The sequence below is a fragment of the Enterobacter sp. genome (assembly GCF_977039595.1).
In genome coordinates, this window is sequence record NZ_CDRQYH010000033.1 from 1 (window position 1) to 42,585 (window position 42,585).

Consider the following 42,585-nt stretch of genomic DNA (forward strand, 5'->3'; position numbering starts at 1 on the left):
CGTGACGCGCAGCGGTGAAACGCCGTCGGATGCGCTGCAGCGCGGCGGCATTGAATACATTGAAGTGCGCTCGCTGGATATCAACCCGTTCTCACCGATTGGCGTTGACGAGCAGCAGGTTCGCTTCCTGGATCTGTTTATGGTCTGGTGCGCGCTGGCGGATGCGCCGGAAATGAGTTCAGACGAACTGCTTTGTACGCGCACGAACTGGAACCGCGTGATTCTGGAAGGTCGTAAACCGGGTCTGACGCTGGGTATTGCCTGCGAAACAGCGCAGTTCCCGCTGGCTAAGGTTGGTAAGGATCTGTTCCGTGACCTGAAGCGTGTTGCCCGCACTCTGGACAGCATCGACGGCGGCGACGCGTATCAACAGATTTGCGACCAGCTGGTGGAATGCTTTGATAACCCGGAACTGACGTTCTCTGCGCGCATATTGCGCACCATGATCGAGCAGGGGATTGGCGGCACGGGGCGTTCACTCTCAGCGGAGTACCGTGAGATGCTGATGCAGGAGTCGTTAGAGATCCTGAGCGAAGCGGATTTTGTCGCGGAGCGCGACGCGTCCCTGGTGCGTCAGAAAGAGGTTGAAGCGGCGGATACGGAGTCGTTTGAGGCGTTTCTGGCGAAGCAGGCTTAAGCAGAAAAGAAAAAGGCCACATCGCTGTGGCCAAAATATACATCTCTGAATTCAGGGATGATGATAACAAATGCGCGTCTTTCATATACTCAGACGCGCATTCTGTAGAAGAGTTCAGTTTATTTTAAAAAAAATCACTGTCGGAGGTGACGTATGCCGTTATTAGATAGCTTTACTGTCGACCATACCCGTATGGAAGCACCTGCAGTCCGCGTGGCGAAGACCATGCACACCCCGCACGGCGACACGATCACCGTTTTCGATCTGCGTTTCTGCGTGCCAAATAAAGAAGTGATGCCGGAGAAAGGTATTCACACTCTGGAGCACTTATTCGCCGGTTTTATGCGTGACCACCTGAACGGCAACGGCGTTGAGATCATCGATATCTCTCCGATGGGCTGCCGTACCGGTTTCTACATGAGCCTGATTGGTCAGCCGGAAGAGAAACGTGTGGCAGATGCCTGGAAAGCGGCGATGGAAGACGTGCTGAAGGTGAAAGAGCAAAACCAGATCCCTGAGCTGAACGTTTACCAGTGCGGTACTTACCAGATGCACTCTCTGGAAGAAGCGCAGGAAATCGCGCGCCACATCATCGAGCGTGATGTTCGCGTGAACAGTAACGAAGAGCTGGCCCTGCCAAAAGAAAAGCTGCAGGAACTGCACATCTAGTGCACCTTTTCCCTCTCCCTCAGGGAGAGGGTAGGGTGAGGGTTGTTTAACCCATGACCACAACTTCGACTTTTTCCTTTATCCATCGTCCCCTCGTTCCGTTTGCACATGATTACATTCATGGTGACAGCGAGCCGTGGCATGAGCACGACTGCGCGCAGCTGTTGCATACCCTTAGCGGCGTGGTTCGGGTGGATACCGCATCTGGCTGTTGGATTGTGCCTCCCGGTCGCGGCGTCTGGCTGCCGGCGGGGACCCGCCACTCGCTCCGCATAACCGGTAACGTGGCGGCGCGAACGCTGTTTGTCGATCCGCTGGCGCGGGCCGATCTTCCGGCCACCTGCCAGATCGTGCAGATCACATCGCTGCTGCGCGAACTGATCCTCGTCTGCCTTGCTTTACCTGAATCGTACTCACCCGGAAGCCGGGATGAGCGCGTCTATGAGCTGATTCTCGATGAAATCCGCACTATGCCGGTGCTGCCGTTTCACCTGCCGGAGCCGGAAAGCGAGGCGCTACGTCGCCTGTGTCTGCAAATCCGGCAAAACCCGGGGGAAAGCTGGAGCAGCGCGCAGGCCGCGAGCATGATGAACGTGAGTGAGCGCACCCTGAACCGCCATTTTCAGCAGCAGACGGGATTGAGCTACGGCGAGTGGCTGAGAAGGGCGCGCCTGCTGGAAGCCTTAGTGCGGCTGGCGCAGGGCCAGCCGGTATTGCGCGTGGCGCTGGATCTAGGTTACGGCAGCCACAGCGCCTTTACGGCGATGTTTCGCCGGGTGATGGGCGTCTCCCCCAGCGATTACTTTAAGAACGATTGACGGCATTAAACAGCGCCTGAAGCGACGCGCGCGCCACGTCGCTGTCAATGCCTACGCCCCAGCGGCTGCTGCCGTCCTGGAACAGGCAGCGGATGTAGGCCACCGACCGGCTGTCGCTACGTTCGCCTAACGTATGCTCATGATAATCCTTAATCACGAACGGGGCGTTGACCCAGCGGCTCAGGCCGTGAGCAGCGGCGGAGAGCAGGCCGTTACCGTGACCCTCCAGCTGGCGCGTTCCTCCCTGTGTGGCGACGCTGGCCGTCAGACGCAGCTGGCCGTCCTGCTGGCTGTCGCTGCGGTAGGATTGCAGCGCATAATTCGGCGATGCTACCAGGCCGTAGCGGGCGCGGAACAGCTGCCAAAGTGCATTTTGCGTCATCTCTTTTCCGTGGCGATCGGTTTCCTGCTGCACGTGCAGGCTGAAATCCTGCTGCAGGGCGCGAGGTAATTTCAGGCCATGATTCTGTTCGATGAGCCATGCGCTGCCGCTTTTTCCTGACTGGCTGTTTACGCGGATCACCGCTTCGTAGGTGCAGCCGATGTCCTGGGGATCGACGGGAAGGTAAGGCATCTCCCAGCGATCGCCTTGCTTGCGGGCATCAAAGCCTTTTTTGATCGCGTCCTGGTGCGAGCCGGAGAAGGCGGTATAGGCCAGCCGTCCCGCCCACGGATGGCGCGGGTGCACCGGCAGCTGGTTGCAGGTTTCCACCACTTCCACCACCCGGTTCATATCGCTAAAGTCCAGATTCGGGCTAACCCCCTGGCTGTAGAGGTTCATTGCCAGCGTCACCAGGCAGACGTTGCCCGTTCGTTCCCCGTTACCAAACAGACAGCCCTCCACGCGGTCAGCCCCCGCCATTACGGCCAGCTCCGCGCAGGCGACGCCGGTACCGCGGTCGTTATGCGGATGCACGCTGATGCAGACGTCGCGGCGGCGGCTAAAGTGGCGACAGAAGTACTCGATCTGGTCGGCATAGACGTTCGGCGTGCTCACTTCGACGGTGGCGGGTAAGTTGATCACCAAGGCCGTTCGTCGCACGGCTGCCAGATGTCCGCCACCGCTTCACAAATCTCCAGCGCAAACTCCGGCTCGGTAAAGCAGAAGGTTTCCGGAGAGTATTCATACTGCCAGCGGGTGTCGGGATTTTCCTCACACAGCTGGCGAATAAGCCGCGTCGCGCGCGTCGCCAGCTCAACGATTTGCGCTTTCTCCATGCCGAAGACCAGGCGGCGGAACAGCGGAGCGGTGGCGTTATACAGATGCACGGTGGCCTGCTTTGCACCACGCAGGGATTCAAAAGTGCGATGGATGAGATCTTCCCGCGCCTGGGTTAATACCTGAATCGTCACGTCATCCGGGATGCGGTTCTCTTCAATCAGCTGGCGAACGAAGTTGAAATCCGTCTGCGAGGCGGAAGGAAAAGCCACCTCAATTTCTTTGAATCCGCAGCCCAGCAGCAAATCCCAGAACTGCAGCTTGCGGGTGCTGTCCATCGGCTCGGCAAGGGCCTGGTTGCCGTCGCGCAGGTCGGTTGAGAGCCAGCGCGGCGCGCGGGTGATGCGTTGCTCTGGCCAGCGGCGGTCGGGCAGGGAAAGGGTCGGATAGGGTTGGTACTTGTCGGCGGGTGTGTTCAGCATGATGCGCTCCTGTTGTCTTTTCACTATCGTGAATTGATTACAGGAGCGCTGCTTTATCGAAACTGACAATCGCTGTCGCGTTCTGGACAACCGGGGCGGTTGCCCTGTGGCGGCTACCAGCGCAGAGGATTAATGCGCACCACCGCCGCCGCCGCCAGCACCAAACGGCGGTCTGGCAAACCACACCAGCCCCAGCAGGATGATAAAGATCCCTGCCGATATCCAGAAAATCTCGTTGGCCGAGATAATTAGCCCCTGGTTGGTGATCTGCTGGGCAATCCAGCCGGACGCCTGCTGCTCCGTCATTCCCATCCCCTGAAGCTGGCTATACATCTGCTGAGCATTCGGGTTGTACGGGTTCACCGCTTCGGTCAGCTGGGCGTGGTGCATAGATTCACGGTTCGTCCACAGGGTGGTGGTGATCGACGTACCGATGGAGCCCGCCAGCGTACGGGTGAAGTTCGACAGGCTCGACGCGGCCGCCAGACGCTCGGGCGGTAAGCCAGAGAGCGTGATGGTAGTCAGCGGCATAAAGAAGCACGCGACCGCGAAGCCCTGAATGAACTGCGGCCACGCAGAGGCGCCAAAGTCCATTCCCGGCTCAAAGGTATACGCACGCCAGTAGAAGCACACCGCATACATGATGAAGCTGAACGTCACCAGACGGCGCATGTCGAGCTTATGGGCGAAGCGGCCAATTATCGGCGACAGCAGGACCGGGATCACCCCGACCGGCGCTGAGGCCAGACCCGCCCAGGTTGCGGTATAGCCATACACCTCCTGCAATAGCTGCGGCAGCAGAACAATCGCGCCGAAGTAGAGCATATAGGCGAGGCTGATACACAGGCAGCCAATGGTAAAGTTTCGCGACTTAAACAGCGAGAGATCGACTATCGGGTTGTCGTCCGTCAGCTCCCAGACGATCAGGAAGCTTATCGATACCACCGCGACAATGGTCAGGATGATAATTTCCTGCGAGTTGAACCAGTCGAGCTCTTTACCGCGGTCGAGCATGATCTGCAGACTGCCGATACCCAGGATCAGCAGCGCCAGCCCGATGCTGTCGATTCGCCGCTGTTCGGTGCGGGTCTCACGTCCCCGCAGCGACTGCAGCGTCATTAATACCACGACGGCGCCAATCGGTACGTTGATGAAGAAGATCCAGCCCCAGTGGTAGTTATCGCTGATGTACCCGCCCAGAATCGGTCCGCAGATGGGCGCGACGATAACGGTCATCGACCAGAGCGCCAGCGCGACGGAACGTTTTGCGGGAGGGTAGTTGCTCAGCAGCAAACTCTGAGAAAGCGGGATCAGCGGCCCGGCGACAATCCCCTGAATGACGCGGAAGAAAATCAGCATCGTCAGGCTGCTGGACATGCCGCACGCCCACGAGGCCAGTACAAACGCCACCGTGGACCAGAGGAACAGCTTCACCTCACCGACGCGCTTTGCCAGCCAGCCGGTAATCGGAATGGAGATGGCGTTTGCCACCCCAAACGAGGTAATGACCCAGGTCCCCTGGCTCAGCGACGAGCCAAGGTTACCGGCAATGGTCGGGATCGCCACGTTTGCGATGGTGGAGTCCAGCACCTGCATGAATGTCGCCAGCGACAGCGCGATGGTCATTATGACCAGCTGCGCGCCTTCCAGCGGTTTTTGCGGCTTTTGCTGTTGCATAACGCTCACCTTCGGATTAACCGGCGTTTGCCTTCACGATGTCATCGATCAGCTTGTTGACCGGATCGAGGCTAATTTCACGGGCGTTACTTTCATAAGCCGGGCTGCTGCGCACCTGGCTTGCCAGGATCTGACCGTCGCGGTTGGCTGTGTCAACGGTCACCAGCGTAGAGAGGCCGATACGCAGCGGGTGATCCGCCAGCTGTTTGGCATCAAGTTCGATACGCACGGGCAGACGCTGAACCACTTTGATCCAGTTACCGGTGGCGTTTTGCGCAGGCAGCAGGGAGAAGGCGCTGCCGGTCCCCATATCCAGACCCACCACTTTGCCGGTGTACTTCACGTCATCGCCGTAAATGTCGCTGACAACCGTCGCGGTCTGGCCGATACGCATATGGGCAAGCTGCGTCTCTTTAAAGTTGGCGTCGACCCAAAGATTGTCCGCCGGCACGACCGCCATCAGCGGCGTGGTTGGGCTAATCTGCGCTCCTGGCTGGACGGAACGACGGGAGACATAGCCGGTCATCGGGCTGACGATTTTGGTACGCTGCAGGGCAAGCCACGCGTTGCGCACTTCGGTCGCCGCCTGCTGTACGGCGGGCTGGTTTTCCAGACTGGTGCCCAGCACCATCGCCTGGTTGGCGTTGTACTGTTGAATGGCCACATCCAGCTGCACCTGGGCGCTGGCAACGGCATCGCGGGCGTGCTGCAGCTCTTCACGGCCAATCAGGTTGGCGGTGCCGAGCGGCACGCGGCGGTTCAGGTCGCTCTGCGCCTGCGCCAGCGCCGTTTTCTGCACGTCGATGTTGGCCTGCAGCTGTTTGCTGTTGATCATCAGCTGGCGGGTCTGACGGACGCTGGAGGCCAGCGCGGTCTGTGCTTTTTCAAAAGCCTGCTGGGCGTCGGTTGGATCGAGGGTGACCAACACATCGCCTTTTTTCACAAAGTCGGTATTGTCAGCCCAGACTTTCGTCACGCTGCCCGACACCTGCGCCATAATTTGTACCTGGTTCCCTGCCACGTAGGCGTCGTCAGTCTCTTCAGCATGACGCAGTACTAAAAACCAATAGATCCCATATGCCACGGCAATAATGATAAAGAGCAAGGTCAACAGAAGAAGGGCGCTCTTACGTTTGCCTTTCTTGTTGGCCGGTTGCTGCGGGGTAGTGCTCTCCGCATTTGCGCTCATTGTTGTTCTCCACGATCTTCTTATTTTCACATCGGCTGAGCCGACCTGTTGTCAGAAAGGCCAGCAGTGTGACGTGCTGGCCTGTCGGTTTTCTTATGAATCAGGAATGGTGAGCGTGTCGTCGCGTTAGCGCAGCGCCTCAAGAACGGCGCCGTCTTCATCCATCTGGTCCAGACGGGTGAGCAGCTTGCGAGTGATGTGCTCAAGCTGGTCGCGCTCGGCAGTGCTGAGGACAGACCAGAGTTTGTGCAGGCAATTGTGCTGAGGTGGCAGCACCTCGCGCAGGAACTGGTGACCTTTATCTGTCAGTTGCAGATGCAGGCAGCGGCGATCGTTGTCGCTTTCGCGGCGCTCAATCCAGCCACGCTTTTCGAGTTCATCGGCAATACGGGTCGCATTGGTACGGGAGGAGCCCAGCGCGCAGCTCAGTTCGGAAGGCTGAATGCTGTGATTTTCCTGAGACTCCAGCGTAATCAACGCCATAAACAATGTCTCGTTAATCCCTTGAGCTTTCAGCATTTTATTACGGTTTTCCAGCAGCTTACCCTGCATGTGCATGCACAGGCGAGTCAGCAGGATTTCCTGGTACGGAAAGTCCTCATGGCGACTGGCGCGGAATTTAAGCATTTGTTCAATGGGCGTAAACGAACTATCCATTTGGGCATAACCTCATTAATTACAGCCGATATAGTAACGACAGTGACAAATAATGTAAATGAATTATTTGTGCGGTTATATCCGCCAAACTTATGTCACCATCAGAAAGCGCCGGGTAAGTCCGTGACCCGGTGAGCACAGAAAGCGTAGGGTATGAACCCGCTGAGGAAAGGATGTGAGGACGGGGGTCTGAACTATTCATGCCAATTGTAAATATGTCACCCACATTAAAATTTCTGGGATAAATGATTACGTTTACATTAACAGAGTGAAGGGCCTCTTAACACCCTAAGAGGCCAACTCAATGTAAATGTTAGTTAATTGCATCCTGACGGTGGTAACCGCGCCACCATACTAGCAGGTTGAGGGTAGCGACGATGGCCCCAATCGCACACACCCCCGACCAGCCCGCATGCTGCCACGCCGACGCTGAAATTAGCGAACCCGCAGCGCCGCCGATAAAGTAGCTGGTCATGTAGCCGGCCGTCAGGCGGTTACGCGCCTCTGGCTTCACGCGATAGATAACGGTCTGATTGGTAATGTGAACGCCCTGTACGGTGAGATCGAGTACCAGGATACCGACGATCAGCGCCAGCACCGAAATGTGTCCGTACCAGATCGCCGCCCAGGAGAGCAGAAGTAAAATCAGTCCTGCGGAGGTGGTCAGGTGGGATTTGCCCTTGTCGGCCAGCCCCCCTGCGGGACGCGCGCCCAGCGCGCCTGCGGCGCCGGCCAGGCCGAACAGGCCAATCACCCCTTCGGAATAATTGAACGGCGGTGCGGCCAGCAGAAACGCCATCGACGTCCACAGAATGCTGAAGTTAGCGAAGGTGAAGCAGCCCAGCAGGGCGCGAGTGCGCAGAAGCTTATCCTGGGTGAACAGGCTGAAAACGGAGGCCAGCAGCTGCGGGTAGTTCAGGTGGTTTTCCTGCTTCACTTTTGGCAGCCCGCGCCACAGCGCCAGCGCCATAACAACCATCAGCACGCTCGCCACCCAGTATACGGTGCGCCAGCCGCCGAGGCTTGCCAGCAGCCCAGCAACGGTACGAGCCAGCAAAATCCCCAGCAGCAGGCCGCTCATGATGGTACCCACCACCTTGCCGCGTTTTTCCGGAGAGGCGAGAGTCGCGGCGAGCGGGACCAGAATTTGCGCCACCACGGAGAACAGTCCCGTTAGCGCGGTTCCGACGATCATCATCGTCAGCGACTGGCTGCTGGCGGTGATCAGCATCCCACCGGCGGCCAGCAGGGTCATGGAGACGATCAGCATTCGGCGTTCAAACATATCGCCCAGCGGCACCAGAAACAGCAGCCCGGCGGCATAGCCTAGCTGTGCTGCGGTGACGATAAAGCCTGCGGAGCTGGCGGAGAGATTGAACGCGCGGGCGATGGTGTCGAGAAGAGGCTGCGCGTAATAGTTGCTGGCGACGGCCAGACCCGTTGCCACGGACATTAAAAGGATGAGTGCGGGGCTAAGCCCTTGAGTTGTTTTTGTCATTAGTTTCAGGAATCGTTAGTTGAGTGATTATTTTTCCGGAAACCATAATAGCTAATGATTGTGAAAGTTGGGGGATTGTTGGGTGATGGATTGTGCGGTTTAGGTTGGGTGCGGTTTGATCCCCTCACCCCGGCCCTCTCCCTTTGGGAGAGGGTTAGGGTGAGGAAAAATGTTTTACTTCTGCGCCTCAAGCGCCTCTTTCACCCAGCCGTCAAACTGCTGCTGGTGGGCTTTGATCCAGCCGTCGACGTGGCCTTTGACATCCGCTTCAGACGATTTGCCCGAGTGCATCATCGCGTTCTGGGCGTTGATGTCAGCCAGCGGCAGCTTCATTACCGAAAACAGCTTCGCGGCCGCCGGGTTTTTCTCCGCCCAGGCTTTGTTCGCCACGATATGCATGGTGTTCACCGGGAAGCCGTAGTTCATGCCGTTCGGCAGTTTGGTGTCGATATCTTTCTGCTCGCCCGGCAGGGAAGAGAACGGCACCTGCAGCCACACCACGTCTTTACCCGGCTTCAGCACGTCGCTCACCCAGTACGGCGTCCAGGTATAGTAGATCACCGGTTTACCCTCTTTGAAGCGGGCAATGGTGTCGGCCATCATCGCTGAATAGTTGCCGTGGCTCACGTCGACCGTTTTCGCCAGATCGAAAGCTTTGTTCTGGTGGTTAATCACCGCTTCACAGCCCCAGCCAGGCGAGCAGCCCATCATGTCGGCCTTGCCGTCACCGTTGGTGTCAAACAGTTTGGCGATCTTCGGATCTTTCAGCTGTTCAATATTGGTGATGTGGTACTTATCGGCGGTTTTCTTGTCGATCAGATAACCCTGCGCCGCGCCCGTCACGAAGGTACCCTCACGATAGAATTTCTTGTCGCCACCGGCGGCGGCATACATGTCGTCGTGCAGCGGCTGCCAGTTGACGGCGGTAAAGGTGGCGTCACCGGAGGCAATCGAGGTGTAGCCCACGTTGTAATCCACTTCGCTCGGCGTGTTAACCGTATAGCCCAGTTTTTCCAGCGCGCGGCTGACGATCAGGGTCTGGAAGCTCTCTTCCGAAATGGTGCTCTGCACCGGCTGCACGGTAATGCCTTTGCCCGGCAGGTCTGCCGCAAACGTGCTTGTGGAGACAAGGGTGGCAAACGCTGTGGCAAAAAGTACGTTATGTCGCATCGTTGTTCCTTATTTTATAAATGGGCGGGTGAGTAACCCGACAGGGCCGGTGGAATACCAGCGACGGTTGCCGCGACTGCGTGAATCGCGACCGACGGCCTGGGTCAGGCGGTCAAGAATAATGGCGAGGATCACAATCCCGACGCCGCCAACGGTAGCCAGCCCCATGTCGAGACGGCCAATGCCGCGCAGCACCATCTGACCCAGACCGCCAACGGCGATCATCGAGGCAATCACCACCATCGAAAGGGCCAGCATCAGCGTCTGGTTAACGCCCGCCATGATGGTTGGCATGGCCAGCGGGAGCTGAACCTTAAACAGCATCTGGCGCGGGCTGGCGCCGAACGAGCGTGACGCTTCGATCAGGTCCGCAGGCACCTGGTTGATCCCGAGAATGGTCAGACGAATAATCGGCGGCAGCGCGAAGATAATGGTGACCACCACGCCCGGCACGTTGCCGATGCCGAACAGCATCACAATCGGCACCAGATAGACGAATGCCGGGGTAGTCTGCATTGCATCCAGCAGCGGACGGATAATCTTCGCCGCCCGCGGGCTGCGCGCCAGCCAGATCCCCATCGGCAGGCCGATGACGATGCAGAAGAGCAGGGCAGTCAGCACCAGCGCCAGGGTGATCATCGCCTGCGACCAGGCCCCAATCGCGCCGATGGCAATCAGCGAAATCAGCGTGGCGATCCCCATCCCGGCGCTGCCAAACTGCCAGGCAATCAGAGAGAACAGAATAATCGCCACCGGCGCCGGCATGCCCAGCATCAGCTGCTGGAAGCCGTTCAGGATGTAATCCACCGGAATGCGGATCCCCTGGAAAACCGGGCGGAAGTGCGTCACCACCCAGTCGATCCCCTCCGTGACCCAGCTGTCCAGCGGGATCAGCGTTTTATGGAACGGATCCATGATGTTGAAATGCTCTGGCGCAGGCGCGGGTGCGCTATTGAGCCAGTCTGCCGCGCCGCCGCCATCGGCAGGAGCTGGCGTGGAACCCCACGCATCGGCGGATTGAGTAGCGCTGTCCGCTGCATCAGCGGTGCCCCACGGGTTTGATTGGTCAGCCATTGTTTGCCCCCTCGCGATCTAAAGCCTGCAGCAGCATGCGTTTTGAGATGATGCCGACGTACTGTTGTTCTTCACCCACGACCGGCACGGCACACGGTGCCTGTCCCACGTGAGAGAGCAACTCGCTGAGCGGCGTTTCGGCGTCCACGGCAAGCGGAGCGTCAATTAACGCCGCATCGATGCCCCTGTTTTCGCCAAGCGCGGTTTTCAGGGAGTCGATGGAGACAACGCCGACAAATTTATTGCCGCGTTCAACCAGATAACCGTATTCACGGTCTTCGTCCTGCAGCAGCTTAAGCGCCGAGCGTGGGCCGAAACCTGGGGTTTTACGAATAATGCCGTTTGGCGTTCGACGGGCAATATCTTTGGCGCTAAAGACCTGGCTAATATCCACGCCGCGGAAGAAGGTGCGTACATAATCATTCGCCGGATTATTGAGAATTTCATCCGGCGTGCCGACCTGCACCACTTCACCGTTTTGCATAATGGCAATACGGTCACCAATACGCATGGCTTCATCCAGATCGTGGGAAATAAACACAATGGTTCGCTGATGTTTAGCCTGTAATTTTACCAGCTCGTCCTGCATCTCGGTACGAATTAACGGATCGAGGGCGGAGAAGGCTTCGTCCATTAATAATATGTCTGGATTAATGGCTAATGCGCGGGCTAATCCCACGCGCTGACGCATACCGCCGGAAAGTTCATCCGGGTACGCATGCGCATAATTTTCCAGCCCGACCTGACGCAGTGCATCCAGGGCTTTTTCCTGACGTTCCTGAGCCTGCGTGCCGGCTAATTCCATGCCGAAAGCGGTATTATCCAGTACCGTCATGTGCGGCATTAGTGCGAATGACTGAAACACCATTGCGATCTTCTTTCTGCGCACCTCGCGAAGCTCGGCGTCTGATATTCTGGCGATATCCACGCCGTCAATCAGCACCTGTCCGCGGGTGGGTTCAATCAGGCGATTGAGAAGGCGAACCATAGTGGATTTACCCGAACCGGATAATCCCATGATGACAAAAATCTCGCCTTCTTCAATGGCCAGACTGGCGTCTTTAACGCCAAGCGATAGCCCGGTTTTTTCCAGAATTTGCTCTTTTGTGAGGCCTTTCTCAATATATTTGAATGCGCGCTGCGGGTGCTCGCCAAATACTTTATAAAGATTTTTCACTTCTAATTTAATTGCCATGCAATAGAGAGTGTCCCGTTATTTGTTTATGCCGATATGATTACCATGGTAAATTGTTAACGGGCATAACCCTAACATACTGAGAATCTGAGACAACCCTGGGTTTGCTTATGGGATGAATTTTCAGGGAAGCGAAACGGCTGAATTTCCCATGAGTAAAGGGCTGAGCGTGATCTGAATTTTTCTCAATTTTTTGCTGCTGCATCGGGAAATTTCGCCTGAATTGGAATGATTCAGGCGAATATGACGTGGAAATTTCAGTGTAGTTGTTTTGTAAATATTAGAGAGGGAATTGTTGGGTTTATATTAAATTAACGAACGTTAGCGTTCATTAAAAATCCCAGTCTTCATCCTCGGTTTCCACCGCTTTGCCCATCACGTACGATGAGCCCGATCCCGAGAAGAAATCGTGGTTTTCGTCGGCGTTGGGCGACAGCGCAGCCAGAATGGCCGGGTTCACTTCCGCCATCTCCGGTGGGAAAAGCGCCTCGTAGCCCAGGTTCATCAGCGCCTTGTTGGCGTTGTAGCAGAGGAAGGCCTTCACGTCTTCCTCCCAGCCGGTGCCGGCGTAGAGTTCCTCGGTATAGCTCAACTCGTTGTCGTACAGATCCATCAGCAAATCGAGCGCAAAGCCTTTAAGCTCATCGCGCTTTGCCTCGCTGATTTTCTCCAGCCCTTTCTGATACTTATAGCCGATATAATACCCATGTACCGCTTCATCACGAATGATAAGGCGAATCAAATCGGCGGTGTTGGTGAGCTTGCCCCGGCTCGACCAGTACATGGGCAGCCAGAAGCCGGAATAGAAGAGGAACGATTCCAGGAATACGCTGGCGATTTTCTTTTTCAGCGGCTCCTCGGCCCGATAATACGTCAGTACCAGCTCCGCCTTTCTCTGTAATGACTCACTCTCTTCACTCCAGGTATAGGCTGCGTCCACGTCTTTGGTCTGGCACAGCGTGGAGAAAATCGAGCTGTAAGAGCGGGCGTGCACCGCCTCCATAAAGCTGATGTTCGACATCACCGCCTCTTCGTGCGGCGTCAGCGCGTCGCTCATCAGAGCAGGTGCGCCAACGGTATTCTGAATGGTGTCCAGCAGCGTCAGGCCGGTAAAGACGCGGATCGTCAGCTGCTGCTCGGCGTAGCTCAGGGTTTGCCAGGCCGGAATATCGTTGGAGAGCGGGACCTTTTCCGGCAGCCAGAAGTTACTGGTCAGGCGGTTCCACACCTCCAGATCTTTATCGTCCTGAATTTTGTTCCAGTTAACGGCATGTACTCGTGAGAGTTTCATCCTTTCTCCTTATAGCGCGCAGGACACGCAGCCTTCAATTTCGGTACCTTCCAGCGCAAGCTGGCGCAGGCGAATGTAGTAGAGCGTTTTGATGCCTTTCTTCCAGGCGTAGATCTGCGCCCTGTTGATATCCCTCGTGGTGGCGGTATCCGGGAAGAACAGCGTCAGCGACAGCCCCTGATCCACATGTTTTGTCGCCTCCGCGTAGGTATCGATGATTTTTTCCGGGCCGATCTCATACGCATCCTGATAGAGCGCCAGGTTCTCATTGGTCATAAACGGGGCAGGGTAGTAAACGCGCCCGGTTTTGCCTTCCTTACGAATTTCAATTTTCGACACGATCGGGTGAATGCTCGACGTGGCGTGGTTGATATAGGAGATCGAACCGGTTGGCGGCACGGCCTGCAGGTTCTGGTTATAAATGCCGTAGCGAATCACGTCGTCACGCAGCTGGTGCCACATCTCGCGCGTCGGCAGAGTAATCCTCGCGCGGGCAAACAGTTCGCGCACTTTTTCGGTTTTCGGCTGCCAGTCGCCTTCCAGATACTGGCTGAAGTATTCCCCGCTGGCGTAGCGGGACTGCTCAAAGCCCGCGAACCGCTGGTTGCGCTCGCGCGCCAGCATCATCGAGGTGTGCAGCGCGTGCCAGGTAATGGTGTAGAAATAGAGGTTGGTGAAGTCCAGCCCTTCCGGACTGCCGTAGGCGATGCCCTCCCGCGCCAGGTAGCCGTGCAGGTTCATCTGCCCCAGCCCGATGGCGTGCGACGCGGCGTTACCCGCTTCAATAGACGGCACGCTGCGGATATGGCTCATGTCCGATACCGCCGTTAGCCCGCGAATGGCGGTCTCCACCGTGCGGCCAAAGTCTGGGGAATCCATGGTGTGGGCAATATTCAGCGACCCGAGGTTGCAGGAGATATCCTTGCCGACGTCCGCGTAGTCCAAATTCTCGTCGTAGGCCGATGCGCTGTTGACCTGCAAAATCTCCGAGCACAGGTTGCTCATATTGATGCGCCCGGCAATCGGGTTCGCGCGGTTCACCGTATCTTCATACATGATGTACGGATAGCCGGACTCAAACTGGATCTCCGCAAGCGTCTGGAAGAAATCGCGGGCGTTGATATATTTTTTGCGAATGCGCTCGTCGGCTACCAGCTCGTCATACAGCTCGCTTATCGCCACGTCACCAAACGCTTTGCCGTAAATACGCTCAACGTCATACGGCGAGAAGAGCGCCATCCCGGCATTCTCTTTGGCCAGTTTAAAGGTGATATCCGGGATCACCACGCCCAGCGACAGGGTTTTGATGCGGATTTTTTCGTCGGCGTTTTCGCGTTTGGTATCGAGAAAACGCAGAATGTCCGGATGATGCGCGTGCAGGTAAACCGCTCCCGCACCCTGGCGCGCGCCAAGCTGGTTAGCATAAGAGAACGCATCCTCCAGCATCTTCATCACCGGGATCACGCCGGAAGACTGGTTTTCGATGCGCTTGATCGGCGCGCCCGCTTCACGCAGGTTAGAAAGCAGAAACGCCACGCCACCGCCACGTTTGGAAAGCTGCAGCGCCGAGTTCACCGCGCGGCCAATCGACTCCATGTTATCTTCGATACGCAGCAGGAAGCAGGAAACCAGCTCGCCGCGCTGGGCTTTACCGCAGTTGAGGAAGGTCGGCGTGGCGGGCTGGAAGCGGCCGGAGAGGATCTCGTCGGTGAGCTGTTGCGCCAGCGCTTCATCGCCCTGCGCCAGGGTCAATGCGACCATCACCACGCGATCTTCAAAGCTCTCTAAGTAGCGTTTGCCGTCGAAAGTCTTCAGCGTATAGCTGGTGTAGTACTTCCACGCGCCGAGGAAAGTCTGGAAACGAAAACCGCTGGCGTGGGCGCGTTCAAACAGCTTCACCACAAAGGCACGGTCGTAGCGGGTGAGTACGCGCGCGTCGTAGTAACCCTCGTTAACCAGATGGTCAAGACGTTCATCCTGGCTGGCAAAGGTCACGCTGTTGGGCCGCACGTGGGCGGCAAAAAAGGCGTCCACCGCCTCACGGTCTTTATCAAACTGAATGCGTCCCTCCCGGTCATAGAGGTTAAGCATCGCGTTTAATGCGTGGTAATCCGGCGTCGCCTGCATTACCCGTTCTGCGGTTGTCGTTGCCAAAATTCGTTCACTCCTTTACGCACGTTTTCGACGTCCTGCTGCGTCCCCATCAGCTCAAAGCGATAGAGATACGGCACGCCGCATTTTTGAGAGATGACATCCCCGGCGCGGCAAAAGGCATCGCCGAAATTGCGATTCCCCGCCGCGATCACGCCGCGGATTAGCCCGCGATTATGAGGATCGTTCAGAAAGCGGATCACCTGGCGAGGTACCGCGCCCGCCGTACCGCCTCCGCCATAGCTGGGCACCACCAGAATGTACGGTTCCTCTACACGGATCCGCTCCCGCTCGTTGAGCGGAATGCGCACCGCAGGCAGCCCGACGCGCTCAATAAAACGGAGCGTGTTTTCCGAGCTGCTGGAGAAGAACACCAGTCTGCTCATGCCCGTGCGGCCTGCGAGGCGAGGCGGTTGATCATGTCCGGGCGAAAGCCTGACCAGCTGGTCTCCCCGGCTACTACCACCGGAAGCTGACGGAAACCCTGCGCGCGAAGGGTGTCTGCGGCCTCGGGCTGCTGGTCAATATTCACCATCTCAAACGCCACGCCGCGGCTTTCCATCGCCCGTTTGGTCGCGTGGCACTGAACACAATCGTTACGAATGTAAATAATAATGCTCATGATTCGTATTTCCATTTAAAATGAGAGAACGGCGCGAATCATCGCGTCAGGTTGTGTGTGTCTTGCTAAAAGGAATACTAGATGTAGTTGTCTTAAGTTTCAACCATACAAGATATGGGAAATTTAGATTGATGATGTCCCGATGATGAGCCCAGCGGGGCAGGGCAGGCTATACGGGTTTTACAGGCGAGAAGATAAAGAAAAGCCCCGGCAGCTACTGACCACCGGGGCAGATAACGGTGCGCGTTCGGGTTATTTACGCAGGCTAAGCAGAGCGCCCACGAAGATACCGACTGCCGCTACCGTGCCGAGCGTACAGAGCGGTTTCTCGCGTACGAAGGTCGTTGCGCAGCTGACCGCATCGCAGGCAGCCTGTGTCGTACGCGTGCGGCCGTTTAGACGTGCGCGGGTTTCACGGAGCAGAGACTGAGCCTTACGCTTCGCGGCATCCGCTTCGTCCTTCGCGTCACTTCCCCAGGACTTCAGCACCTCTTCCAGCGTGTCCGCTAATTGGCTGACATCATTACGAATATCCTGAGCGTCGTCGTTAATATCGTTTCGGTTCGGTCTGTTAAACATGCGATCCTCCGTAATTTTGTGTTCCCGTTCAGTTTAGTTCAGAAATTTAATATCTGAAGCCCATCACGCGTTATCCGGCAGTTTATGGACTATTCTGAAAGCCCTGCTATTGCTGAATACTGTAAGGTTGCCGGGCAGGAAAAGATAACGAGGAAAAGATATGTATTTACGACCTGACGAGGTGGCACGCGTTCTTGAAAAAGAGGGATTCACCATGGATGAGGTGACGCCAAAAGCGTATGGATATCGCCGCGGCGAGAATTATGTTTATGTTAATCGCGAAGCAAGAATGGGACGTACCGCTCTCATTATTCACCCGACGCTGAAAGACAGAAGCCTGTCATTTGCTGAGCCTGCCTCGGATATTAAAACCTGCGATCATTATCAGCAATTTCCGCTCTATTTAGGCGGTGAACGGCATGAGCATTATGGTATTCCGCACGGTTTCAGTTCACGTATGGCGCTGGAGCGATTTTTGAAGGGACTGTTTGGCGACGTACAGTAAATCCGCGACTGGCGTGCGCCAGTCGCTTCACATCACGCTTTTGCCTGGCTGTACTGGCTGACCTTAAACAGGCGGCGGCAGTAGTCGAGGAAATAGCCGTAAACGGCTCCCATCAGCATCGAAATGACAATATTCGAACTCACTGCCGCAGCGATCTGGTGCCAGTCTGCACCGACTGTCAGGAGAATGGCCACGTAAACCGGCGACTGGAACGTTACATACGCCAGGACGTCTGCCAGGTTTTTCACCCAGCCTGCAGGACTAATTCGACGTGCGAAACGCATTACCGCATCGCGGTATAATCCGTAAGGCCATGCAATAATAATATTGACCGGGATCGCCACCAGACGAGAAGAAAGTGACTGCTCGAAGGACATTCCGGAGAGGAATATTTCGATCAGCATGTTCACGACGGAACAGTAAACAACCATCGCGAAGGTATCCGCCACCGCGTGGCGCAGGCGAGATTGCGGCGAGAACATGTCTGAACTCCTTGAGAAGAACACAAAAGAAACGATTTCCCTTCAGCGCATAGTGCTTTAGGTTGGTTTGTTTGACGTGTATAGCGTATATCTCTGAGTTTGAACTAACAACTAGTGATTAATTTTTATTTAATCGCCTTTTGTCCACAAAATTCTCTAAAGTTGTTCGTTTTTTGCTCCGATCGTTATAATCTCTCTTGTTTGGCTTTTTTTATATCAAAATCAATAGTTTGGTTTTATTGATGGCGCAGGCGACGAATCCGCCTTCTGACAGCGGCGAAGTATGCTGCGATTTGGAGTAAAGTTGACCATTTATATTAATGCGGTGATTAGATTCCCCTGTTTCCTGGCAGCCCCGTGCGCTATTATTCGCAATGAGATTTTAATATATTTACACTGAAGCCCATACGGACCCTTGGGTAGATATTTCAACTCAAATGAATTATTCTGTCGGCGATTTATCTATTTACCCCAAAGAAAGGTTTTCAAATAATATGTCTTTGACGTTACAGAATCTTAATAATATCCGAACCCTGCGCGCCATGGCGCGTGAATTATCCCTGGACGTTCTTGAGGAAATGCTGGAAAAGGTCAGGGTCGTTACTGAAGAGAAACGGAGTGAACTGACGGAATTAGAGCAGCAGCGCGCCGAGCAGCAGGAAAAAATTAATGCCCTGCTGGAACTGATGAAAGCCGATGGTATTTCACCGACCGATCTGCTGGGCTCTGAACTGGCGCTGGCGGGTAAGCAAACGAAAAAGCGTAAGCCGCGTGAAGCAAAATATCGCTTTATTGACCAGAACGGTGAAGAGAAAACGTGGACCGGCCAGGGCCGCACGCCTAAGCCTATCGCCAGCGCGCTGGAAAACGGTAAATCACTGGATGATTTTCTAATCTAATGCGTTAACCGGGCGGAACATGCCGCCCGGTTATCTGTTCAGCAGACGCCGAAATCACCTTCTTCGGTATACGGCGCCACATCGGCGGCTTTCAGCGTATATTTCTCGCCTTGCTCATTGCTGGCCTGGACCGCCACAATACTGTCACCGTTCACTTCGAGCACTTTCAGTTTCGGGCCGCCTTTACGCGGTTGCACATAATCACCGACAGAAAACATATTACCTCCTCATCGTTTTAGCGATCTTCACATTAGCCCACGTATGACGCCGGGTACAGCGTATTTCACCGATTACTGCTTATGAGGTACGACGGTTCCAGGGCATCACCTTAAGCAGCCGCGCCATGCCGCAAAAGCCCGTCACACCGGCAAACAGCAGCCCGGCACCGACAAAGCCGCTGAGCAGGAAAAAGCCGCTGGAGACGCTATAGCCCAGAACCACGCCACAGAGTATTAGCAGCCCGGCGGCAATTTGCACCTGACGCATCAGCGGAAGCGGCTGGGATTTGTCTTCGACAGTCGGCAGCCCGGCCTGCTTCCAGCCCTGAATGCCACCCTCGACCACAAATGCCTGAGCGGCAACGGCAGCCTGCGCCAGGCGATCGGCATTGCCTGAGGTACGGGCGCCGGACTGGCAGTGAAAAATCACCGTTTCACCCGCCTGCGTTTTAAGTCCACCGGGTAAGGTACCCAGCGGCACGGACCGCGCGGCGGGAATATGCTCGCGGGCGTACTCATCGGCATCACGAATATCAATCAGTTTTGCGCCTTCAGCGATGCGGGCACTGGCCTCGCGCGGCGAAATAAGGGGAAGTGACATAGCGGCTCCTTACGGGCAATAAAGCTTTTTCAGGGTGCTGATGAGCTGATGCACCGCATCTTTTTTAATGAAATAGAGAATGCGCTGCGCGTCGCGGGTGCTGTCGATCAGACCTTCCTCACGCATGCGCGCCAGATGCTGCGACGTGGCGGAAGGACTAAGCCCCGTGGCTCGCGCCAGTTCTCCCGCGCTGGTGCCGGGTGCTCCGCACAGGGTGCAGAGGATCAGCAGCCGACGCGGGTTGCTCATCGCTTTTAAGAGTGTGGCGGCCTGCTCGGCGCTGGCCTGAAGCTGTTCGAGTTCAGTCATGGTACTTAAGTGTTTTCTTAATTAAGGTAATGCTAAAGTAATTGTGCGCATTAAGCCAGCGTCAAAAGCGTAAACGAGGGTAAACGCGGGGTCGGGAACTGGCGCAGCCGGGTAAACTGGCTATGCTTAGAAATGGTTCACTCTATTATTTTCAATGGATTAGCTTGCACGGAGTTTTAATATGGGTTTTTGGCGTATTGTTTTTACCATCCTGTTGCCGCCGCTGGGCGTGCTGTTAGGCAAAGGGTTTGGCTGGGCGTTTATTATCAACATTCTTCTCACGCTGCTGGGTTACTTCCCCGGCCTCATTCACGCTTTTTGGGTACAGAGCAAAAGCTAAGCGCGCCACAGTAAATCGCTATAAATATCGGTCAGTACCCCCGCAGGGCCAAACTCCTTCTTGATCCAGCGCGTGACCTGGCCGGTTGCGGCATGCTGCGTGGCGAGCAGCATGCGCGAGTCCTGACGTGGGTTATTGATATGCCGCGTCACCAGCAGGCCATCTTCAACCGCCTCCCGCGCCATATATTCCGGCAAAAAGCCTATCCCTTCGCCCAGGATCTGACACTGACACTTGGTGTTAAAGTCCGGCACCAGAATCGCCTCCTGCCCGTGCAGCAGCCAGCCGACCTTTTTGTTAATGGTATGCGCGGTATCTTCCACCATGATGTTGGGATACAGGCGCAGCTGGCTTTCCGCTATCGGTTCCGGAACGAACGCCAGCGGGTGCTCCGGCGCGATGGCAAACACCCAGCGAATGGCGCCGATTTCGGTGTAGTCAATTCCGCCGCCGTCGAGCAGCGTGTCCGGCGCGCCAATGGCGATATTGGCCTGGTTGTTGATGATAGAGTCCCACACGCCGTTATAGACCTCGGTGGTGACGGTGATCTGACAGGTGGGGAACTGCTTTTTCAGCACCTGTAGCAGCCGCGCGGTATGGCGCGGCGTATACAACAGCTGGTTGATACAGATGCGTACACGCGCCTCGATGCCCTGTGAAATGGTATCAATCCCGCGCTTGATGGCGTGAAAGTCGTTAAGCAGGTCGGTGGCTTTGCGGTAAAAGTAAAAGCCGGACTCGGTTAGCTCAATGCTGCGCGTGCTGCGGACGAACAGCACCACGTCCAGCCCGGTCTCCATGCGCTTAATGGTGTAACTGATGGCGGAGGTCGTTACACCCAGTTCGGCGGCGGCTTTGCTGAAGCTGCCGAAGCGTGCGGCGGTGGTAAAGGCCAGCAGGTTCTCCTCGGTAAAGATGGAATTCATATCTCACTCCCTTCAGCCATTAGTTTTGAACATATTTTAACAGCGTCGTTTCAACGCATTTGAAGCCGATCACAGTTCTGGCTATTTCATCAATGCCGCGCCATACAAGGCTTTTTCAGACATAAGCATAATGCGTTTTGACGCGCTAAAAAGCGGTTAACCATAAGAAAAAGGTTGCACAGACGCACATTTTGACCGGTTTATTGAATTTATCTCAACAATGAATTGTCTGTCGATGAATCATTTTTAAGCGGATTCTTTTATGACCAGGCTGTTGCTATTCTCAGGTCAACAGAAATAAAAACATCGGGAGTCTGAATATGTATGCAACTGAACTGGTTACGGAATTTTTGCTGGCGGCAGAAGAAGGCAATAGCGATGCGCTAAAAGCCTGTCTGGAGAAGGGCGTGGATATTAACGCCACGAACCGCCAGAAAAGAACCGCCGTTATTATTGCCAGCCTGAAAAAACATTATGCCTGCGTGGAGTTCTTAATTGCCGCCGGGGCGGATATTGATAAACAGGATCAGACCTGCTTTAACCCCTTCCTGATTAGCTGCCTGACGAACGATATAACTCTCCTGCGGCTGGTATTACCCGCGAACCCGGATCTCGACCGCCTGACGCGCTTCGGCGGCGTAGGCATTACGCCAGCCAGTGAAAAAGGGCACGTGGAGATCGTCCGCGAGCTGCTGGAAAAAACCGATATCAACGTTAACCACACCAATTTTGTCGGCTGGACGCCGCTGCTGGAAGCCATCGTACTCAACGACGGCGGCGCAAAGCAGCAGGAGATCGTGAAGCTGCTGCTGGAGCATGGCGCGAACCCGCATATGACCGACAAATACGGCAAAACCCCGCTCGAACTGGCGCGGGAGAAAGGCTTCACCGAGATTGCAGACCTGCTGCTGGCGGCGGGCGCATAAGACGGTCGGTCAGCCCATTCCGGCTGGCCGCTAATTAAATAAAGCATTTTTACCGACGTGCATTTTGCACGACGGCGGCCTCCTTTTATCCGCGAACAGGTGCAAATAATGCCAACGAAAATCGTGATTAAAAAGAACACCTATTTTGACTCCGTATCATTAATGTCCGTTTCCACTAAAGCCAATAAATTGCCGGGCGTCGAACAGGCCTTTGTCGCCATGGCAACGGAAATGAATAAGGGCGTTTTAAAAAACCTCGGGCTGTTAACGCCGGAATTAAATGAGGCGAAAAACGGTGACCTGATGATCGTCATTAAAGGCGACGCGGCGAATGAAGAAACGCTGGCCGCTATTGAAGCGCTGTTCACGCGTAAAGAGAGCGCGGGCTCCCATGAAGCGCGCTACGCGACGATTGCCAGCGCCAAAACCCATCGCCCGGACAGCAACCTCGCGGTGATTTCCGTCAACGGGACCTTCGCCGCCCGCGAAGCGCGTCAGGCGCTGGAAAACGATCTCAACGTGATGCTGTTTTCCGATAACGTGTCGCTTGACGACGAGCTGGCGCTGAAGCAGCTGGCGCACCAGAAAGGGTTGCTGATGATGGGGCCGGACTGCGGCACCGCCATCATCAACGGCGCGGGACTGTGCTTCGCCAACGCGGTGCGTCGCGGACCGATTGGTATCGTCGGCGCATCCGGCACCGGCAGCCAGGAGCTGAGCGTGCGTATTCACGAATTCGGCGGCGGCGTGTCGCAGCTGATCGGCACCGGCGGACGCGATCTCAGCGAGAAGATCGGCGGCCTGATGATGCTCGACGCCATCGACATGCTGGAAGCCGACGAGGGTACAGAAGTGATTGCGCTGATCTCCAAGCCGCCCGCGCCTGCGGTGGCGGAGAAAGTGCTGGCCCGCGCGCGCGCCTGTGGTAAGCCCGTGATCGCGTGCTTCCTCGGGCGCAATGAACCGCCCGCCGATGAGGACGGACTGCAGTTCGCGCGCGGCACCAAAGAGGCGGCGCTGAAGGCCATCCTGCTCACCGGCATCAAAAAAGAGTCCCTCGATCTGCACCCGCTCAACTGGCCATTAATTGAAGAGGTGCGCGCTCGCCTGACCCCGCAGCAGAAGTACATTCGCGGCCTGTTCTGCGGCGGCACCCTGTGCGACGAGGCGATGTTTGCCGCGCTTGCGAAATTCGACGACGTTTACAGCAACATCCAGCCGGATCCGGCTAAGCGCCTGAGCGACATCAGCGTCAGTAAAGCCCACACCTTCCTCGACTTTGGCGATGACGATTTCACCAACGGCAAGCCGCACCCGATGATTGACCCGACCAACCGCATCAGCCGCCTGCTCCAGGAGGCTCGCGACCCGGAAGTCGGGGTGATTGTGATGGACTTTGTGCTCGGCTTCGGCGCCCACGAGGATCCGGTCGGCGTGATGATCGACGCCATTAAAGAAGCACAGGCGATCGCGAAGGCCGATAACCGTCCGCTGGAGATCCTCGGCTACGTGCTCGGCACCGACCAGGATCCGCAGTCGCTGGCGCAGCAGTGTCAGCTGCTGACCGACGCAGGCGTCATCTGGGCCAGCAGCAGCACCAATACCGGATTACTGGCACGCGAATTTGTCTGCAAAGGGGAGAACGCATAATGACTACCTTATTTAACCAGCCGCTGAACGTCATTAACGTGGGTCTCGCGATGTTCAGCGACGATCTTAAAAAGCAGCACGTTCCCGTGACCCAGCTCGACTGGACGCCGCCGGGGCAGGGCAATATGCAGGTCGTTGAAGCGCTCGACCAGCTGGCGGAAAAACCGCTGGCGGAGAAAATCGCCGCTGCCAACCAAATCGCCCTTGAGCGCATTATTCAGTCTCATCCGGTGCTGGTGGGCTATGACCAGGCGATTAACGTTGTGCCGGGGATGACCCGCACCACCATTCTGCACGCCGGTCCGCCTGTCTCCTGGGAAAACATGTGCGGCGCGATGAAGGGCGCGGTCACCGGGGCGCTGGTGTTTGAAGGGCTGGCGAAAGATCTGGACGACGCGGCGCGACTTGCCGCCTCCGGGAAGATCGCCTTCTCGCCGTGCCACGAGCACGACTGCGTGGGCTCCATGGCGGGCGTCACCTCCGCGTCGATGTTTATGCACATCGTTGAAAACAAAACCTACGGCAACCGCGCGTTCACCAACCTTAGCGAGCAGATGGCGAAGATCCTGCGCATGGGGGCCAACGACCAGAGCGTCATCGACCGCCTGAACTGGATGCGCGACGTGCTCGGCCCGATGCTGCGCGACGCGATGAAGATTATCGGCGAAATCGACCTGCGCCTGATGCTGGCCCAGGCGCTGCACATGGGCGACGAGTGCCACAACCGCAATAACGCGGGCACGACGCTGCTGATCCAGGCGCTGGCGCCGGGGCTAATTCAGGCGGGCTATCCGGTGGAGCAGCAGCGCGAGGTGTTCGAGTTTGTCGCCAGCAGCGACTACTTCTCCGGCCCGACGTGGATGGCGATGTGTAAAGCCGCGCTGGACGCCGCCCACGGCATTGAATACAGCACCGTGGTTACCACCATGGCGCGCAACGGCTACGAATTCGGCCTGCGCGTTTCCGGCCTGCCGGGGCAGTGGTTCACCGGCCCGGCGCAGCAGGTGATTGGCCCGATGTTTGCGGGCTACCGGCCGGAAGATTCCGGGCTGGATATCGGCGACAGCGCGATCACCGAAACCTACGGCATCGGCGGCTTTGCGATGGCGACGGCCCCGGCGATTGTCGCCCTGGTGGGCGGGACGGTGGAGGAAGCCATCGACTTCTCCCGCCAGATGCGCGAAATCACCCTCGGAGAAAACCCGAACGTCACCATTCCGCTGCTCTCGTTTATGGGGATCCCGACCGCCATCGACATCACGAAGGTCGCTGGCAGCGGCATTCTGCCGGTCATCAATACCGCCATTGCGCACAAAGACGCGGGCATCGGCATGATTGGGGCGGGCATCGTTCACCCGCCGTTTAGCTGTTTTGAAAAGGCGCTGTTGACCTTCCGCGATCGCTACTTTTTATAAGGCATGCATCCATGAAAAACATGAAACTGGAGTGGAAAAGAGGTGACTGGGCGGCTTATTTCGGGTTGATGACCAACAACCTGACCAATTTGCTGACCATGATGGTGTTGCTCATTTTTGTCGTCGGCATCCCGAAGGAGATTGTTTATGGACGCATCGCGCCGGCCTTCGGGCTGGCGGTGCTGGTCGCGAGTATCTGCTACGCGTGGTTCGGCATGCAGATGGCGCGCCAGACCGGGCGCACGGACGTGACAGCGCTGCCGTCCGGCCCCAGCGCGCCGTCAATTTTTACCGTGACCTTCCTGGTGCTGATGCCGGTGTATCAGCAAACGGGCGATGCGGAGTTCGCTATTCAGATTGGCCTGGTCTGGTGCTTCGTTGAGGCGATGATTCTTGCGGGCGGTTCATTCCTGGGCGAAACCATCCGCAAGATGATCCCGCGCACCGTGCTGCTGTCATGCCTGTCCGGTTTAGGCCTGCTGCTGCTGGCGATGAACCCGATGCTGCAGGCGTTTGAAGCGCCGACCGTATCGTTCATCGTCCTGCTGCTGATCTTCATCAACTGGTTCGGCAAAAAGCCGATTTTCGCCAGAATCCCTACCGGCCTGCTGTTGCTGATAGCCGGTACCGCACTGGCGTGGATCTCTGGCCTGCAGAGCCCGGAAGCGATTAAAGCGTCCATGTCATCCTTCGGCTTTAACCCGCCGCAGGTGCATGTGGAAGGCTTCCTGCAGGGCCTGCCGCACGCGCTGCCGTATCTTGCCTCTGCCGTACCGCTGGGGCTGGCGAACTACATCTTTGACCTGGAGAACATCGAAAGTGCCCACGCGGCGGGGGATGAATACCCGACGCGTAAAGTCATGCTGGCGAACGGTCTGGCCTCCATGCTCGGCTGCCTGATGGGGAACCCGTTCCCGGTGACGGTTTACGTCGGCCATCCCGGCTGGAAAGCGATGGGGGCCAGCATCGGCTACACGCTGGCCTCCGGCGTGACCATGTTCATTGTGCCGCTTTTCGGGCTGGGGGCGTTTATGCTCGCCATCATTCCGATGACCGCCATCGTGCCGATTCTGGTGTTTATCGGCGTGGTCACCGCCAACCAGGTGGTGAGGGAAACGCCGAAGGTGGAAGTGCCCGTGATCTTCATCTGCCTGTTCCCGTGGATCGCCAACTGGGCGCTGACCATGATGAACAGCGTGATGGGAGCGGCGGGCACGAATGCCGCCAAAATCGGTACCGACGTGCTGCACAGCAAAGGGATCTACTACGAAGGATTAGTCCATCTGGGGAACGGGGCACCGCTCGCCAGCATGCTGTGGGGCTGTATCGCCATCTTTGCCATTATCAACAAACCGCTGCGCGGAGCCGTGGCCGCGGCGGGCGGGGCACTGCTGGCGCTGTTCGGGGTGATCCACGCCCCGGTGGTGGGTTTTGCCGAAGGCAGTTCGCTGATGTTCGTCACCGCGTATCTGATGATGGGCGGCATGTTTGTGGTGAAGCATTTTCTCGACAGCCGGGAAGTTGCGAGCGCTGCGTCGGGTAATGTTGCGAAGGAACACGTATGAAAGAGCTTATGGTCGTTGCCATCGGCGGCAACAGCATTATCAAAGACAACGCCAGCCAGTCGGTTGAACATCAGGCGCAGGCGGTCAAAGCGGTGGCAGAGTCGGTGCTCGAAATGCTGGCCTCCGACTATGACATCGTGCTTACCCACGGCAACGGTCCGCAGGTGGGGCTGGATCTGCGCCGCGCTGAAATCGCCCACGAGCGGGAAGGGCTCCCTCTGACGCCGCTGGCAAACTGCGTGGCGGACACCCAGGGCGGCATTGGCTACCTGATCCAGCAGGCGCTGAACAACCGCCTTGCCGCGCGCGGCGAGCAAAAGGCGGTCACGGTCGTCACGCAGGTGGAAGTGGATAAAAACGATCCCGGCTTTGCGCACCCCACGAAGCCGATCGGCGCGTTCTTCAGCGAGGCGCAGCGCGACGAACTGCAGCTCGCGCACCCGGACTGGCACTTTGTTGAAGATTCGGGCCGGGGATATCGTCGCGTGGTGGCCTCGCCCCAGCCGCTGCGCATTGTCGAGGCCGACGCGATCAAGACACTGACGCAAAAAGGCTTCGTGGTGATCGGCGCGGGCGGTGGCGGTATTCCCGTGGTGCGCTCGGCGCAGGGCGATTACCAGAGCGTCGACGCGGTGATTGATAAAGATCTCTCCACCGCGCTGCTGGCGCGCGAGATCGGCGCCGACGTGCTGGTGATTACCACCGGCGTGGAAAAGGTGTGTGTCAACTTCGGTAAGCCAAATCAACAGGCGCTGGAGACCGTCGACGTAGCGGAGATGACGTACTACATGGAGGAAGGCCATTTCCCGGCGGGCAGCATGCTGCCCAAAATCGTCGCCTCGCTGGCGTTTTTACATCACGGCGGCAAGCGCGTGATCATCACCTCGCCGGACTGCCTGCCCGCCGCGCTGCGCGGAGAAACCGGTACCCATATTGTGAATGAAGGAAGAAAAGATGAGTGAAAATAAAAGCCGCCGTGAATTCATCAGCCAGAGCGGCAAAATGGTGACCGCCTGCGCGCTGTTTGGCGCGACCGGATCCGTCGCGTATGCTGCCGACTCCGCAAAGCCACTCTGCGAGACCGGTAAGCCTGTGAATATCACCGCGAAACATTACTATCTGGACAACGTACTGCTCGAAGCCGGGTTTAATTTCGACGGCAGCGTGGCGACGAGCACCCGCACCGAGCTGAAGACGCTGGAGATTCAAGACGGGAAGATCGTCGGCCTGCGCGATAACAAGCGCCACGCCGACGCCACGCTGCCGCACTACGACGCGGGCAACAAGCTGATGCTCCCGGCAATGCGCGACATGCACATCCACCTGGATAAAACCTTTTACGGCGGCCCGTGGCGTTCCCTCAACCGCCCGGCGGGCACCACCATTCAGGATATGATCCGCCTGGAACAGAAGCTGCTGCCGGAGCTTCAGCCCTACACCCAGGAGCGTGCGGAAAAGCTGATCGATCTGATCCAGTCGAAAGGCTCCACCATAGCCCGCAGCCACTGCAATATCGAGCCGACCTCCGGCCTGAAGAATCTTGAAAACCTGCAGGCGGTTTTATCGCGCCGTAAGCCCGGCTTTGACTGTGAAATCGTCGCCTTCCCACAGCACGGGCTGCTGCTGTCCCATTCCGAAAAGCTGATGCGTGAGGCTATGCAGGCCGGGGCGCACTACGTGGGCGGGCTGGACCCGACCAACGTCGACGGCGCGATGGAGAAATCTCTCGACCTGATGTTCCAGATTGCGCTGGACTACGACAAAGGAGTGGATATTCACCTGCACGAGACCAGCCCGGCGGGGGTGGCGGCGGTGAACTACATGGTCGAAACCGTGGAGAAAACGCCGGAGCTGAAGGGGAAGCTGACCATCAGCCACGCCTTTGCGCTGGCGACGCTTAACGAAAAGCAGGTGGATGAGATCGCCACCCGCATGGCGGCGCAGCAGGTGACCATCGCCTCCACCGTGCCGATTGGCACCCTGCATATGCCGCTGAAGCAGCTGCGGGACAAGGGCGTGTTTGTGATGACGGGAACCGACAGCGTGATCGACCACTGGTCGCCGTACGGTCTGGGGGACATGCTGGAAAAAGCTAATCTCTACGCCCAGCTCTACATCCGCCCGAACGAGCAGACGCTCTCCCGCGCATTAGGTATCGCGACCGGCGACGTGCTGCCCCTGAACGACAAAGGCGATCGCGTATGGCCGAAAGCGCAGGATGACGCCAGCTTTGTGCTGGTGGACGCCTCCTGTTCCGCCGAAGCCGTGGCGCGCATCTCTCCGCGTACCGCAACGTTCCACAAGGGTAACCTCGTCTGGGGCGTTGTGGATTGATGTGCATTTCTCCCTCTCCCTGTGGGAGAGGGGGGGAGGGCATCAGGCCGCACTTATGTAGGCCGGGTAAGCGCTGCTTCCACGCCCGATGCTGGTGCCGATCGCCGCGCGCACGGCTCAGTAGCCGACCTTGTATACCCGCCCGCTCTGCACGCCCTCCACGCTGCGGCGATAGGCTTGCGCCACCGTCGCGGCAGGCACGCTTTCGAAGCCCGGGAAGAAGCCATCGTACGTTTCGACGGATTCGGTGAGAACCGTCGGGCTAATCAGATTGATGCGGATCCCGCGCGGCAATTCGCAGGCTGCGGCGCGAACAAACCCTTCCAGCGCCGCATTCACCGTAGTGGCATTTACGCCCTGCGCAATCGGCTCGTGCGCGACGATCCCGCTTATCAACGTAATCGAGCCGCCTTCGTTCAGGTAGTGCTGGCCGGTCAGCGCCAGGCGCACCTGTCCTAGCAGCTTATCCTGTAGCCCCTGGTTAAAGTCGCTATCTTTCATGGTCGCGAGCGGGCCAAAGTAGAGGCCACCGCTGGCGGACACAATGGCATCCACCGGACCGATTTTCTCGAACAGCGCCTGAACGCTCGCCTGAGAGGTGATATCTACCTGTTCGTCGCCCTGCGTGCGGCCGACGCGGATGACCTCGTGGCGACGACTCAGCTCTTCCGTTACCGCACGACCAACCGTACCGCTAGCACCAATAATGACGATTTTCATAGCCGACTCCTTCTGTTGTGAGCCTTCATTCTTTAATAAATTAAAATACGGATAAACTGGGCTAAAGTTAGAAGATTGCTAACCAGAGGTTTGGAATATGGATAAGCTTCGCAGCATGGAGACCTTTATTGCGGTGGTTGAAAGCGGCAGTTTCACCGGCGCGGCGGCGCGGCTCGAGATGTCGGCGGTGATGGTGGGGAAGTACGTTGCGCTGCTGGAGCGTAACACGCGCCGTCAGAGCCTGACGGATGCCGGACGCGTCTATTTCGACGAGGCGAAGCGGGTGCTGGAGCAGGTCGCGATCGCCGAAAGCGCCGTGGAACGCCTGCGCGCCGCACCGTCCGGGACCCTGCGCGTGACGGCGCCCACCTCGTTTGGCGGCAGCGCGATCGCGCCGCTTACGGCCTCTTTTTTACAACGCTACCCGGAAGTGCGCATCGAGCTGGATCTCACCAACCGGATGGTGGATCTGGTGGAGGAGGGTATCGATCTGGCCATTCGTATTGGCGACATTCACAACGACGATCTGGTGGCGAAATACCTCTGCCCTTACCGGATGGTTATCTGCGCCGCGCCGGACTACCTGGCACGCTACGGTACGCCGCAAACCCCTGCCGATCTGGTGGATCATCTCTGCCTGTCCCACAGCGTGTGGACCGCGCGCAACGAGTGGCGGCTGGCGGGCGTCGAGGGCGAGGTGCGCTGGAAGCGGGATGCGGTCTTAAAATGTAATGACGGCTACGGGCTTTGGATGGCCGCGAGAGCCGGAGCGGGACTGCTGCTGCAGCCGGAGGTGCTGGTGGCGGAAGATCTGGAAAGCGGCAGGCTGGTGCGGGTGCTGGAAGAGTATATTCCGGCGCCGAGACCCGTGCATTTATTGTGGCGTCAGGATTTACGTCAACTGCCTAAGCTGACGGAATTTATCGCCCATATTCTGCTAAGATTGGGCACACTATAAAAACAGAAGGTAAGCAAAGAATGTCCGTGAGTAAACTCGCCAGCAGCGCGCAGGGCCTGCAATCATCTGCCATCCGTGAATTATTAAAACACAGCAAAATGGCGGGCGTGATCTCGCTGGGGGGCGGTATTCCAAACCCAGACCTGTTCGATCGCGAAGGGCTGAAAATTGCCGCTGATGCCGTGTTATCTCAGCATTTTGGCGAGGCATTCCAGTACGGCCTGACCGAAGGCGTGCCGGGACTGCGGGAAGAGATTCAGCGTATTTGCGAGGGGCGAGGCATTCGCTGTAAGGCGGATGACGTGGTCGTGACCTCTGGTTCACAGCAGTCCCTCGACGTGCTGGCGCGTGCTTTGATTAACCCGGGCGATATTGTTGTCGTCGAGCGTCCAACCTATCTTGCTGCGCTGCAGGTATTCGGCCTGGCGCAGGCGAATTTTGAATCCGTCGGCACCGACGGTGACGGCATGAAGGTCGACGAGCTCGAAGTGCTGGTGGCAAATAAAACTATCAAAGCGGTCTATATTGTCCCGACGTTTGGCAACCCGGGCGGCGTGACGCTTTCTGAGGCGCGTCGTAAACAGCTGGTGGAACTCTCGAAGCGCTATGACTTCGTGATTATTGAAGACGATCCGTACAGCGAAATTAATTATACCGATGAAGTCTTCCGCCCGTTAATTGCTCATGCCAAAGATATCGGCAACGAAGAGAACGTGGTGTATACCTCTACCTTCTCTAAAATCCTCGCGCCGGGCACTCGCGTGGGCTGGGTGGTGGTACCGGAATGGCTGAAGCGCGCGGTGGTGAACCTGAAGCAAACCACCGATCTGCACACCAGCACGCTGTCGCAGCTGATGACGTATGAGTACCTGAAAACCGGTCGTCTGCCCGCTCAGATTAAAACGATCCGCGAAGCCTATCGCCAGAAATACCAGACGTTCGCAACCGAGCTGGAGGCCGAGCTTGGCGACGTGATGTCTTTCCACAAGCCGAAGGGCGGCATGTTCCTGTGGGCGAATATGAAAAATGGTAGTAATACCACCCGCTGGCTGGAAAAAACGTTAAGTAACGGCGTAGTATTTGTGCCGGGCGAATTTTTCTACTGTAATGAGCCGGACCAGACAACGCTGCGCATGTCATTCGTCACCCCAACGGATGAGCAGCTGATAGAAGCGGTTCGACGCCTGAAAAAATCGCTGTAAAAGACCTGCGCATAACGGTGGTTTTGCCGTTATGCGCAATACGCGTTCAGGGCGGCAGGGGCCGCGATCGTTCATGGTGATCTCCATGTTTGAATTTCTGATCGGTGTTGTGACGCACACGCCCGTCTGGGTGTGGGTGCTGTTTATCTTCCTTATCTCCCGCGGCCTTAAAGCCCGACGGCCCGCCACCGTGACGCTGGAGCGGCTTGCCATTATTCCGGGCATCTTTCTTATCTGGGATATTTACGATCTGATAGTCTATCGCACGCTGACTCCCGGGACTGTTGCATTGTGGACGGCGGGGATCCTTGCCGGTGCCGCGCTGGGGTATGTCCTGATTAAGCAGGCTGTGATTACCCGCGCAGAGGCGCCGCGCAGCCTTTACCGCCAGGCCGACTACACCGCGCTGCCGTTTATGATGCTGGCGTTCGGGGTGAAGTATGTGCTGGGCGTGATGAGCGCGGTCTCTCCCCAGGCGATGCAGCAGCCCGCCATGAGCGTGCTGGCGATCGTCTCCGGCGGCGTGTTTGCCGGTGTGTTTATTGGGAAATTTGCGCGCTATGTTGGCGTGTATAACAGCGCCGCACCTCGTCCGGCGGAGTAAGATCTCCGCGCCTGTTCGGGTCAGGCTACATCCGGTTGGCCAGATTTTCGCTTAGCCATGACGTCCGCAACGGTCTTTATACGGCTTAGCTCCTCCTGCGTCCTGGCGTTAGATTGCGCTTCCCAGATATCGACGTTCAGCTGTAAGTTCAGCCAAAATTCAATCGTGGTATCAAAGGCTTTTGCCAGCTTGATCGCCATATCGGCAGTAAGCTTGCGATTGTTATTGACCAGCGCGCTGATGGTGTTGCGGTGAACATTGAGCATCTCCGCCAGATCGCTGATTTTCAGATTGAGCGGTTCAAGATACTCATACTGCAACACGTCGCCCGGCGTGGTGGGTTTGCGGAGTGCCTGTTGAAGTGTCATAGATGATGCCTCACTTGTGTTGCGTGTACTTGTGTGGAGAGAGGTAGAGATCTTCTGCTTTACCCTCTGTCCAGCAAAATACGAGCCTGTATTGCCTGTTTACCCGGATGGAGGAATAGCCCTTCAGCGGAGGATTCAATGCTTCGTACATATTGCCCGGTGGCGATCGCAAATCCCTGTGCGAGGTTGCTGCCCTGATGATATCGAGCTTTCTCGCAAGCGCTGTTTCCAGATTTGAAGGGATAACATTGCTCGATCTGCCGTAAAGAAAAAAATCCTCAAGCCATTGATCCCGAAAATAACTAATCATAATGCTGGCGAGCTCCAGTCCATGAAGCTGAATGAATAGTAATGCACTCCCGCACTGTGCGCAAGTGCGTTTTGTCTGCGGTTAATATTACCTGGGCGATGGCTGAAGGGAAGTGGGTTGCATGACTAAAGATTAATTCTCCGAGGCAGGTTCCAGTTCTGGCGTGCGGTTTAAAGCCCGGTGGCGCTGCGCTTGCAAGGGCCTGGGGGGATGTAGGCCGGGTAAGGCGCAGCCGCCACCCGGCGATTGGCTATCGCTCCCTTAGCGCCTCTTTCGCCCGGTTGAACGGTTTAATCAGATAATCCAGCACCGTTTTCTCTCCGGTCTTAATGTCCACCGTCGCAATCATCCCCGGTACAATCGAGAAGTGCCTGCCCGCCTTATTGACCAGGTAATCCTGACTGGTGCGGATAAACACCCTGTAATAGAACACCTCCGGCTTGGCCTCATCCTGAATGGTATCCGGGGAAATCGTCTCAACGACCCCGTGCAGGCCGCCGTAAATGGCGTAATCGTAGGCGGTGATTTTGACCAGCGCCTCCTGGTTCGGGTGGATAAAGGCGATATCGCGCGGCGACAGGCGAGTTTCGATCAGCAGGTGATCGTCCACCGGCACAATCTCCATCAGCTCGCCGTTGGGCGGGATCACCCCGCCGATGGTGGTCACCTTGATATTTTTCACGATCCCGCGCACCGGGGATTTTACCGTCAGACGGGTGACGGAATCCTGGCGGCCCTTGAGGATGGCTGAAACCATATCCACCTCAGCGTTGGCTTTGGATAACGCCTCGCGCGCCTGGACGTAATACTGCGAGCGCACGTCGGTGAGCTTCAGCTCCAGATCGCTTTTCTGCCGCTGCAGCCGCAGCACCTCCACGTGGCTGGCGGCCCCGGTTTTCACCAGCCGCTGGGTAATGGCCAGCTCTTTATTGGCGAGATCTAACGCGGCGCGAAGCTCCCGCTGGGTATCCTCCAGCTGCGCGCGGCGCGAGTTGTAGAGCCGCGTTTCGTCGGCAATCAGATCCGGCCATTTCGCCAGCGAAGGGGGGAACTTCAGCGGCAGATCGTTCACCTCGGCATACAGGCGGGCGCTGGAGGCCAGAGACGCGCGGTAGCGCGCCGCACTTTCGCCGACGTTTGACTCGGAACGGGTCGGGTCAAGCCGCGCCAGCACCTGTCCGGCCTGCACCTGATCGCCTTCGTGGACGTTCAGCTCGGTGAGGATCCCGCCGTCGAGAGACTGTAAGACCTGCTCGCGCGAGCTGGGGATCACTTTACCCGAACCGGTTGACACCTCATCCAGCACGCCAAACCATGCCCAGACGCCCAGCACCACAAACATCAGCAGCGAGAAGATCACGATCCGGCGCGCGCCGGTGTAGCCGCTTTCGGAGTCGAGGGCGTTATCCAGATCGTCCATTGCCGCCATGTCACGCTGACTGATTTTCATTTTTCCACTCCCGTCCGGTTGCTGCCTGCTGCTGTTGCTGCTGCATACGGCTGTTGCTCAGCGCCTGGGCTTTTGGCGCGTCCATCACCAGCATGCCTTCTTTTAACACCACGACGCGCTCCACCAGTTCCAGAACCGGTACGCGGTGCGTGGCGACGATCAGGGTGCGATGCCCGAGCCAGTCGCCCAGGCGCTGGATGAATTCCCGCTCGGTGTGCTCATCCAGCGACGCGGTGGGTTCATCCATCAGCACAATATTCGGATCGCGCAGGAGCATTCGCGCCAGCAGAATCGACTGGCGCTGCCCGCCGGAGAGCCCTACGCCGTTTTCCATGATCGGATAGTCCAGCCCCTTGGGCAGCTTCTGGACGAAGCCCGCCGCGCCGGTCAGCTCCAGCGCCTCGAAAATTTCTTCGTCGGTGGCGCGCGGCATGCCGAGGGTGATGTTTTCGCGCAGGGTGCCGTAAAACAGCCGCGCGTTCTGAGTCATAAAGCCGACGTTGCGCCGCACGTCCGCCACGTCGAGATGCGGCAGGCTGAAGCCGTCGAGCCGCAGTTCGCCCGCCGCCAGGTCCATCCCGCCCGCCATCGCCTGCAGCAGGGTTGATTTGCCCGCGCCGTTGCGCCCGAGGATCGCCACTTTTTCTCCCGGCCTTATCTCCAGGCGATTAATGCGCAGCGCCATGCGCGGATCGTCCGGCTGATAGCGGAACTGCGCCTGCTCGAAAAGATAGTGTCCGCGCAGGACGTCCTGGCGGATCGGCGTCTCCTCGCGCTGGTTTTCGGTGGGAAGCTGCATGATGCTGTCCAGCCCCTCTTTTGCGGCTTTGACCTGCTGCCAGCGCGCCAGCACGCCGCACAGCGTCGCCATTGGGGCGATCATGCGGGAAGCCAGCATCGACGCGGCGACCACCGAGCCGGTGGTCAGGGTACCGTCGATCACCATCGGCGCGCCGACCACAATCACCCCGGCGTAGACCAGGCTTTGAATGGTCATCCCCCAGCTGATCAGGTTCTGCGTCAGCTCGCGAGTGCGCAGGCCGGATTCTGCGGTGATCTGGATATAGCTGTTCCACTGCTGCAAAAAGCGGTTTTCCGCCTGCATCAGCTTGATGTCCTCCAGGCCCTGCACGCTCTCCACCAGCACCGCGTTGCGCAGGGTTGATTCATGCGCCGACTGCTTTGCCAGCTCCGCCAGCTTCTTCTGCAGCAGCAGGCCGGGCAGGACCATGATCACCGCCGCGACCGGGGCGATCCACGTCAGCTGCGGGGCGATGATCGCCAGCACCACCACGAACAGTAAAAAGAAGGGCAGATCGACAATCGTCGAGATGGTGGACGAGGTCACCATCTCGCGGATCTGCTCCAGCTCGCGCAGCTGCGAGATAAAGCTGCCGGTGGAGCGGGGGATCGCGCTGTTGCGCAGCCGCAGAGCGTGGCCGAATACGCGATCCGAAACGCGCATATCCGAGCGCTTGCCCAGCAGATCCATAATGTGCCCGCGCGCCACGCGCAGCACAAAACCAAACAGGGTGGCAATCAGCACCCCGATGGTCAGGACGTACAGCGTCGGGTAGGACTGTGCGGGGATCACCCGGTCATAGACCTGCATGGAAAAGACGATCCCGGAGAGCGACAGCACGTTGATAAACAGCGCGGCGAGCATCACCCAGCTGTAGGGGCGGAGATCGCGCATCACCAGCCGGTAGAGCCAGTCCGGACGATATTTGGAGATATAGGCATCCACGCGGCTGTCCTTCAGCGCGGCGAGTGGACGCAGGGCAATAACGTGGCGTATAGCGGGCAGCATCGCCGTCATCGACAGCCGGTTGGTGTAGGTCTCGTCGTCGAAAAAGCTGACTTCCAGCGTATCGTCCCCGTCGAAATGCTCGATCACGCCGATCCTGCCGTCATTCATCGCTACGACAACCGGCAGACGCCAGCTGTTGATCGCCTGTCGATCGTCGGTAAGGAGCTGAAACGACAGCCCTGCTTCGCGGGCCAGCTGGGTGAGGGCGGGCACCATCGGTTTGCCTTTCAGCCAGGGTGCGCCTGCAATCAGCGCGCCGGGCGAGCAGGCGACGCGATAGCGCGTGGCAACAAAACCAAAGGCCTGTGCCCACTGCGCCAGCGCCTCATCCGTCATGTTTTCACCTTGCGGGATATCACGCTGCTTCATGGCTGGATCTCCACGGTCTGGATGGTGCGGTTATCAAGATCGAACGCGTGACGCAGCTGTCCGGTGTTATACAGGCAGTTGAGCTGCAGCTGGTGCAACTGACCGAGGGTCTGCTGCTGGGTGAAGCGCGCCTGATAAACCTCCTGTTCGGCGTTGAGCACGTCGAGCAGCGGGCGCGAGCCGAGGTCAAGATACTGCTGCTGGTACAGTTCGCGGGTGCGTGCGCTGAGCGCCTCCTGACGGCCCTGAATTTGCAGCGTGCTTTGCAGGCTCATCACCTGGCTGCGGGCTTCCAGCAGTTTCTGGCGGACATCAAGACGCGTGCGCTGAATGGTGGACTGCGCCGCCTCCACCGCGTGTCCGGCAGCGTTACGCCGTGCGGTGAGGCCGCCGCCCTGATAAAGCGGCATCTGAACTTTCACCCATGCGGAATACTGGGTGCGATCCCGCGTGTCGCTGCCCGCGTAGCGATCGTTCATGTAGTGGCGCACCTCCGGCTCCAGCGAGACGGTTGGCGTCATTTGCGCGTCGGCATAGTCCAGGTTAGCCTGGGCGACGTTAGCCTGCGCCCAGGCGGCGAGAACGGCGGGAACCAGGCGGTCGTCCGGCTCGGCGATGTCGCAGCTCCGGCCCAGCTTTTGCGGAAAGTCATTGCTTATCGCGTTCAGGCTGTTCCAGCCGAGAAAGCTCATCAGCGTGGCGCGGGCGCTGTCCAGGCTGGCCTGGTACTGCATCAGCTGTGCTCGCGCGCCTTCGATTCGGGCATCGGTCTGCACCACGTCAGAGAGCGATGTGGCCCCTTCGTCGTTACGCTGGCGCGTCAGCGTGCCGATAGAGGAGAGGGCGTCGAGCTGCTCTTTAGCGGTCTCAACCATCTGCTGCCAGGTTTGCACCTGCACCATGGCGACGGCGGTATCGTGGGCGATAGTGTCGATACTCACCAGCACGTTGGCCTGCTGCTGGGCAACGCCGGCGCTCTCGGCGCGTACCTGGCTTGCCACTTTGCCAAAGTCGTAGAGCATCTGTGAGAGAGAAAGCACCAGCGACGGCGTAAAGCCGTTCTGGTCGCCGTCGTGGGAATAACCGTTGTCCACGCCGGCATTAATCTGCGGATAGTATTTTGACTTAGCGACGTCTACCTCTTCGCTCTGCTGGTAGAGTTTCCCCACGGCTTCGCTGATGGCCGGGTGCCAGGTGACGGCGCGGTTAACGGCATCGCCAAGCTGCAATGAACCGGGTGCGGCTTTGCCAGCCGCAGGTGCGATGCGGCCGTTGAGCGAGGGGAGTTCCTGCGTTTCGCGAAGCTGTCCGGTATTGATGGTGGCCGCCGGATTTGCGCAGAAAGCGGGCACAGATATCAGGCAGCACGAGAGCCACCAGTAAGGCATCTTCATTCCCATGTCATGTCCCTATAAAAAAATACGGCTTTATTATTTATGCCCGGGCGCTGCGCGCCCGGGTCATCTCTTGCAGGTGGTATCAGGTAATGATGTGTTGCTGGTTAACAAGCTCGTCGTAGGTGGTCTGAACGCCATCAAGCGTAACGAGCGTGGTATTAGTGTAGGTGCCCCCTGCACCATCACGGTCGATGGAGATCACGGTATTGCCATTACTATTAGTGACATGGAGATAATTCCCGAGCGTCGCGGCGCTACCGTTCCAGCCCACCAGCAGATCGCCGATGTCGATCTTGTCGCCCTGCGCCAGCGAGAAGCCGGTCCAGTGATCGCCCGCGGCACTGCTGGTGTTACCCCCCGTACCGTTGCCCACCGTGCTGTTCAGCACCTGGTAAATCAGCGTATCGCCGTAGGCCGTACCGGTGATGGCGTCGTTATGCTCAGAGCTGATGAACTGCGGCGCCATATTGATGGTCAGCGTGGCGCTGTCCGTTCTTCCTGTAGAGTCGGTCAGGGTGTAGTTGAAGGTCTCCTTCGAGGTCATGGTTGAGAGCGATACCCCGCTGTTGAGGGTATAGGTGTAATGGCCGTCAGCGCCGATCGCCAGCGTGCCGTAGTGGCCGACAATATTCACCGTTGCGCTGCCGGTATACGGATCCAGCGTGGTGGTCACGCCGTTGTAGCCGGTCACGCTCAGACGGGTATCCACCGAGTGGAGCTGATCCAGCACGCCGCCGGAGTCGGTGCCGTCAAAGATATTGCCGTTGACGGTGTGGCTGCCGGTGACGTCGAAATTACTCAGCGAGTAGGTGGTGCCGTTCACGCTTGGGGTAATGGTGATGTTTCCGACGCTCAGCCCCGGGACGCTACCGGTAAAGTTCAGCGTATAGGTTCCGGCGTTGAGATCCAGCCCGGTCAGCGCGACGTCGATACTGCCGCCCAGCAGCGAGGCCCCGCTGAAGGAGCCGCTGCGGATCACGCCAGAGCCGTCGCTGATGGACCAGTTCACCGTCAACCCGGTCAGCGACAGCAGCGATGCCACGTTAAAATGCAGCGATGCGTTGTGCAGCGCGGTATTCGCGTCGACCACGAAGGTTCCGCTGCCGCTGCCCTGGGTTGACGAGAGAAGGGCCGTCGTCCAGCTGGCGGTGCCCACGGTCGTATCCGAATAGACCGACGTGTGATGTACCGAGGTAAGGTCCATCGTGGCGCTGACATCGTTCACCGCATTCATCGCCTGCGCGGTTGGGGTGATGTTGAGCGATGCCGTATCCTTCGAGCCGTCAGGCGCGGTAACGGTGTAGACGAAGGTATCCGGCGTGCTGATATGGTCCGCCCCTACGCCGCTTCTCAGGGTGTAGGTGTACTGACCGGACGAATTGATGGTCAGCGTGCCGTATTCTCCCTGAATGGTGGTGGTTCCGCTGCTGTTGACCGCCACGCCGTTCACTTCGGTAACCAGCGTGCCCGCTGGAACCGGATCATTCGCCAGCACGTCGCCCGTGGTGGTTTCGCTGATGCTCGCCACGCTGTAGACATGGTCCTGCAGGACGTTCAGCGTGTAGGCCGTCAGTACGGCGATCCCGGATGCGGTATTCAGCAGGAACAGATACTCCCCGGCAGGCAGGTTCAGCGTCAGCTGCGGTGACGTACCCCCCAGCACTGGAGCGCGCAGCCAGCCCGACTCGACGCGAACCTGCTCGAAGGTCTGGGTCGCATTGTTGAACTTATAGACGTACAGGTCGAACACCGACGCCAGCGCCACGCCGCCCACGGAGGCCTGGATGGTCATGGTGCGGGTCGTCCCTTCCTCCACGTTGTAGATGATCGGGTTGGTCATGTCGTCCAGCAGGTTAAGCCCCAGCGTGCTGCCGAGATTAATGCCCACCAGGGTAAAACCGTTCTGAGACGAGGCGCCGTTATTCACCTCACTCACGGTGGTGTCAAAGGTCAGCGAGGCCGTGTCGTCCACTGCCACAATGCCGTTGATTACCGTACCGGCACCCAGAGACAGCACCAGGTTCGCCGACGCGCTGACGCCGTTATGGGTGATGGTGTAGGTGAAGCTCTCCGTCCGGCCAACGACCGCAGCGCTGGTGTCGGTCAGGTTATAGGTATAGCTGCCGTCTCGGTTGATGGTCAGCGTACCGTATTTGCCCTGGATCACCGTGCCGTCGGCGTTCACGCTGGTGGTGACGCCCTGCGCGTTAGTAACCGTGGAGATAGTGGTTCCGGCCGGCGCGTTGTCGCTGCCGGCGGTCGGATCCGTATCAAGGATCACGTTGCCGTTGAGACTGGTATCTCCGGTAACCGTACCCGGACCGGTCTCTTTCACCGCCACGTCGAGGCTGGTGTAGGAGCCGGTTGCCAGCAGGTTGGTGTTATAGCTAAGCACGCGGTAGTTACCGTCGGCCAGCCCGGTCAGGTTCAGTGAGACGCCGGTAGCGCCGAGGGTCAGGAGATCGGCAAACTGCGGTTGGCCGGTATCCACCACGGTAGTCCAGACGCCGTTGACGTAGTGCTGAACTACCAGCTCAAGAGTGTTGAGCAGAGAGAGCACCGCCCCCGTAGCGTTAGCATTCACCACGATATCCGCGCTGCCGCCGTTGCCCACCGTGAAGTTCACCTGCGCCGTGTCATTGCCCAGCAGCGTCAGGACGTTGCCCACGGCGCCGACCAGCAGGAAGCCGTAGTCGCTGTACTGGCTGTTGGTCACGGTCGCCGTGGTGCTGAGGTTCAGCTCTTCAACGTTATTGCTGGCGGAGAGCGGCAACACCGGTGCAAGGGCGGAGCCCGGCAGGGAGGTGTTGCCCGCGGCGTCGGTAGCGGTGATCTGCAGCGTCTGGCCTTCGATCTGTTTGTTAATGAAGGTGTAGCTGTAGGTGCCGTTGCTGCCCGCAATGGCGGTCACCGTCGAGCCGTCCGCAAGGCGGATTGTGACGGTACTGCCCGCCTCCGCGCTCCCGGTCAGGACGCTACCGTCGGCGTTGAGAGTCCCGGTCGGCGCCGTTGGGGCGGTCGTATCGACGATAATCGTCGTCACGCCTGACGCCGCGCTGGTATTGCCTGCCGCATCGGTGGCCGTGGCGGTGAAGTTATGCGTGCCCTGCGTCAGCGTGGTGGTTTGCGGCAGGGTCCAGTTGCCGTTGCCATCGGCGGTCACCGTGCCGACCAGCGTAATACCATCGTAGATCCTGACCGTGGCATTCGCTTCGGCTGTCCCGCTTAGCGTTGGGCGCGTATCGTTGGTCGGATTCGTACCAGTCACCGGACCGATAACGCTGCCGACATCATCAATCACCGAACTGATGACCGGCGCGCCCGGCGCGAGGGTATCGACGTTAATCACATACCCGGCGGTAGGTGCGCTGGCGTTGCCCACCGCATCGGTGGCGGTAAAGGTCAACGTGTGCGCGCCGTTGCTCAGCGCCGGAGATGGCGTAAAGCTCCACGCGCCGCCGGTCGCCGTCACGCTGCCGATCTGTACGCCGTTATCAAAGATTTTCACCGTCGACCCGGCTTCCGCCGTGCCGCTGAGGGTTGGCTGCGCGTCGTTGGTGAACCCGCCGTTTGCAACCGGCGTCGCCGCATTGCCCACGTCATCCAGAATGCTGGTCAGCACCGGCAGCGCAGGCGGCGTGGTGTCAACGGTGAGGCTGAAGCTGGTGGACGACAGGCTGGTATTGCCCGCCGCATCCGTCGCCTGCGCGGTGAAGCTGTGCGCGCCCGCGGTCAGCGTGGTGTTGAGCAAGATACTCCAGCTCCCGTTGCTATCCGCAGTGCCTGTTCCGACAAGCGTAGCTCCCTCATATATTTTCACGGTGGCAAACGGTTCGCTGGTCCCGACAAGGCGCGGAACGGTATCGTCGGTTGTTTGCCCGGACGTTAGCGGGCCGGTGATGCTGCCCACGTCGTCTACCGCCTGGCTGATAACCGGCGCGTTTGGTGCAGCGGTATCAACAATCAGGGTAAAGCCCGGCGAGGTCGGGCTGACGTTGCCCGCTGCATCGGTGACCGTGGCGGTCCAGGTATGGCTGCCGTTGCCCAGCGGTGCTGATGGCGTAAAGCTCCATGCTCCGGTACCGTCCGCCTGAACGGTGCCGACCGGCTGCCCGTTCTCATAAACGGTGACCGTGGCGTTGGCGGTCGCGGTGCCGTTCAGCGTTGGCGTGGTGTCGTCGGTGCTCTGCCCCGAAGAGAGCGGGGTTTGAATGCTGCCCACGTTGTCACCCGCGGGGCTTTGTTGAATAAATCAGATTTCGGGTAAGTCTCCCCCGTAGCGGGTTGTGTTTTCAGGCAATACGCACGCTTTCAGGCATACCTGCTTTCGTCATTTTGTTCAGCGCTCGTACCAGGGCC

At 58.1% G+C, this 42,585-nt stretch carries 37 protein-coding genes and 3 pseudogenes; 15 read left to right on the forward strand and 25 right to left on the reverse strand.

Going from position 1 to position 42,585, the window contains the following annotated elements; translation table 11 throughout:
- From ACWYRJ_RS11835 to ACWYRJ_RS11845, 3 genes and pseudogenes are all read left to right on the forward strand, one after another.
- Positions 1-637: pseudogene (locus tag ACWYRJ_RS11835) on the forward strand (glutamate--cysteine ligase); the annotation flags it as partial.
- A gap of 153 nt (positions 638-790) precedes the next feature.
- The gene (luxS, locus tag ACWYRJ_RS11840; RefSeq protein ID WP_008499539.1) at positions 791-1,306 is read left to right on the forward strand and encodes an S-ribosylhomocysteine lyase; all 516 of its coding nucleotides are present in this window, start codon (positions 791-793) and stop codon (positions 1,304-1,306) included.
- A gap of 53 nt (positions 1,307-1,359) precedes the next feature.
- A complete protein-coding gene (locus ACWYRJ_RS11845; protein WP_111965904.1) occupies positions 1,360-2,124 on the forward strand; it encodes an AraC family transcriptional regulator in 765 nt (254 codons plus the stop codon).
- Here ACWYRJ_RS11845 and leuA read toward each other — a convergent pair.
- The 13 genes and pseudogenes from leuA to ACWYRJ_RS11910 all read right to left on the reverse strand — a co-directional run bounded on the left by leuA (position 2,111) and on the right by ACWYRJ_RS11910 (position 16,868).
- A pseudogene (leuA, locus tag ACWYRJ_RS11850) lies at positions 2,111-3,765 on the reverse strand (2-isopropylmalate synthase). The gene ACWYRJ_RS11845 and the pseudogene leuA sit on opposite strands and share 14 nt — an antisense overlap.
- A 129-nt stretch (positions 3,766-3,894) precedes the next feature.
- Positions 3,895-5,442, reverse strand: a complete 1,548-nt coding sequence (gene emrB / locus ACWYRJ_RS11855) for a multidrug efflux MFS transporter permease subunit EmrB (protein ID WP_115876129.1) — start codon at positions 5,440-5,442, stop codon at positions 3,895-3,897.
- Between the two features lie 16 nt (positions 5,443-5,458).
- Positions 5,459-6,631, reverse strand: coding sequence for a multidrug efflux MFS transporter periplasmic adaptor subunit EmrA (emrA, locus tag ACWYRJ_RS11860; protein WP_455507937.1), 1,173 nt, complete (start codon positions 6,629-6,631; stop codon positions 5,459-5,461).
- 126 nt (positions 6,632-6,757) lie between these two features.
- Entirely contained in the window at positions 6,758-7,288 is a 531-nt protein-coding gene (gene mprA, locus ACWYRJ_RS11865; protein WP_023333174.1) for a transcriptional repressor MprA, read from the reverse strand.
- Positions 7,289-7,601: 313 nt separating this feature from the next.
- On the reverse strand, positions 7,602-8,786 hold the full coding sequence (locus ACWYRJ_RS11870; RefSeq protein ID WP_127732096.1) for an MFS transporter: 1,185 nt from the start codon (positions 8,784-8,786) through the stop codon (positions 7,602-7,604).
- A 174-nt stretch (positions 8,787-8,960) separates the two neighbouring features.
- The gene (gene proX / locus ACWYRJ_RS11875) at positions 8,961-9,956 is read right to left on the reverse strand and encodes a glycine betaine/L-proline ABC transporter substrate-binding protein ProX (protein WP_455507938.1); all 996 of its coding nucleotides are present in this window, start codon (positions 9,954-9,956) and stop codon (positions 8,961-8,963) included.
- Between the two features lie 9 nt (positions 9,957-9,965).
- Positions 9,966-11,030 carry a glycine betaine/L-proline ABC transporter permease ProW gene (gene proW, locus ACWYRJ_RS11880; RefSeq protein ID WP_223580353.1) on the reverse strand — a complete coding sequence of 355 codons (1,065 nt, stop codon included), beginning with the start codon at positions 11,028-11,030 and terminating at the stop codon, positions 9,966-9,968.
- Entirely contained in the window at positions 11,023-12,225 is a 1,203-nt protein-coding gene (gene proV / locus ACWYRJ_RS11885) for a glycine betaine/L-proline ABC transporter ATP-binding protein ProV (RefSeq protein WP_455507939.1), read from the reverse strand. Before proV ends, proW begins: the two co-directional genes overlap by 8 nt.
- 331 nt (positions 12,226-12,556) lie before the next feature.
- Positions 12,557-13,516: a class 1b ribonucleoside-diphosphate reductase subunit beta gene (gene nrdF / locus ACWYRJ_RS11890; protein WP_455507940.1), complete on the reverse strand. Its 960-nt coding sequence runs from the start codon at positions 13,514-13,516 to the stop codon at positions 12,557-12,559.
- Positions 13,517-13,525: 9 nt separating this feature from the next.
- The gene (gene nrdE, locus ACWYRJ_RS11895) at positions 13,526-15,670 is read right to left on the reverse strand and encodes a class 1b ribonucleoside-diphosphate reductase subunit alpha (RefSeq protein ID WP_455507941.1); all 2,145 of its coding nucleotides are present in this window, start codon (positions 15,668-15,670) and stop codon (positions 13,526-13,528) included.
- Entirely contained in the window at positions 15,643-16,053 is a 411-nt protein-coding gene (gene nrdI / locus ACWYRJ_RS11900) for a class Ib ribonucleoside-diphosphate reductase assembly flavoprotein NrdI (RefSeq protein WP_133295016.1), read from the reverse strand. The genes nrdE and nrdI overlap by 28 nt, the downstream gene beginning before the upstream one ends.
- A complete protein-coding gene (gene nrdH / locus ACWYRJ_RS11905; protein ID WP_455507942.1) occupies positions 16,050-16,289 on the reverse strand; it encodes a glutaredoxin-like protein NrdH in 240 nt (79 codons plus the stop codon). The genes nrdI and nrdH overlap by 4 nt, the downstream gene beginning before the upstream one ends.
- A 252-nt stretch (positions 16,290-16,541) precedes the next feature.
- Complete coding sequence (locus tag ACWYRJ_RS11910; protein ID WP_008502569.1) at positions 16,542-16,868, reverse strand: DUF883 domain-containing protein; 327 nt, start codon at positions 16,866-16,868, stop codon at positions 16,542-16,544.
- Between the two features lie 160 nt (positions 16,869-17,028).
- Between ACWYRJ_RS11910 and ACWYRJ_RS11915 the strand changes: the two genes are divergently transcribed.
- Positions 17,029-17,373 (forward strand): DUF2002 family protein, encoded by a 345-nt coding sequence (locus ACWYRJ_RS11915; protein WP_023308923.1) that lies wholly within the window; start codon positions 17,029-17,031, stop codon positions 17,371-17,373.
- A 32-nt stretch (positions 17,374-17,405) separates the two neighbouring features.
- On the opposite strand, the gene alaE is transcribed toward ACWYRJ_RS11915, so the two are convergent.
- On the reverse strand, positions 17,406-17,855 hold the full coding sequence (gene alaE, locus ACWYRJ_RS11920) for an L-alanine exporter AlaE (protein ID WP_008502567.1): 450 nt from the start codon (positions 17,853-17,855) through the stop codon (positions 17,406-17,408).
- A 494-nt stretch (positions 17,856-18,349) separates the two neighbouring features.
- Here alaE and stpA point away from each other — a divergent pair, with 494 nt between their 5' ends.
- Positions 18,350-18,754, forward strand: a complete 405-nt coding sequence (stpA, locus tag ACWYRJ_RS11925; protein WP_111965892.1) for a DNA-binding protein StpA — start codon at positions 18,350-18,352, stop codon at positions 18,752-18,754.
- Positions 18,755-18,792: 38 nt separating this feature from the next.
- Here stpA and ACWYRJ_RS11930 read toward each other — a convergent pair whose 3' ends face one another.
- From ACWYRJ_RS11930 to ACWYRJ_RS11940, 3 genes are all read right to left on the reverse strand, one after another.
- Positions 18,793-18,972 carry a hypothetical protein gene (locus ACWYRJ_RS11930; RefSeq protein WP_023308920.1) on the reverse strand — a complete coding sequence of 60 codons (180 nt, stop codon included), beginning with the start codon at positions 18,970-18,972 and terminating at the stop codon, positions 18,793-18,795.
- Between the two features lie 79 nt (positions 18,973-19,051).
- Positions 19,052-19,573 (reverse strand): rhodanese family protein, encoded by a 522-nt coding sequence (locus tag ACWYRJ_RS11935; protein ID WP_111965891.1) that lies wholly within the window; start codon positions 19,571-19,573, stop codon positions 19,052-19,054.
- 9 nt (positions 19,574-19,582) lie between these two features.
- Positions 19,583-19,882: an ArsR/SmtB family transcription factor gene (locus ACWYRJ_RS11940; RefSeq protein ID WP_111965890.1), complete on the reverse strand. Its 300-nt coding sequence runs from the start codon at positions 19,880-19,882 to the stop codon at positions 19,583-19,585.
- A gap of 181 nt (positions 19,883-20,063) precedes the next feature.
- Here ACWYRJ_RS11940 and ACWYRJ_RS11945 point away from each other — a divergent pair, with 181 nt between their 5' ends.
- Positions 20,064-20,222: a YqaE/Pmp3 family membrane protein gene (locus tag ACWYRJ_RS11945; RefSeq protein ID WP_045286357.1), complete on the forward strand. Its 159-nt coding sequence runs from the start codon at positions 20,064-20,066 to the stop codon at positions 20,220-20,222.
- Here the strand turns inward: ACWYRJ_RS11945 and ACWYRJ_RS11950 are convergent.
- Positions 20,219-21,148, reverse strand: coding sequence for a LysR substrate-binding domain-containing protein (locus ACWYRJ_RS11950; protein WP_111965889.1), 930 nt, complete (start codon positions 21,146-21,148; stop codon positions 20,219-20,221). The two genes, ACWYRJ_RS11945 and ACWYRJ_RS11950, sit on opposite strands and share 4 nt — an antisense overlap.
- Positions 21,149-21,468: 320 nt before the next feature.
- Here ACWYRJ_RS11950 and ACWYRJ_RS11955 point away from each other — a divergent pair, with 320 nt between their 5' ends.
- The 6 genes from ACWYRJ_RS11955 to ACWYRJ_RS11980 all read left to right on the forward strand — a co-directional run bounded on the left by ACWYRJ_RS11955 (position 21,469) and on the right by ACWYRJ_RS11980 (position 29,038).
- Complete coding sequence (locus ACWYRJ_RS11955) at positions 21,469-22,074, forward strand: ankyrin repeat domain-containing protein (RefSeq protein WP_455507943.1); 606 nt, start codon at positions 21,469-21,471, stop codon at positions 22,072-22,074.
- Positions 22,075-22,182: 108 nt separating this feature from the next.
- A complete protein-coding gene (gene fdrA, locus ACWYRJ_RS11960) occupies positions 22,183-23,724 on the forward strand; it encodes an acyl-CoA synthetase FdrA (protein ID WP_455507944.1) in 1,542 nt (513 codons plus the stop codon).
- Positions 23,724-25,139, forward strand: coding sequence for an oxamate carbamoyltransferase subunit AllG family protein (locus ACWYRJ_RS11965; protein WP_455507945.1), 1,416 nt, complete (start codon positions 23,724-23,726; stop codon positions 25,137-25,139). Before fdrA ends, ACWYRJ_RS11965 begins: the two co-directional genes overlap by 1 nt.
- Before the next feature lie 11 nt (positions 25,140-25,150).
- On the forward strand, positions 25,151-26,704 hold the full coding sequence (locus ACWYRJ_RS11970; protein WP_455507946.1) for a xanthine permease: 1,554 nt from the start codon (positions 25,151-25,153) through the stop codon (positions 26,702-26,704).
- The gene (locus ACWYRJ_RS11975) at positions 26,701-27,666 is read left to right on the forward strand and encodes a carbamate kinase family protein (RefSeq protein ID WP_455507947.1); all 966 of its coding nucleotides are present in this window, start codon (positions 26,701-26,703) and stop codon (positions 27,664-27,666) included. Before ACWYRJ_RS11970 ends, ACWYRJ_RS11975 begins: the two co-directional genes overlap by 4 nt.
- Positions 27,659-29,038, forward strand: coding sequence for an amidohydrolase family protein (locus tag ACWYRJ_RS11980; RefSeq protein WP_455507948.1), 1,380 nt, complete (start codon positions 27,659-27,661; stop codon positions 29,036-29,038). Before ACWYRJ_RS11975 ends, ACWYRJ_RS11980 begins: the two co-directional genes overlap by 8 nt.
- A 117-nt stretch (positions 29,039-29,155) precedes the next feature.
- On the opposite strand, the gene ACWYRJ_RS11985 is transcribed toward ACWYRJ_RS11980, so the two are convergent.
- Positions 29,156-29,758 (reverse strand): short chain dehydrogenase, encoded by a 603-nt coding sequence (locus ACWYRJ_RS11985; RefSeq protein WP_023308908.1) that lies wholly within the window; start codon positions 29,756-29,758, stop codon positions 29,156-29,158.
- 97 nt (positions 29,759-29,855) lie between these two features.
- Here ACWYRJ_RS11985 and ACWYRJ_RS11990 point away from each other — a divergent pair, with 97 nt between their 5' ends.
- The 3 genes from ACWYRJ_RS11990 (at position 29,856) to ACWYRJ_RS12000 (ending at position 32,522) form a co-directional block, all read left to right on the forward strand.
- Positions 29,856-30,716 carry a LysR substrate-binding domain-containing protein gene (locus ACWYRJ_RS11990; RefSeq protein WP_455507949.1) on the forward strand — a complete coding sequence of 287 codons (861 nt, stop codon included), beginning with the start codon at positions 29,856-29,858 and terminating at the stop codon, positions 30,714-30,716.
- A 20-nt stretch (positions 30,717-30,736) separates the two neighbouring features.
- Entirely contained in the window at positions 30,737-31,918 is a 1,182-nt protein-coding gene (locus ACWYRJ_RS11995) for an aminotransferase-like domain-containing protein (RefSeq protein WP_455507950.1), read from the forward strand.
- Positions 31,919-32,003: 85 nt separating this feature from the next.
- Positions 32,004-32,522: a DUF6622 family protein gene (locus ACWYRJ_RS12000; protein WP_111965906.1), complete on the forward strand. Its 519-nt coding sequence runs from the start codon at positions 32,004-32,006 to the stop codon at positions 32,520-32,522.
- Between the two features lie 20 nt (positions 32,523-32,542).
- On the opposite strand, the gene ACWYRJ_RS12005 is transcribed toward ACWYRJ_RS12000, so the two are convergent.
- From ACWYRJ_RS12005 to ACWYRJ_RS12030, 6 genes and pseudogenes are all read right to left on the reverse strand, one after another.
- Positions 32,543-32,890 carry a HigA family addiction module antitoxin gene (locus tag ACWYRJ_RS12005; protein WP_063408808.1) on the reverse strand — a complete coding sequence of 116 codons (348 nt, stop codon included), beginning with the start codon at positions 32,888-32,890 and terminating at the stop codon, positions 32,543-32,545.
- A 10-nt stretch (positions 32,891-32,900) separates the two neighbouring features.
- Positions 32,901-33,200, reverse strand: coding sequence for a type II toxin-antitoxin system RelE/ParE family toxin (locus ACWYRJ_RS12010; protein WP_111965881.1), 300 nt, complete (start codon positions 33,198-33,200; stop codon positions 32,901-32,903).
- Positions 33,201-33,450: 250 nt separating this feature from the next.
- Positions 33,451-34,629, reverse strand: a complete 1,179-nt coding sequence (locus ACWYRJ_RS12015; RefSeq protein WP_455507953.1) for an HlyD family efflux transporter periplasmic adaptor subunit — start codon at positions 34,627-34,629, stop codon at positions 33,451-33,453.
- Between the two features lies 1 nt (position 34,630).
- Positions 34,631-36,829 (reverse strand): type I secretion system permease/ATPase, encoded by a 2,199-nt coding sequence (locus ACWYRJ_RS12020; protein WP_455507951.1) that lies wholly within the window; start codon positions 36,827-36,829, stop codon positions 34,631-34,633.
- The gene (locus tag ACWYRJ_RS12025; protein WP_455507952.1) at positions 36,826-38,229 is read right to left on the reverse strand and encodes a TolC family outer membrane protein; all 1,404 of its coding nucleotides are present in this window, start codon (positions 38,227-38,229) and stop codon (positions 36,826-36,828) included. Before ACWYRJ_RS12025 ends, ACWYRJ_RS12020 begins: the two co-directional genes overlap by 4 nt.
- A 79-nt stretch (positions 38,230-38,308) precedes the next feature.
- Positions 38,309-42,460, reverse strand: a pseudogene (locus ACWYRJ_RS12030) (BapA/Bap/LapF family large adhesin); the annotation flags it as partial.
- Positions 42,461-42,585: the final 125 nt, after the last annotated feature.

Excerpts from the sequence above, each read along its gene's own strand:
- luxS (WP_008499539.1), top strand. The coding sequence starts at position 791 with ATGCCGTTATTAGATAGCTTTACTGTCGACCATACCCGTATGGAAGCA.
- ACWYRJ_RS11845 (WP_111965904.1), top strand. The coding sequence starts at position 1,360 with ATGACCACAACTTCGACTTTTTCCTTTATCCATCGTCCCCTCGTTCCG.
- emrB (WP_115876129.1), bottom strand. The coding sequence starts at position 5,442 with ATGCAACAGCAAAAGCCGCAAAAACCGCTGGAAGGCGCGCAGCTGGTC.
- emrA (WP_455507937.1), bottom strand. The coding sequence starts at position 6,631 with ATGAGCGCAAATGCGGAGAGCACTACCCCGCAGCAACCGGCCAACAAG.
- mprA (WP_023333174.1), bottom strand. The coding sequence starts at position 7,288 with ATGGATAGTTCGTTTACGCCCATTGAACAAATGCTTAAATTCCGCGCC.
- ACWYRJ_RS11870 (WP_127732096.1), bottom strand. The coding sequence starts at position 8,786 with ATGACAAAAACAACTCAAGGGCTTAGCCCCGCACTCATCCTTTTAATG.
- proX (WP_455507938.1), bottom strand. The coding sequence starts at position 9,956 with ATGCGACATAACGTACTTTTTGCCACAGCGTTTGCCACCCTTGTCTCC.
- proW (WP_223580353.1), bottom strand. The coding sequence starts at position 11,030 with ATGGCTGACCAATCAAACCCGTGGGGCACCGCTGATGCAGCGGACAGC.
- proV (WP_455507939.1), bottom strand. The coding sequence starts at position 12,225 with ATGGCAATTAAATTAGAAGTGAAAAATCTTTATAAAGTATTTGGCGAG.
- nrdF (WP_455507940.1), bottom strand. The coding sequence starts at position 13,516 with ATGAAACTCTCACGAGTACATGCCGTTAACTGGAACAAAATTCAGGAC.
- nrdI (WP_133295016.1), bottom strand. The coding sequence starts at position 16,053 with ATGAGCAGACTGGTGTTCTTCTCCAGCAGCTCGGAAAACACGCTCCGT.
- nrdH (WP_455507942.1), bottom strand. The coding sequence starts at position 16,289 with ATGAGCATTATTATTTACATTCGTAACGATTGTGTTCAGTGCCACGCG.
- ACWYRJ_RS11910 (WP_008502569.1), bottom strand. The coding sequence starts at position 16,868 with ATGTTTAACAGACCGAACCGAAACGATATTAACGACGACGCTCAGGAT.
- ACWYRJ_RS11915 (WP_023308923.1), top strand. The coding sequence starts at position 17,029 with ATGTATTTACGACCTGACGAGGTGGCACGCGTTCTTGAAAAAGAGGGA.
- alaE (WP_008502567.1), bottom strand. The coding sequence starts at position 17,855 with ATGTTCTCGCCGCAATCTCGCCTGCGCCACGCGGTGGCGGATACCTTC.
- stpA (WP_111965892.1), top strand. The coding sequence starts at position 18,350 with ATGTCTTTGACGTTACAGAATCTTAATAATATCCGAACCCTGCGCGCC.
- ACWYRJ_RS11930 (WP_023308920.1), bottom strand. The coding sequence starts at position 18,972 with ATGTTTTCTGTCGGTGATTATGTGCAACCGCGTAAAGGCGGCCCGAAA.
- ACWYRJ_RS11935 (WP_111965891.1), bottom strand. The coding sequence starts at position 19,573 with ATGTCACTTCCCCTTATTTCGCCGCGCGAGGCCAGTGCCCGCATCGCT.
- ACWYRJ_RS11940 (WP_111965890.1), bottom strand. The coding sequence starts at position 19,882 with ATGACTGAACTCGAACAGCTTCAGGCCAGCGCCGAGCAGGCCGCCACA.
- ACWYRJ_RS11945 (WP_045286357.1), top strand. The coding sequence starts at position 20,064 with ATGGGTTTTTGGCGTATTGTTTTTACCATCCTGTTGCCGCCGCTGGGC.
- ACWYRJ_RS11950 (WP_111965889.1), bottom strand. The coding sequence starts at position 21,148 with ATGAATTCCATCTTTACCGAGGAGAACCTGCTGGCCTTTACCACCGCC.
- ACWYRJ_RS11955 (WP_455507943.1), top strand. The coding sequence starts at position 21,469 with ATGTATGCAACTGAACTGGTTACGGAATTTTTGCTGGCGGCAGAAGAA.
- fdrA (WP_455507944.1), top strand. The coding sequence starts at position 22,183 with ATGCCAACGAAAATCGTGATTAAAAAGAACACCTATTTTGACTCCGTA.
- ACWYRJ_RS11965 (WP_455507945.1), top strand. The coding sequence starts at position 23,724 with ATGACTACCTTATTTAACCAGCCGCTGAACGTCATTAACGTGGGTCTC.
- ACWYRJ_RS11970 (WP_455507946.1), top strand. The coding sequence starts at position 25,151 with ATGAAAAACATGAAACTGGAGTGGAAAAGAGGTGACTGGGCGGCTTAT.
- ACWYRJ_RS11975 (WP_455507947.1), top strand. The coding sequence starts at position 26,701 with ATGAAAGAGCTTATGGTCGTTGCCATCGGCGGCAACAGCATTATCAAA.
- ACWYRJ_RS11980 (WP_455507948.1), top strand. The coding sequence starts at position 27,659 with ATGAGTGAAAATAAAAGCCGCCGTGAATTCATCAGCCAGAGCGGCAAA.
- ACWYRJ_RS11985 (WP_023308908.1), bottom strand. The coding sequence starts at position 29,758 with ATGAAAATCGTCATTATTGGTGCTAGCGGTACGGTTGGTCGTGCGGTA.
- ACWYRJ_RS11990 (WP_455507949.1), top strand. The coding sequence starts at position 29,856 with ATGGATAAGCTTCGCAGCATGGAGACCTTTATTGCGGTGGTTGAAAGC.
- ACWYRJ_RS11995 (WP_455507950.1), top strand. The coding sequence starts at position 30,737 with ATGTCCGTGAGTAAACTCGCCAGCAGCGCGCAGGGCCTGCAATCATCT.
- ACWYRJ_RS12000 (WP_111965906.1), top strand. The coding sequence starts at position 32,004 with ATGTTTGAATTTCTGATCGGTGTTGTGACGCACACGCCCGTCTGGGTG.
- ACWYRJ_RS12005 (WP_063408808.1), bottom strand. The coding sequence starts at position 32,890 with ATGACACTTCAACAGGCACTCCGCAAACCCACCACGCCGGGCGACGTG.
- ACWYRJ_RS12010 (WP_111965881.1), bottom strand. The coding sequence starts at position 33,200 with ATGATTAGTTATTTTCGGGATCAATGGCTTGAGGATTTTTTTCTTTAC.
- ACWYRJ_RS12015 (WP_455507953.1), bottom strand. The coding sequence starts at position 34,629 with ATGGCGGCAATGGACGATCTGGATAACGCCCTCGACTCCGAAAGCGGC.
- ACWYRJ_RS12020 (WP_455507951.1), bottom strand. The coding sequence starts at position 36,829 with ATGAAGCAGCGTGATATCCCGCAAGGTGAAAACATGACGGATGAGGCG.
- ACWYRJ_RS12025 (WP_455507952.1), bottom strand. The coding sequence starts at position 38,229 with ATGGGAATGAAGATGCCTTACTGGTGGCTCTCGTGCTGCCTGATATCT.